This is a genomic window from Myxococcales bacterium, from assembly GCA_016703425.1.
Lineage (GTDB): Bacteria > Myxococcota_A > Polyangia > Polyangiales > Polyangiaceae > JADJCA01.
Genome location: JADJCA010000027.1, coordinates 1 through 56,269 on the forward strand (window position 1 = coordinate 1; position 56,269 = coordinate 56,269).

55 protein-coding genes (1 of these 55 cut by a window edge) are annotated in these 56,269 nt (G+C 68.9%); 25 read left to right on the forward strand and 30 right to left on the reverse strand.

The window, feature by feature from the left end; genetic code table 11:
- Window positions 1-47 precede the first annotated feature (47 nt).
- Window positions 48-197, forward strand: coding sequence for a hypothetical protein (locus IPG50_32635; GenBank protein ID MBK6696895.1), 150 nt, complete (start codon window positions 48-50; stop codon window positions 195-197).
- A gap of 58 nt (window positions 198-255) precedes the next feature.
- On the opposite strand, the gene IPG50_32640 is transcribed toward IPG50_32635, so the two are convergent.
- Complete coding sequence (locus IPG50_32640) at window positions 256-420, reverse strand: hypothetical protein (GenBank protein MBK6696896.1); 165 nt, start codon at window positions 418-420, stop codon at window positions 256-258.
- Window positions 421-455: 35 nt separating this feature from the next.
- A complete protein-coding gene (locus tag IPG50_32645; protein ID MBK6696897.1) occupies window positions 456-1,049 on the reverse strand; it encodes a hypothetical protein in 594 nt (197 codons plus the stop codon).
- Between the two features lie 166 nt (window positions 1,050-1,215).
- Between IPG50_32645 and IPG50_32650 the strand changes: the two genes are divergently transcribed.
- Entirely contained in the window at window positions 1,216-2,079 is an 864-nt protein-coding gene (locus IPG50_32650; GenBank protein MBK6696898.1) for a DUF1003 domain-containing protein, read from the forward strand.
- Between the two features lie 49 nt (window positions 2,080-2,128).
- Here the strand turns inward: IPG50_32650 and IPG50_32655 are convergent, their stop codons facing one another.
- The gene (locus IPG50_32655; protein MBK6696899.1) at window positions 2,129-2,656 is read right to left on the reverse strand and encodes a cupin domain-containing protein; all 528 of its coding nucleotides are present in this window, start codon (window positions 2,654-2,656) and stop codon (window positions 2,129-2,131) included.
- A gap of 126 nt (window positions 2,657-2,782) precedes the next feature.
- Complete coding sequence (locus IPG50_32660) at window positions 2,783-3,589, reverse strand: hypothetical protein (GenBank protein ID MBK6696900.1); 807 nt, start codon at window positions 3,587-3,589, stop codon at window positions 2,783-2,785.
- A 120-nt stretch (window positions 3,590-3,709) separates the two neighbouring features.
- On the opposite strand from IPG50_32660, the gene IPG50_32665 reads away from it, so the two are divergent.
- The gene (locus tag IPG50_32665; protein ID MBK6696901.1) at window positions 3,710-4,381 is read left to right on the forward strand and encodes a DUF4336 domain-containing protein; all 672 of its coding nucleotides are present in this window, start codon (window positions 3,710-3,712) and stop codon (window positions 4,379-4,381) included.
- Between the two features lie 37 nt (window positions 4,382-4,418).
- Here IPG50_32665 and IPG50_32670 read toward each other — a convergent pair whose 3' ends face one another.
- The 4 genes from IPG50_32670 to IPG50_32685 form a co-directional block, all read right to left on the reverse strand.
- On the reverse strand, window positions 4,419-5,312 hold the full coding sequence (locus IPG50_32670) for a magnesium transporter CorA family protein (protein ID MBK6696902.1): 894 nt from the start codon (window positions 5,310-5,312) through the stop codon (window positions 4,419-4,421).
- A gap of 475 nt (window positions 5,313-5,787) precedes the next feature.
- Window positions 5,788-5,982 carry a hypothetical protein gene (locus IPG50_32675; protein MBK6696903.1) on the reverse strand — a complete coding sequence of 65 codons (195 nt, stop codon included), beginning with the start codon at window positions 5,980-5,982 and terminating at the stop codon, window positions 5,788-5,790.
- A 48-nt stretch (window positions 5,983-6,030) separates the two neighbouring features.
- A complete protein-coding gene (locus IPG50_32680) occupies window positions 6,031-8,244 on the reverse strand; it encodes a LysM peptidoglycan-binding domain-containing protein (GenBank protein ID MBK6696904.1) in 2,214 nt (737 codons plus the stop codon).
- A gap of 29 nt (window positions 8,245-8,273) precedes the next feature.
- Entirely contained in the window at window positions 8,274-10,013 is a 1,740-nt protein-coding gene (locus IPG50_32685) for a VanW family protein (protein ID MBK6696905.1), read from the reverse strand.
- Between the two features lie 157 nt (window positions 10,014-10,170).
- Between IPG50_32685 and IPG50_32690 the strand changes: the two genes are divergently transcribed.
- The 11 genes from IPG50_32690 (at window position 10,171) to IPG50_32740 (ending at window position 20,438) form a co-directional block, all read left to right on the forward strand.
- The gene (locus tag IPG50_32690; GenBank protein ID MBK6696906.1) at window positions 10,171-10,605 is read left to right on the forward strand and encodes a protein kinase; all 435 of its coding nucleotides are present in this window, start codon (window positions 10,171-10,173) and stop codon (window positions 10,603-10,605) included.
- Window positions 10,602-11,888: a serine/threonine protein kinase gene (locus IPG50_32695; GenBank protein ID MBK6696907.1), complete on the forward strand. Its 1,287-nt coding sequence runs from the start codon at window positions 10,602-10,604 to the stop codon at window positions 11,886-11,888. The genes IPG50_32690 and IPG50_32695 overlap by 4 nt, the downstream gene beginning before the upstream one ends.
- Window positions 11,889-11,996: 108 nt before the next feature.
- A complete protein-coding gene (locus IPG50_32700; protein ID MBK6696908.1) occupies window positions 11,997-12,647 on the forward strand; it encodes an RNA polymerase sigma factor in 651 nt (216 codons plus the stop codon).
- Window positions 12,644-13,789 (forward strand): tetratricopeptide repeat protein, encoded by a 1,146-nt coding sequence (locus IPG50_32705; protein MBK6696909.1) that lies wholly within the window; start codon window positions 12,644-12,646, stop codon window positions 13,787-13,789. The genes IPG50_32700 and IPG50_32705 overlap by 4 nt, the downstream gene beginning before the upstream one ends.
- A 164-nt stretch (window positions 13,790-13,953) precedes the next feature.
- Window positions 13,954-14,970, forward strand: a complete 1,017-nt coding sequence (locus IPG50_32710) for a hypothetical protein (GenBank protein ID MBK6696910.1) — start codon at window positions 13,954-13,956, stop codon at window positions 14,968-14,970.
- Window positions 14,967-15,575, forward strand: coding sequence for a hypothetical protein (locus tag IPG50_32715; GenBank protein MBK6696911.1), 609 nt, complete (start codon window positions 14,967-14,969; stop codon window positions 15,573-15,575). The genes IPG50_32710 and IPG50_32715 overlap by 4 nt, the downstream gene beginning before the upstream one ends.
- 344 nt (window positions 15,576-15,919) lie before the next feature.
- Entirely contained in the window at window positions 15,920-16,732 is an 813-nt protein-coding gene (locus IPG50_32720; GenBank protein MBK6696912.1) for a hypothetical protein, read from the forward strand.
- A 99-nt stretch (window positions 16,733-16,831) separates the two neighbouring features.
- Window positions 16,832-18,187 (forward strand): allantoinase AllB, encoded by a 1,356-nt coding sequence (allB, locus tag IPG50_32725; GenBank protein MBK6696913.1) that lies wholly within the window; start codon window positions 16,832-16,834, stop codon window positions 18,185-18,187.
- Between the two features lie 31 nt (window positions 18,188-18,218).
- Entirely contained in the window at window positions 18,219-19,760 is a 1,542-nt protein-coding gene (gene alc / locus IPG50_32730; GenBank protein MBK6696914.1) for an allantoicase, read from the forward strand.
- 49 nt (window positions 19,761-19,809) lie between these two features.
- Window positions 19,810-20,145: a hydroxyisourate hydrolase gene (gene uraH, locus IPG50_32735; protein MBK6696915.1), complete on the forward strand. Its 336-nt coding sequence runs from the start codon at window positions 19,810-19,812 to the stop codon at window positions 20,143-20,145.
- Window positions 20,146-20,147: 2 nt separating this feature from the next.
- Complete coding sequence (locus tag IPG50_32740; GenBank protein ID MBK6696916.1) at window positions 20,148-20,438, forward strand: hypothetical protein; 291 nt, start codon at window positions 20,148-20,150, stop codon at window positions 20,436-20,438.
- A 46-nt stretch (window positions 20,439-20,484) separates the two neighbouring features.
- Here IPG50_32740 and IPG50_32745 read toward each other — a convergent pair whose 3' ends face one another.
- The 4 genes from IPG50_32745 to IPG50_32760 form a co-directional block, all read right to left on the reverse strand.
- Entirely contained in the window at window positions 20,485-20,973 is a 489-nt protein-coding gene (locus IPG50_32745) for a hypothetical protein (GenBank protein MBK6696917.1), read from the reverse strand.
- Window positions 20,974-21,102: 129 nt separating this feature from the next.
- Window positions 21,103-22,968, reverse strand: coding sequence for a DUF885 domain-containing protein (locus IPG50_32750; protein ID MBK6696918.1), 1,866 nt, complete (start codon window positions 22,966-22,968; stop codon window positions 21,103-21,105).
- A complete protein-coding gene (locus tag IPG50_32755) occupies window positions 22,937-23,416 on the reverse strand; it encodes a hypothetical protein (protein MBK6696919.1) in 480 nt (159 codons plus the stop codon). The genes IPG50_32750 and IPG50_32755 overlap by 32 nt, the downstream gene beginning before the upstream one ends.
- Window positions 23,413-24,075: a hypothetical protein gene (locus IPG50_32760; protein MBK6696920.1), complete on the reverse strand. Its 663-nt coding sequence runs from the start codon at window positions 24,073-24,075 to the stop codon at window positions 23,413-23,415. Before IPG50_32760 ends, IPG50_32755 begins: the two co-directional genes overlap by 4 nt.
- Window positions 24,076-24,239: 164 nt before the next feature.
- Here IPG50_32760 and IPG50_32765 point away from each other — a divergent pair, with 164 nt between their 5' ends.
- Window positions 24,240-25,646 carry a M20/M25/M40 family metallo-hydrolase gene (locus tag IPG50_32765; protein MBK6696921.1) on the forward strand — a complete coding sequence of 469 codons (1,407 nt, stop codon included), beginning with the start codon at window positions 24,240-24,242 and terminating at the stop codon, window positions 25,644-25,646.
- Here IPG50_32765 and IPG50_32770 read toward each other — a convergent pair.
- Window positions 25,633-26,343, reverse strand: a complete 711-nt coding sequence (locus IPG50_32770; protein ID MBK6696922.1) for a DNA mismatch repair protein MutH — start codon at window positions 26,341-26,343, stop codon at window positions 25,633-25,635. The genes IPG50_32765 and IPG50_32770 overlap by 14 nt on opposite strands.
- 92 nt (window positions 26,344-26,435) lie before the next feature.
- Between IPG50_32770 and IPG50_32775 the strand changes: the two genes are divergently transcribed.
- Window positions 26,436-27,761 (forward strand): TolC family protein, encoded by a 1,326-nt coding sequence (locus IPG50_32775; GenBank protein ID MBK6696923.1) that lies wholly within the window; start codon window positions 26,436-26,438, stop codon window positions 27,759-27,761.
- A 2-nt stretch (window positions 27,762-27,763) separates the two neighbouring features.
- Window positions 27,764-29,041: an efflux RND transporter periplasmic adaptor subunit gene (locus IPG50_32780; protein ID MBK6696924.1), complete on the forward strand. Its 1,278-nt coding sequence runs from the start codon at window positions 27,764-27,766 to the stop codon at window positions 29,039-29,041.
- 24 nt (window positions 29,042-29,065) lie between these two features.
- Here the strand turns inward: IPG50_32780 and IPG50_32785 are convergent, their stop codons facing one another.
- Together IPG50_32785 and IPG50_32790 are read right to left on the reverse strand one after the other, a co-directional pair.
- Complete coding sequence (locus tag IPG50_32785) at window positions 29,066-29,896, reverse strand: hypothetical protein (GenBank protein ID MBK6696925.1); 831 nt, start codon at window positions 29,894-29,896, stop codon at window positions 29,066-29,068.
- Window positions 29,893-30,456 carry an endonuclease/exonuclease/phosphatase family protein gene (locus IPG50_32790; GenBank protein MBK6696926.1) on the reverse strand — a complete coding sequence of 188 codons (564 nt, stop codon included), beginning with the start codon at window positions 30,454-30,456 and terminating at the stop codon, window positions 29,893-29,895. The genes IPG50_32785 and IPG50_32790 overlap by 4 nt, the downstream gene beginning before the upstream one ends.
- Window positions 30,457-30,828: 372 nt before the next feature.
- On the opposite strand from IPG50_32790, the gene IPG50_32795 reads away from it, so the two are divergent.
- The gene (locus IPG50_32795; GenBank protein MBK6696927.1) at window positions 30,829-30,978 is read left to right on the forward strand and encodes a hypothetical protein; all 150 of its coding nucleotides are present in this window, start codon (window positions 30,829-30,831) and stop codon (window positions 30,976-30,978) included.
- A 111-nt stretch (window positions 30,979-31,089) separates the two neighbouring features.
- Here the strand turns inward: IPG50_32795 and IPG50_32800 are convergent, their stop codons facing one another.
- From IPG50_32800 to bioA, 6 genes are all read right to left on the reverse strand, one after another.
- Window positions 31,090-31,281 carry a hypothetical protein gene (locus IPG50_32800; GenBank protein ID MBK6696928.1) on the reverse strand — a complete coding sequence of 64 codons (192 nt, stop codon included), beginning with the start codon at window positions 31,279-31,281 and terminating at the stop codon, window positions 31,090-31,092.
- 63 nt (window positions 31,282-31,344) lie between these two features.
- Window positions 31,345-32,070, reverse strand: coding sequence for an SDR family oxidoreductase (locus tag IPG50_32805; protein MBK6696929.1), 726 nt, complete (start codon window positions 32,068-32,070; stop codon window positions 31,345-31,347).
- A 123-nt stretch (window positions 32,071-32,193) separates the two neighbouring features.
- A complete protein-coding gene (locus IPG50_32810) occupies window positions 32,194-33,135 on the reverse strand; it encodes an ABC transporter permease (protein ID MBK6696930.1) in 942 nt (313 codons plus the stop codon).
- Window positions 33,132-34,532: a sugar ABC transporter ATP-binding protein gene (locus tag IPG50_32815; protein ID MBK6696931.1), complete on the reverse strand. Its 1,401-nt coding sequence runs from the start codon at window positions 34,530-34,532 to the stop codon at window positions 33,132-33,134. Before IPG50_32815 ends, IPG50_32810 begins: the two co-directional genes overlap by 4 nt.
- A gap of 7 nt (window positions 34,533-34,539) precedes the next feature.
- Window positions 34,540-35,544 (reverse strand): substrate-binding domain-containing protein, encoded by a 1,005-nt coding sequence (locus IPG50_32820; GenBank protein MBK6696932.1) that lies wholly within the window; start codon window positions 35,542-35,544, stop codon window positions 34,540-34,542.
- A gap of 133 nt (window positions 35,545-35,677) precedes the next feature.
- Window positions 35,678-37,045, reverse strand: a complete 1,368-nt coding sequence (gene bioA, locus IPG50_32825; GenBank protein MBK6696933.1) for an adenosylmethionine--8-amino-7-oxononanoate transaminase — start codon at window positions 37,043-37,045, stop codon at window positions 35,678-35,680.
- 177 nt (window positions 37,046-37,222) lie between these two features.
- Between bioA and IPG50_32830 the strand changes: the two genes are divergently transcribed.
- Window positions 37,223-37,891: a hypothetical protein gene (locus tag IPG50_32830; protein MBK6696934.1), complete on the forward strand. Its 669-nt coding sequence runs from the start codon at window positions 37,223-37,225 to the stop codon at window positions 37,889-37,891.
- Here the strand turns inward: IPG50_32830 and IPG50_32835 are convergent.
- Window positions 37,836-39,110, reverse strand: a complete 1,275-nt coding sequence (locus IPG50_32835; GenBank protein ID MBK6696935.1) for a hypothetical protein — start codon at window positions 39,108-39,110, stop codon at window positions 37,836-37,838. The genes IPG50_32830 and IPG50_32835 overlap by 56 nt on opposite strands.
- A 326-nt stretch (window positions 39,111-39,436) precedes the next feature.
- On the opposite strand from IPG50_32835, the gene IPG50_32840 reads away from it, so the two are divergent.
- Both IPG50_32840 and IPG50_32845 read left to right on the forward strand, forming a co-directional pair.
- Window positions 39,437-40,564, forward strand: coding sequence for a VWA domain-containing protein (locus tag IPG50_32840; protein ID MBK6696936.1), 1,128 nt, complete (start codon window positions 39,437-39,439; stop codon window positions 40,562-40,564).
- A gap of 135 nt (window positions 40,565-40,699) precedes the next feature.
- Entirely contained in the window at window positions 40,700-41,887 is a 1,188-nt protein-coding gene (locus IPG50_32845; protein MBK6696937.1) for a hypothetical protein, read from the forward strand.
- 45 nt (window positions 41,888-41,932) lie between these two features.
- Here the strand turns inward: IPG50_32845 and IPG50_32850 are convergent, their stop codons facing one another.
- Both IPG50_32850 and IPG50_32855 read right to left on the reverse strand, forming a co-directional pair.
- On the reverse strand, window positions 41,933-42,739 hold the full coding sequence (locus IPG50_32850) for a hypothetical protein (protein MBK6696938.1): 807 nt from the start codon (window positions 42,737-42,739) through the stop codon (window positions 41,933-41,935).
- Between the two features lie 10 nt (window positions 42,740-42,749).
- Window positions 42,750-44,732 carry a hypothetical protein gene (locus IPG50_32855; GenBank protein MBK6696939.1) on the reverse strand — a complete coding sequence of 661 codons (1,983 nt, stop codon included), beginning with the start codon at window positions 44,730-44,732 and terminating at the stop codon, window positions 42,750-42,752.
- Window positions 44,733-44,901: 169 nt separating this feature from the next.
- On the opposite strand from IPG50_32855, the gene IPG50_32860 reads away from it, so the two are divergent.
- Together IPG50_32860 and IPG50_32865 are read left to right on the forward strand one after the other, a co-directional pair.
- Entirely contained in the window at window positions 44,902-45,093 is a 192-nt protein-coding gene (locus tag IPG50_32860; GenBank protein ID MBK6696940.1) for a hypothetical protein, read from the forward strand.
- 68 nt (window positions 45,094-45,161) lie between these two features.
- On the forward strand, window positions 45,162-49,196 hold the full coding sequence (locus IPG50_32865) for a sigma 54-interacting transcriptional regulator (protein MBK6696941.1): 4,035 nt from the start codon (window positions 45,162-45,164) through the stop codon (window positions 49,194-49,196).
- 33 nt (window positions 49,197-49,229) lie between these two features.
- Here IPG50_32865 and IPG50_32870 read toward each other — a convergent pair whose 3' ends face one another.
- Both IPG50_32870 and IPG50_32875 read right to left on the reverse strand, forming a co-directional pair.
- Entirely contained in the window at window positions 49,230-50,042 is an 813-nt protein-coding gene (locus IPG50_32870; protein MBK6696942.1) for a hypothetical protein, read from the reverse strand.
- A gap of 156 nt (window positions 50,043-50,198) precedes the next feature.
- Window positions 50,199-51,491 (reverse strand): dicarboxylate/amino acid:cation symporter, encoded by a 1,293-nt coding sequence (locus IPG50_32875; GenBank protein ID MBK6696943.1) that lies wholly within the window; start codon window positions 51,489-51,491, stop codon window positions 50,199-50,201.
- 210 nt (window positions 51,492-51,701) lie between these two features.
- Between IPG50_32875 and IPG50_32880 the strand changes: the two genes are divergently transcribed.
- On the forward strand, window positions 51,702-53,636 hold the full coding sequence (locus IPG50_32880; protein ID MBK6696944.1) for an IgGFc-binding protein: 1,935 nt from the start codon (window positions 51,702-51,704) through the stop codon (window positions 53,634-53,636).
- A gap of 10 nt (window positions 53,637-53,646) precedes the next feature.
- Here the strand turns inward: IPG50_32880 and IPG50_32885 are convergent, their stop codons facing one another.
- From IPG50_32885 to IPG50_32900, 4 genes are all read right to left on the reverse strand, one after another.
- Window positions 53,647-54,027 (reverse strand): hypothetical protein, encoded by a 381-nt coding sequence (locus IPG50_32885; protein ID MBK6696945.1) that lies wholly within the window; start codon window positions 54,025-54,027, stop codon window positions 53,647-53,649.
- Between the two features lie 17 nt (window positions 54,028-54,044).
- Window positions 54,045-54,878 carry a hypothetical protein gene (locus IPG50_32890; protein ID MBK6696946.1) on the reverse strand — a complete coding sequence of 278 codons (834 nt, stop codon included), beginning with the start codon at window positions 54,876-54,878 and terminating at the stop codon, window positions 54,045-54,047.
- Window position 54,879: 1 nt separating this feature from the next.
- A complete protein-coding gene (locus IPG50_32895; protein MBK6696947.1) occupies window positions 54,880-55,164 on the reverse strand; it encodes a hypothetical protein in 285 nt (94 codons plus the stop codon).
- A 78-nt stretch (window positions 55,165-55,242) separates the two neighbouring features.
- Entirely contained in the window at window positions 55,243-55,701 is a 459-nt protein-coding gene (locus tag IPG50_32900) for a hypothetical protein (protein ID MBK6696948.1), read from the reverse strand.
- Between the two features lie 372 nt (window positions 55,702-56,073).
- Between IPG50_32900 and IPG50_32905 the strand changes: the two genes are divergently transcribed.
- Window positions 56,074-56,269, forward strand: the beginning of a protein-coding gene (locus tag IPG50_32905) for a thioesterase family protein (protein ID MBK6696949.1). 611 nt of this gene lie beyond the right edge of the window; 196 of the gene's 807 nt are visible here — the first part of the coding sequence; its start codon is at window positions 56,074-56,076; the stop codon falls past the right edge of the window.

Genomic DNA, 56,269 nt, shown 5'->3' on the forward strand with positions numbered 1-56,269 from the left:
CCTGACAGACCGACGCCTCGGGTCTGTGGGGCGGCGTATCCCTTGGCGTGGCCGGCTACGACCGCGTCGGCTCGAGCGCCGGCGCGTTCTTGGCGGCGACGGCGCTGACGCCACTTACGAAGCCGGAACGCAACACGGGAGACGTCGCGAGCCTCGTGGTGCCGCTCTTCTTGCGGGGAGGCGTGTCGATTCGGTGAGGGAACCACCACCTACGAGGCCTGCGTACGAACGAGGCCCGCTCGTACGGTCCGTCGATCAGGGGCGCGTCTTCGCGGCATCCAACCTGGCCTCCAACTCTTCCGTGAGGAAGTCGGCGAGCCAGAGGGTAAGGCCACCCTCATCGACACACTCGACCGTGAACGCGTTCTCGCCAAGCACGTTCACAATCGTGCCGAGGTCCCCCACACGCGGCTGCCGCACGACCGCCCCAGTACCGTCGACTGGCCGTGTGGAGGTCAGTAGCTGCGCAACGTAGACAACATCCAACTCACGGAACGACATGGTCCGCTCATGTCTCCGTCCGCGTCACCGTCGCCTGGAACGAGACCGCAAACACTCAGCGCCTCGGCGGTCACTCGCATCTGCCCCCAGGAGGCGCGTAGGTCCACCGCTTGAAGGAGTTCGAGCGACTTCGGGAGCTCGAAGACGTGGCTCAGCGTCTTCTTGAAGCTCCACGAAAGCTCGGTGCTCGCGAGGGCGTCGTTCACGCGCGCCGTGATCTCCCTGTCGACCACCGCCGGCAGGCCCGCTAGATCGGCGCTCTCTATCTTCACGTTGAAGGCGAGAATGTCTTCGCTGTCGCGCTTGGCGACGCTCGGCTCCAGCAAGACCGTGAGCGAGTGGAGCGCCACCGGCACCGAAATGCCCAGCACGGGCCAATGCAGCTTGGCTTTGCACGCCACGCGCAGCCCTCGCTCGGCCACGAGCGTCACGGAGCTTGCGTCAAAGAGGAGGAGATCCCCATCGTTGCCGAAGCGCAGCTTCACGGGCGTGAGCTGCGCCACGAGCGATACGAGATCTTCTTCCGAAAGAATGGCTTCGAGCCACATGGCGCCCTCCAGTCTGCGAGGCCGCACGTGTCGGCCGCGAGGCGCGAGCGTACTGGCAAGCCGGCTGTCTCTGCCAGGGCCGCGGCCGGTTGGCGTGACCTTGCTTCGATGTGCTGCCGTCAGTCGCGACCGACCTGCCCGGCGCGTCCCGTGTTACGCCCCGCAGATGGTTGCAACGGCGGACATGTTGGCGGAGGTGCCCATCTTTGCGTTGCTCGACGAGAGCGAGCGCGCGGCGCTCGCGGAGCGCGTCGAGGTCGAGCGTCACGCGGCCGGCGCCTTCGTCTTCCGCGCTGGAGATCCGGGCGATCGACTCTTCGTCGTTCGCTCCGGCAAGGTCGAACTCTTCTTTCAGAACGACACTGGTGATCGAATCGTCTTGGAGACGGCGGGCGTGGGCGACTTCTTCGGGGAGATGTCCTTGCTCGATGGCGGCCCGCGCATGGCCTCCGCGGAGGTGATCGAAGATCTGGATGCCGTGGTCGTCGATCGCGAAGACCTCGACGAGCTCTTCCGGATTCGCCCCGCCGCCGCCATGGACATGCTCACCGCGACGGGAAAGCGGCTCCGCGAAACGACCAAGCTTCTACGCCACACGGCCTCGCGAAACGTGAACCGCGAGGAGCACGACGCCCGAAGCTGGGTGATGATCGCGGCCGACGTCATCAGCGCCTTCACCGGCAGCCTGCCGTTCCTCTTCATCCACGTGGTGCTCTTCGCCCTCTGGATCGGGCTCAACGTGCGCCCGCTCTCGACGTCGCACATCGGCGGCTTTGATCCCTTCCCCTTCGGCTTGCTCACCATGGCCGTCTCGCTCGAGGCCATCATCCTGAGCGTCTTCGTCCTCCTCTCGCAGAATCGGCAGGCGGAGCGCGACCGCGTGCGCAACGACGTCGAGTACGAGGTGAATCTCAAGGCTGAGCTGGAGATCGCCCACCTTCACGTGACGGTCGATGACATGCACGGCGCCTTCGTCGCGCGCCTTGCGGCCATCGAGAAGCAGCTCGCGCGCAGCGCTGAGCGCCCTTGAGCGACAAGTTCGCGCTCCGCCTTGCCGCAACGGCGCGGGGCACCGTTCTCTACTTAAACGACGCCGCCCCGTCGCGAAGCGCATCCGGCTTGCCATCGTGCGGTCCCTGCGGTCGCGCGGGAGCGCCGTCCCACCAGTTGCTCCAGGGCATGTCGGCCTTCCGCTGCGGGTGCAGCGGATAGAAGATGCGGCTGTCGGGTTTTCGCGCCTCGCCGCCGACGAGCAGCGTCGCCTCGTGCGAGCCGTTGTTCAAGAACGTGTGGCAGATGCCGGTGCCAGCGGGAAACGCCGCGAGATCGCCCGCGCTCATTCGGTGGAGCTCGCCGTCGACCCAGGCGTCGATCTCGCCGTCGAGCACGTAGACGAACTCCTCCTCGTCCTCTTCGGCGTGCGGCCACGACACGCGCTGGCCGGGCGCTACGCGCTGAACATGAAGCCCAATGCGGAGGAGCCCGGCGGCGCGCCCAATCGCGCGAGCCGGAGCGAGCGGCTCGTCGCTGTTCGGGTACTTGCCGGATTTCTCGGGCACGTCGGCGCTGGAGAGGATGAACGGGGGGCGGTCCTTCGGGCTCGGCATGCCCTGCTCTCTACCGCATCTCGCGTCGCGCGTGGGGCTATCCGAGGGAGACAACGACGCGTGCGGTGGAGTAGGCCACACCGGGCGGTCCGTCGCATCGTGTCAACGCTCGCGGGCGTCGACGACTCACCTGCGTTGTCGGCGTGGCAATTTCAACAAGGCCTCGCCATCGCGAAGCAGACGCTCGCGCGTCTCGTTCGCGAGCTCTGGCTGAGTGGGGAACCTTCGCCGTACGACATCGAGCCAGAGCGGCAGGCCGCCTCGGGAGAACCAGTACTCCCGGAGATTCCCCACGACCGGACCCCAGACGAACTCGGGGCGAGGTGAGTAGAAGAGGTTCGGCTCGCCGCTTGGTGCGTACCACGCTTGCGAGGTGTCATGGAGCGCGCTGAGCTCGCGGCAAGTCGCCTCCGTCTCCGCCTCGGTCCGGAGAGCCGTGCATAGCTCGCCGACGAGCGCGAGCATCGCCTCCGACGGGGCCGATGCGCTCGTCTTCAACTCGCGGCACGCGAGCGGCATGAGATCGAGCGGAGCGCCCTCGGCCCTCGCGTCGTTTAGCGCGAACGTGTCGACGAGCAATCCGGCGAGCGACTGCGAGAACGGCGCGTAGGTGACGTCGGCCGCACCCAAGAGCTCGATGCACGCAGCCATCACCGAGAACCAGCGGTGGTGCACGGATTCGCCGGCGCACGAGTGCGCGAGCAGAAGGTTCTCGGTGATGTCGAACGAGTGGATGAGCGGCACGCCGTCACGTTGCTCTTCGAGGAGCGCTCCGACGCCACCGTCCAAGACGCGCCCGTAGGCCGCGACGTAGTCGCCGGTCCCCGGATCGCCCATGACGAGATTCCGGAGCTCGGCGCGCGGGATGCGCGATCGAGCGCGGTCGAGCACCGCGCTTACGGCTGGCAGTTTGGAGCCGGGGCGTAGCTTCACACGGAGACGCAGCATACTCGGGGCACCGCCGAGAGCGTGGTGACAAGACCCTCGGCCTCGAAGGCGCCCCCGCAAGGCACCCGTGGACGTGCTCCCCCTCACGCCCTAGAGAAGGTCCGCATGCTCGAACCGCTCACCGATGACGTTTGGACCGCCGCGAGTCCGCTTCGCTTCTTCGGACTCGAGGTCGGCACCCGCATGACCGTGGTGCGCCTCCCGAGCGGCGGCCTCTTCGTGCATTCGCCCATCGCGCTCGACGCCGACGTGCGCGAGGCCGTCGACGCGCTCGGGCCCGTGACCGCCATCGTCGCGCCCTGCCTGTTTCACCATCGGTTCGTAGGCGAGTGGGCGCAGGCTTACCCCGCCGCCTCCGTCTCGGCGTGTCCCGGTCTCGACGCGAAGCGCAAAGACGTCGCGTGGAGTCGTGTCCTTCGCGACGAGCCCGCGGACGAGTGGAAGGGCTCGCTCGAACAGACCTTCTTCGGCGGGCTCCCCGTGTCCAACGAGGTGGTCTTCTTTCACCGGAAGTCCAAGACGCTCATTTCGAGCGACCTCATCTTCAACCTCGCTTCGCACGGCTCCGGCGTCACGCGTGCGGTGGCGTTCATGCTCGGCCACAGAAAGCCAAGCCCCACCCTGATCGAGCGCATGCTGGTGAAAGATCGCGCCGCCGCCCGACAACAGATCGACCGCATGGTCGCGTGGGGCGCGGAGCGCCTCGTCTTCGCGCATGGAGAGCTCGTCCTGGAAGACGGAACGAGCGTGCTCCGAGAGGGCTACCTCTGGCTCTAGTGCACCGCCGTGCCTCGTCAACGTCTCGTGGTCGTCGTCAGAGCCACCGCCGTCGGCGGAAGAGCACCGCCACCAGGGCGCCGAGGCTGGCCGACACAAGAGACACGACGAGGAAGGCGTGTGGTGACCGAGCGAAAGGGAGCTCTACGTTCATTCCGTAGAGGCTCGCGATGGTCATGGGGATCGTGAGGATGACCGTGAACGCCGTGAGCGCCTTCATGACGACGTTGAGGTTGTTGGAGATAATCGAGGCGAAGGCATCCATCATTTCCGACAAGACGTTCCGGCCGATGTCGGCCGTGTCCCGCGCCTGGCGAAACTCGATGAGCGCGTCCTCAAGGAGAGCCTCGTCTTCGTGCACGGCGGGAACCTTGACGAGGCGCTCCAGCACGCCGCTCGAGGCTTCGAGCACGTCGGCGAAGTAGACATAGGACTTCTGATAGCGGAGCAACTGGGCCACCTCGCGGTTGCCGAGTGAACGCTCGAGGCGATCCTCGGTGGCGTCGACGAGCCGGTCGAGCTCCGCGAGGGCCTTTAGGAACGCCTCTGCGACGGCCTCGAGGCTCTCGAGGACGATCCGGTGCGGGTGTCCTGCAAGCGACTCCGCGGTGGCGATAGCCGCCAGTCGCTGGGCGAGGGGAGAGTCGTCGAGCAGGACGGTCAGGCCCCGTCGGGCCTCGAACAGAAACGAGATGGGGGTCGTGCTGAAGGGGATGTCTCCCGTTTGGGCGAGTGGCCCGCGGACGACGAGGAACGTGCGTTCGCCAGAGAGAATTCGAAGCCGGGGCCGCTCGGCTCGATCGAAGGCGTGCGCGAGCGAATCGGCGTCGTAGCCGAGATCGTCGCGGAGGCGTTGCGTTTCGGTGGCCGTCGGCGCAATTGCCGTCACCCAGAAAGGCGCATCGGCGGGCCCGTGAAGCACGATCGTCACGCACGACCTTTAGCGCACTTCTGCTCCGACCGGCTTCCGGAAGGCGTCGATGCACGCCCGCGAGGCCGCCGATATCACCAGGCCTCAATAGCAAGCGCCGCACAAAGGAGAGCGAAGAGGGCGACGGAGACCCAAGCGAAGGCGCGTGTTCGAAGGCGGCGGCGCTCTAGCTGTCGGACGGCCTCGTTGACGTCGGCTACCGAGAAGCTCATGCCACGCGTCGTTGACGCCTCCGCGAGTGGCTCTCGCCTAGCAGGGAGCCGACGCTCGAAGGGGCGCCGCTCGGTGATCCGGACGGGGCGGTAGCGGAAGACAGCGCCCTCGACCTCACGGGTCCAAGCGCCGCGACGAGAGAGGAGGGCCGAACCCGCGGGGGGCCTGGTCATCAACGGAAGGACGGCTGCCTTCTTGTCCACGCCCAATTCGAAGCAGGCATCATGCCGAGGGCCTCGATGGGGAAATCCAGAGGTTCGAGCTAGCGCGTGGGGCGTCTTCTGGAGCCAGCGAGGCCCACGCTCCACACGTTTGCGGCCCATCGTCCGCACCGTCGCGCGGCGGGCCCCGACAAGTCCCTCGCGAAGTCGCGGAGATCGTCAGCGTTCTCCTCGGGAACGGCGACGGGCGACTCGACGTCGTCGAGCGGCTCAGCGCCGGTCGCGAGCGTCAACACAGGCAGCTTGCTCTGACGCGAAGTCCCCAGCCGAAGCTGCGCTCTTCCTCACTTCCCCTTAGGCAAGCGCTCCGGCATCGGCGCGGGCGGAAGCGCTCCTAGCGGCTCGGGCCCACTCACGCCCGAGAGCGCTGGGCCCTCGTGGGCGGCCGCGCTTCCCATCGCGCTCGCGCCGCCAGCGGCGCTCGTCTTCGCTTGCGCGTTGCTCGGCGTCGCCACCGTCTCGGAGGCATACACGACGACCTTGTCGCCCTCTTTGAGCGTCTCTCCGCGGCCGCGTCGGTTGATCCGCTCCATCGACGCCACCGAGAGGCCGTACTTCTTGCCCATCGACTCGAGCGTGTCGCCCGCACGCGCGAGGAGCACGAGCCGCTTTCGCCCCTTCAGGCTCTCGAAGTGAGCGAAGAACTCGTCCGACCCCACGACCAGCGGTCTCACGTCGCCTTCAGCCAGCGAGACCACCTTGGAGAGGTCGGCCCCTTCTGGCACGAACACCTGGAGCGTCATGCCTTCGTGCAGGCGCCCCTGCGGATCGAGCGTGTTCCACCGCCGGATGTCATCGACCGAGACGCTGAACGCTGCCGCCACGTCGCGAAGGCTGTCGCCGGGCGTCACGCGGTAGAACACGCGCTTGCGATCGGGGTACACAAACACGTCCGCCGGCACGACCACCGGCGGCTTGTTCGAGTCTTCTCCGCTCGAGGTCGTCGCGCTCGCCGTCGCCTTCTCGGCGCGCGGCACCAAAAGGACGGTCCCGCCGCGAAGGACCTCACCGGGCGCGATAGCGTTCAGCTCGCTGAGCCGCGCCGTCGTGGTTCCGCGCGCCGTCGCGATGGCGTCCAGCGCCTCGCCGAAGCGCACCACGTACCGCTCGAGCGGCGTCTCCTCGCGCTTCTGCTTCTGCAGGTTCGCGAGCACGTTCTGCGCCTTGCCCGCCGGCACCTTCACCGGGAAGGTCGTGGTCTTCGCGTCGTCTTCGCCTAACGGCGGCGCGCGGCCCGCGCGAAGCTCCGGATTCAGGACCTCCAGATCTTTCACCGTCACGTTCGCGGCCTTCGCGATGGCGGTGAGCGGCGTGCCCGGCGCCACGAACACGTCCTCCACGTCAGGCGCTGACTCCATCGTGAGATCGCCGTAGCCAAAACGCTGGGGATTGCGCGCCACGATGGCGGCGGCGAGGATCTTTGGGACGTAGAGCGTCGTCTCCCAGGGGAGCGCGCCCTCAAGCTGCGACAGGTTCCAATAGTCGTTGCTGTTGTACTTGCGCACGACCACCAGGAGACCGCCGTAGCCCATGTTGTAGGCCGCCATCGCGAGCTCCCAGCTACCGAAGCGCTTATGCAAGTCCGCGAGGAACTCGGCGGCCGCTTCTGTTGCAGACTGCACGCTCATGCGCCGATCGAGCCAGCGATCGCTCGAGAGCCCGTATTGCCTCCCGGTGTCCGCCATGAACTGCCACAGCCCAACGGCCCCCGCCGGCGAGCGGATCGTCGGATCGAAGCCGCTCTCGATCATCGAGAGCCACATCAAGTCCTCCGGAACGCCCTTCTTTCGCAGCGTCTTGCGCAACGTCTCGGCGTAGCGTCCCGAGCGACGCAGCCACAGCGACATGGTCGCGCGACCGCGCGGATCGTCCCGAAAGAACTCGAGGTAGCGCACGAGGCGCGGCTCCCACCGTATGGGCAGCTCCGGCAAGACGAGCCCCGTCAGGAACGACAGATCCTTCGTTCCCTCGGCCGCTGCCGGTGCGAGGCGCGATGACGTAGCGGGCAACCCCGTCGCAAAGACACGCGGCCCGGCCTCTTCCGTGCGGCCTGCGGAGGAGGGAAGCGCCGCGAACACGTCCGTCGTCGGTTGCGCCGAGGGGAACAGCTCGCGCTCCACCTCGCGCAGCGTCGCGAGCTCGGGGCTCTCGGCGCCGGAGACGGCGTCTTCCGCCGTTGCGCCGCCCGCCACTTGGCGCCTCGCGGCGGCGTCGGGCACCCGCGTTCCGCGCGCGACGCGCGCCGGGGCCTTCGAAGACGCTGCCTTCTTGGTCACGCCCTTCGCCGGCGCGGCCGGCTTCGGCGCGGGCTTCTGCGCGACCTTCGCCTCTGCCGGCTTGGCGGGCGCCGGTGGCGTCACGGCCTTCTCCGCTTTCGCGTCGGGCTTCGCCTCGTTCTTCGCTTCAGGCGTCTTGGCGTCGTCTCCCTTGGGCTCCTTCGCCGGGTCGCTCTTCGGTGCTGCCGACGCTTGCGCCTTCGGCGGCGTCGCAACAGGCAACGCGCGCGTCGCCGCAGGAGCCGGACTGGCTACTGCACCCGCGCCGGCGTCAGCCGCCGTTGCGGAGAGCGGCGCGAAGAGAAGCGCAATCGTGAGAAGCGACGTCCTTCCACGGCCCATCGGACGTTTTTTGCATTGCGGCCCATGCGCGTCAAAATTTCCGCGCGGCGGCTGTTATCGACGAATCCGGAGCGTCGTTTCCGGCTCTGCCTGCCGCTTCGAAGGCGCGTGCGCCCCTGGAGCGTCCACCATCTTGAACTCCGGCGCCGCCGCGGGCTCGGCTCGTGGTCCGAGGTCGAGGTCGAGGTCGAGGTCGAGGTCGAGGTCGCGACGGCCGCCGCCGCCCCCGCAGTCGGCTCCCCCGTCTCCGGATCAAAAGCCGGCGGAGGCAGCTTGGCCAGATCGAAGCCTGGCGCGACCTTGAAGATCTCAAACGTCGGCGGATAAAAGTCCTTTGACATCTCGACACGCCGCTCGCCGTTGGCGAACACGATCTCACGCGTGCGCTTGACGCGGAAGCCGCGGATGCCGTGTTGCTTCACAACGATGCGATCGCGCGGCACGGCCGGATCTTCTTCGACCTTCCGCGCGTACGGGAGCGTCTCGGTGATCTCGCGCCCGAAGACCACGTGCCCCGGCTTCTTCGGCCCGAGCACCTCGAAGCGGACCTTGTTTCCCTCTACGGCCGTGTGGATCGCCACGGGGAACGCGTGCGGGTTTCGCATCTTCATGTCGACGACGGGGTAGACCACCGTCGCGTCGAGCCCTAGCGGGATGTACGCGCTCGGCCTCGAGTGCGGCAGCCGCTCCAGGATCTCGATGCCGGCGAAGACCGCGGCGGCGTGGAAGGTGGAGGCCACCTGGCACGTGCCGCCGCCGACGCCTTCTTTCATCTCGCCCTTGAAGATCTCCCAAGCCTTCTCGAAGCCGTTCTCCTCGGAGCGATCGCCGACGACTTGGTTGAAGCTCACGAGCTCGCCGGGCGCGAGGATGAGCCCGTCGAGCTTGGCGGCCGCCACCTCGATGTTCTTCGCGCGGCGCGCTTGGTCGCCTCTCCGCGAGAAATACGTCTCAAACTGCCCGAGCGTCTGGGACACGTCGAGCGCCTTCACGAAGGCCGTCGACATGCGCGGCGGAAAGGCTTGGCTCGCGAGCACGAGGCGCGGGTCAGGCGACTCGCCTCGGCTCAGCGCGCCGGCGAAGCGGGCGACCTCATCGGCGGCGCGGTGAGCGTCGAGGTAGCGCCCCATGCGCTCGGGCACGACCGTGCGCTTCGCCAGATCGAGGCGCGCAGAGACCGGGTCGGCGTCTTCCGCTTCCTTGAGCTCGGCCAAGAGCGACGTGGTCTTCTCGCGATCGAAGCTGAGCGCCAGGGGAACGTCGATGGCGCCTTGCCGTGCGGCGCGCGCGGTCTCGAGGCGCTCGGCCACGTCGCCGGTGGTGGCGCTCTCGACCCACCGCTTGGTGCGCTCGCGATCGACGCCCACGCCGAGGCTCTCGAGCGTCGCCGTCGCGAGGACGCGCGGCTCGCCTCCCTCTTTCGGCAAGGCGAGCGTCACCTGGCGCGAGAGCAGCTCCGTCGCGCGTCTGGCGATGACGGCGTCGACGTTGCCGGCGCCGGCGATGACTTCGCCGGCGACCTTCAGGCCCTCGGGGAGGGTCCCCTCCTTGGGCCACGCCTTGGGCCACGGGCTGGTCCACGCCAGGGCCGCGGCGGCCACGAAGAGCCCCGCGACGACCACTCCCGATGCAGCGAGCTTCTTCCGCACCGAACCTCCAGCCAAGAAACGCGGATCGCAGTATCTCCCATTCCCGGTCGGCTTTGGAGATTCGTGACAATCGGAGGCCCGCCGCCCGGCGCCGATGTGTGCCGCCCGAAAACACCGTTCGCAAGGCCTTCAGCTTTGATACGACGGTGGTGCGCCGATGAAGACGTGCCCCGAATGCAAGCTCGCGTTCCCGCGAGGACGCAGCACCTGCGCCCGGTGCGGAGCGTCGCTCGAGGAGGCGAAGGACCCGCGCATCGGCACCACGCTCGCCGGCCGCTACATCCTCGAAGAGGTCATCGGGCAGGGCGGCATGGCGACCGTCTATCGGGCTCGGCACGCCCTTGTGGACCGAACGTCGGCCATCAAGGTCGTCAGTCCCTTGCTCGCGCGTGACGTGACGGTGCGCGAGCGCTTTCGTCGTGAAGCGAAGAGCGTTCAGAAGATCGCGCACCCGAACGTCGTCGACGTGCAAGACCAAGGCGTCACGGAAGACGGCACCTCGTACATCGTCATGGAGTTCCTCGACGGGAGCGCCCTGGCGAGCATCATTGGGACCGAACCCCTCCGCTGCCGCGCGCCGTGGGCCTCATGATTCAGCTGGCCTGCGGCATCGCGCGCGCTCACGACCTCGACGTCGTGCACCGCGACTTGAAGCCCGAGAACGTCGTCATCACGCAGCGTGAGGACGGCACCGATCTCTTGAAGGTCCTCGACTTCGGCATCGCCCGCTCGCTCCACGATCCGCGCCTGACGGAGCAGGGCGAGCTCTTCGGGACGCCGCAATACATGGCGCCCGAGCGCATCGCCAACGCGGACTCGGGCCCTTCGACCGACCTCTACGCGCTCGGCGTCATGTTCTACGAGATGGTCACCGGCCAGCTCCCCTTTGATGCGTCGGACATCACGACCTTCTTCGTGAAGCACCTGAAGGATCCGCCGCCGGACCCGCGCAAGAAGAACGACAAGGTCCCCGCAAAGCTCGCCGAGCTGATCCTCACGCTCTTGGCGAAAGATCCCAAGGCGCGGCCCGTCGACGCGCATCGCGTGCACAACGATCTCATCGCCATCGCGAAGGACGCGGGCTTTCCCATCCCGCCGGACCCGACCGCCGATCCGGCGAGCTCGCGGCGCGTCGTCACGTCGCGGATGCCTGAAGCCGCGCGCCGCTGGCGTCGTCGCCTCCGCACCATCGAGCAGATCGTCGACCAATACCCCGACGGCCTCGAGGGTGGGTACGAACGCCTCGGCATCCTGCGCGGCAAGATCGCGCGGCTCGCCGAGTTCGATGATTTGCGCGTCGAGATTCAAGGTCGCGTCGAGGCCATCGCGGCCATGGGACACGAATCACGGCAGCGTTACGGTCACGCCGTCGACGCGCTCGGTCTCGACGTCTCCCGCGCGCGCGACGACGAGCGCGCTGCCAAAGATGCGCTCGAGTCACTCAAGGCTGCGACGTCGGGCGTTCGCGCCGCGTACCTCGTGGCTCACAAGGAGGTCTCCTTCTGGGAAGGGCGCTCCGGCTTCACCGAGCCCTACACGGATCTCGTCTTGGCCTACCGTGCGGCGGCCTCGGCGATGGAGGCGTGGGTCACGTCCCGCGAGAGCGAAAAGAAGCTGCAACGCGAAGCGGAGATGAAGTCGCGGGCCGTGACCGATCTCGAGTTTCAGGTGCAGGAGCTGAGGACGGCGTTCGCGTCTCACGAGCGGGCCCACGAAGCGCAGGAAGACATCTTGGCTCGGGAGCTTGAGAAGGCCGGCAAGGACTCGGAGGCCATCGAGCGCGAGTTGGGCGATCTCGCCGAGGCCCTCACAGCCCCTATGCGGGGTCGCGCCGACGTGGCGCCGATGTTTCGCGAGCTCGATATGTCGTTGTAAACGCGAGGATTTGCTGGCGTTGGGCGCGCCATGTAGGTGATCGTGCGGCCCATTTTTCCAATTGTTTGATCGGTTTTCGTCACCTGGGCCCACGATAGGTAGGCCCCGATGCGCGAGTCGCCCGCCAACCCGTTCCGCGTCGTGCCCCACCCGGCCCGTGAACACGGCGACCCGCCCATCGAGAGCGCCGACAAGGTCCTCGCTCGAGCCGCCGCCGGCGGCGACGTCGTGGCGACGCGGCGCCTCCTCGAGCGCGTCGCGCCGCGCATGCTTCGTGCCGTTCGCGCCGTGCTCGGGCCCGCGCACGCCGACGTCGACGACGTCTTGCAACAAGCCCTCATCGGTCTCGTGCAAGCTCTCCCGAGCTACCGCGGCGAGTGCGAGCCTGTTCACTTCGGAGCGCGCATCGCGGTTCGTGCCGCCATGGCCGCGCGCAAGCGTGCACGCGCCGCTTGGGCTCGCCACGACGACGGCGCTGACGCCGAAGCGGTCGTCGATCTCGCGCCCCGTCCCGACGACGACGCCCGCGAGGCGCGCCGTCGCGCCGTTGTTCGTGGTCTCCTCGAACAGATCTCCGAAGAGCAAGCCGAGACGATGGCGCTTCGGTTCATGCTCGGTTGGTCCCTCGAAGACGTCGCGCAAGCGACGGGCGCCCCGCTCAACACGGTTCGCAGTCGCCTGCGGCTGGCGAAGGAAGCCCTGAAGAAGCGCATCGACGCCGATGCCGCGCTCCGCGAAGAGCTGGAGGTGGACCCGTGAGCGTCGCCGACCTCCACCCGGAAGATCTCCTCGATCGCGAGGTGCTCGGCGTCCTCACGGCGTCGGAGCGCGCGCTCCTCGACGCGCACCTCGTGCAGTGCTCCGCGTGCCGCTTTGAGCGGCGCGTGCGCGTCGACTTCAACGCCGAGCTCGGCGCCGATCCGAGCCACGACGGCTCGCTCGTGCGCCTCGCCATCGAGCGGGCCGCGCAAGTGCCGATGGTGGCGGCTCCGCTGCCGGAGCCGACGGCTGAAGCGTCCGCCGAAGCGGCGCGCCTGCCCGCGGCCGCGCCCGCGCGTCGCACCGGGCGAACGCCGCGTCGCGCCGCGTCCCTCGTCCTTGTCGCCGCGACATTCCTGCTCGCGACCGCGTCGTTCGCCGCGGCGGGAGGCTCGTTCACGTCGATCCTAAGGCAGGCGGGGCTCCTCTCTCAGCCTGAGGTCGAGGCGCCGCCTCCCGCGAAGACGGCGGCCTCGCCGAGCCCCGTGGCCCGTAAGGTGCCGGTCGTTCGCGAGCGATCGGCGCAGGGCGACGAGGTCGTGACCGAGAACGAGCCGCCGCGCGAGTCGGTCCCCGAGCCGGTCCTTCCGCCCGTCGCCGAGAGCCCCGTCGCGACCGCCGTGGCGCTCGTGTCGAGCGCGGCCCCGCGCGTGGTTGCGGCTCCCAGCGCGAATGGCCCCCGCCGAGCGCCCTCAAACGAAACGCACGCCGCTCTGAGCGAACCGGTGAAGGTTACCTCGTCCGTTGCGACGCCCGCGCCCGCGGTCGATGCGGCGGCGATGTTTCAGGAGGCGTCGGTCGCCCGTCGACGCGGCGAGCACGCGAGGGCGGCGACGCTCTACCGCGAGCTCGGCGAGCGATTCCCGTCGGCGCCGGAGGCGGCGACAGCGCAAGTGACGTTCGCGCGCATGTTGCTCGACGATGGTGACCCCGCCGCGGCCGTGCCGCTCTTCGATCGATACCTCGCGCGCGGCAAGACGACGCTGCGCGAAGAGGCGCTTGTCGGCCGGGCGCGCGCGCTTTCGCAGCTCGGACGGACCGACGGCGAACGGGCCGCCTGGGAGCTACTCAAGGCCGAGTTTCCCGGCTCGCTCCACGTGCATCGGGCCGATGCGCGCCTCCTTGAGCTGGGCTCGCGTTGAAGCCGTCGGCGTTCGCGAACGTCGTCACCGAAGGGCGATGGCCGCGTCGTCTCGGGGGAGTCCTTCTGGCAACAGGCTTGGCGACGACCGCGCTACTTTGCGCGCCTCGGGCTGGAGCCGCCGGCGCTGCGGAAGCCGGGCAACCCGCTCCGCGCTCGCGTGTCGTGTTACGAATCGCAGGCGACGACGGAGAGAGCCTCTCGTTCGAAGCGTCCTTGCGTGAGCTGTGCCAACGCTTGTCGCTGTCGCTCGAGACGACCCACGTCGTGCCGGCAGATCTGGACCGCGAGCCGCCCGCCTTTGGGTCCGATGTGCTCGCCATCGCGCGCGTCGATTTGTCGGGCGCGACCATGACGCTCGCCGATCCAAAACGAAAGGGGCTCCTCACGCGCCGCGAGGTGGCGCGGAGCAAGCCTCCCGCCGTCGTCCTCGAAGAGCTCGCGCTCGTCGTTCACGCGGGCCTCGAAGAGCTGGCGCAAGCGGAGCGGGAGAGGCCGCCGGCAGCGCCACCACCAGCACCGCCGCCCGCACCGCCATCGCCTGCACCAAAGGAGAGTGCGCCACCGTTCGCGGCGGACGCCCCGCGCGAGGGCGCTGGCATCGGCGTCGACATCGGGCCGTTCGTGCTCGGCCGCTCTCTCGGCGGCGGCTCTGGCGTGGCCGTCGGCGGAGGCGCCATGTTCGGCGTCGCGCCTTCTCGCTCCCGCCGCGCGTGGCCTGAGCTTTGGCTCATCGGCGCGTATCACGCGCCCGTCGACGTATCCGGCGAGTTCGTCGCGACCGAGCTCCGCGCGGCGACGGGGCGCGTGGCGGCGACCTGGACCATCGCAGCCAGCAAGGGCTTTCGCTTCGACCTTGGCCCTACGGGCGGCGTGGAAGTCGATTTCGTCGAGACCCGGTCGACGTCGCTCCCGTCGTCGCGCCTTCGCGAACCCGCGGGGGAGGCCTCTGGAACCGTTGGCGCACTAGCCCTGCTGCGCTTCGCTATCGCGCGCGGTGCCGACATGTTCGTGGCGGCCGGCGCCGACGTGGATCTCGCGCCGCGGCGGTACGTCGTGCGGCGCGGTCCCTCAAGCGAGACGGCCTTCGACCCGTGGCCCGTTCGTCCGTCGCTCACGTTCGGGTTCACGCTCGCGCTCGCCGGGGCCCCGCCCTTCGAAGCCCCGCAGGGAGCGCCATGAGCGCGACCTTTGGAGCGCGCGGCGCCTGGGGCCTGTTTGGCGGAGTTGTCCTCGCGGCCTGCGCTCCCCAAGACATTGTCGTGGCCGAGCTGCCGGCCACCGACGCCGGCGGGGCGGACCCCTGCGCCACGAATGACGATTGCCCCACCGGCGCCTTCTGCGCCAAAGCCGGTTGCGGCGCTGCCGCCGGGCGCTGCGAGCGCGCGCCGCTCTTCTGCGATGAGGTCTTTGTTCCTTCGTGCGGCTGCGACGGCGTGACGTATTGGAACGATTGCCTGCGGCTCCAAGCGAGCGTCGATCGACGCGGTGTCGGCGAGTGCATCGAGCAGGCCGCGTCCTGCGGCGGCCGCGAGCAGCGCTCCTGCCCAACGGCGGGGGCGTCGTGCGCGCGTGTGGTCCAAGAGCCAGCGCCCTGCCGGCCCATCGAAGCGCCGGGGACGTGCTGGAAGCTTCCTGTGACGTGTCCCACGCAAGCGCCGGCGATGCCGCCGATCTTTGAGGCGTGCGCTCTCCCCGGTGTGCCCGCGCCCGAGCCTTGCGCCGATGCGTGCAACGCGATCCGCAGCGAGCGGCCCTTCCGGGCGTCTCGCGCCTGCCGTCGCTGAACGAACGCCGCCGATCGCGCGTGAGGCCCGCCGTTGCCCGCGGCGTGGCCCCTTTTTGTCGGGAATCCGAGGCGGGAGGCCTGCGAGAAAAAAAAGATCGCGACGGAGTGATCGGTTGCCAGCTCGTCGCGACACCTAGGCTCCAGAACGTTGCGTCGCCCATCGCGGCGTCGCCGTTGCCTTGCCCCTCGCCCACGCCCCACGCCCCACGCTTCCAGCCAGACACGCGTGAGGGCTCCGAGTCGATGCCAACGCCGCGCGGACGTCCGCCGGGCGGCGCATCGAACAGTCTCGCGTTGCCCGGCGCTTCATCCACCACTCACACACGCTTCTTGGAGGAACTCATGCATCGAATCTCGTTCGCCACCTTGTTCGCCTCGTCGGTTGCCATCGTTTCTCTTGGATGCGCCGGTGCCACCGATGGCGCGACCGCCTCGGCGAGCGACGTCGCCACGCAGGCGGCGGAGCTCGAATCGGCTCAGTGTTCGCTTCAGCAAGTGGCCGCAGCCGCGGACGGATGCCGCACCACGTTTGAGAGCTGCATCGCGGCGGACGGTGCCGACCCCCAAGCGTGTCGCGCCCAGTTGGAGTCGTGTCTGCCGGTGCCACCGCCCGGCGTGGGCGCTGGCCCTCGCGGCCCCCATGGCGGTGGGCCTGACGGTGACGGTCCTCGTGGTCCGCGCGGTCCGAGGCCGGAGGGTCCGCCCCCGGGCACACCGCCTTCACTCGACGGTGGCGCGCCGCCACCCCCGCCGCCAGGCGCAGGTGAAGGCCCCGGCGGCGGGCACGGTCCACGTCCGCCGCTCGACAGCGACGGCGGCCGTCCCGAAGGGCCCGAGGGGCGGGGACGAGGTGGTCCCGGTGGGCCCGGCCCGCACCCCGAGCCCGCGGCCGTGAGGGCGTGTCACGACACGCTGCGCACCTGCATCGAAGGCGGCGGCGACAAGGTGACGTGTTTCGAAGAAGCGCATCGGTGCGTGCGCCAGGCCTTCGAGGCAGCCTTCGTTGCTGCGTGCACCGACGTGAAAGCCAAGTGTGACGCTGGCGACGTCCCCGCGGAGGTGTGTGCGAAGGCGACGGCTCGTTGCGACGGCGGGATCGCGCCGCCCGAGGGCGCGCCGACGGCGCCGCAGTGCGCGGTCCCCGCAGCGAACTGAGTTGCTCCAAAGCGCGCGCCGCGATCCGTCTTGCGACGGCGTCGCGGCCGCGCGATTTTGTGGGACGTGGTTCGGCTCCAGCCCGCTAGGCTCTGGAGCATGTTCTTTCGCTCCACGCGTGTGCTCTTGCCCGAAGGCGAAAGGGCCTCTGCCGTTGAAGTCATGGGCCGCCGCGTCGTGCGCGTCGTGGCCTACGACGCGGTGCCGCCGGGTGCGCCGCTCACGGACTGTGGGTCCCACGTGCTGATGCCCGGCGTGGTCGACACGCACGTGCACGTGAACGAGCCCGGGCGCACGGAATGGGAGGGATTTCAGACGGCAACGCGCGCCGCCGCCGCCGGTGGGGTGACGACGCTCGTCGACATGCCGCTCAACAGCATCCCCGCGACGACGAGCCTCCGCGCCCTCGACGAGAAGCGAGCCGCCGCTGAAGGGAAGTGTGTCGTCGACGTGGGCTTCTCTGGTGGCGTCGTGCCGGGCAATGTCGCGGAGCTCGGCCCGATGATCGACGCGGGCGTCGTGGCCTTCAAGTGTTTCCTCTGCGAGTCCGGCGTCGATGAGTTTGCCAACGTCAGCGAAGGCGATCTGCGCCGCGCGATGCCCGCCCTCGCCGAGCGAGGCGTGACGCTCCTCGCGCACGCCGAGCTTCCTCTTGTGCTCGACGAAGCGGCGAAGGCGGCGAAGGGCCTATCGCCGGAGGCCGCCCGTCGCTACGCGAGCTACCTCGCGAGCCGCCCCAAGACGGCCGAGGATCGCGCCGTCGAGCTACTCCTTCGGCTCGCCCGTGAGACCAAGGCGAAGACGCACGTCGTTCACCTCTCTTCGGCCGACGCCCTCGCGTCGCTGCGTCAGGCCAAGGACGAGGGTGTGCCGCTTCACGCGGAGACTTGCCCCCACTACCTCACGCTCTCCGCCGAGGAGATCCCCGACGGCGCGACCGAATACAAATGCGCGCCCCCAATCCGCGAAGCGCAAAACCGCGAACGCCTGTGGGCCGCCCTCCGCGAAGGCCTCATCGATCAGGTCGTCACCGACCATTCGCCGTCGACGCCCGCGCTCAAGTGCGCCGACACGGGCGACTTCCTGGCGGCTTGGGGAGGCATCTCGTCGCTCGAGTTGGGACTCTCGCTCGTCTGGACCGAGGCCACGAAGCGAGGTCTCTCGCTCGCCGACGTCTCGCGTCTCCTCTCCGGCGCACCGGCCGCGCTCGTGGGCCTCAGCGATCGCAAGGGCCGCATCGCCCCGGGCTTCGACGCCGACTTCGTCGTGTTCGATCCCGACCGCGAGCGCTTCGTCGAGCCGACCGCGCTGCAGCACCGGCACAAGCTGACACCCTACGCCAAGCGCACCTTGCGGGGGTGCGTCGTCGCCACGTTCGTCGGCGGCGAAAAGGTTTACGACGGAGCGTCGGTCGTCCTCTCTACGGCGGGTCGCCTCGTTCGCCGCGTGTCCTAGACGGAACCGAAAGGGCGGCGTAAGAAGGCCCATGGCCGACGCAGCCCCCACTCTCTTGCCCTTCATGGAGCTTCCGGACCTCGCCGCCGAACGGACCGGCGGCGCCGTCTTGTGGGCCAACGACGACTTCTTCGCCGAGAAGGAGAACCTCCTCAAGGCGGCCGCCGCCGTCTTTGTCGAGGGAAAGTACACCGATCGTGGCAAGTGGATGGACGGCTGGGAGTCGCGGCGTCGCCGCGTGCCTGGTCACGATCGCTGCATCGTGCGCTTGGGCCTCCCTGGCGTCATCCGCGGCGTCGTCGTCGACACGGCGTTCTTTCGCGGCAACTTCCCCCAAGCGTGCTCCATCGAGGGGGCCTCGTTCACGGGTCAGCCGACGGAGGCGCAGCTCTTGGCGGATGACGTCGAGTGGTCGGAGCTTCTCCCGAAGGTCGAGCTGCGCGGCGACACGAAGAACGTCTTTCCAATCGCAGGCGCCACCGAGGCGCGCATCACGCACCTCCGCTTCAACATCTTCCCTGACGGCGGCGTGGCGCGCCTTCGGGTTCACGGCGAGCCTATTCCCGAGCCCCGCTTCATGGGCAAAGTCGGTGCGACCGTCGACCTGGCGGCCCTCGAGCACGGCGCGCAGGTCGTCTTGTGCAACGACATGTTCTTCGGCTCGCGCCACAACCTCATCTTGCCGGGCCCCTCGACGCACATGGGCGATGGCTGGGAGACGCGTCGCAGTCGGAAGGACGCGCCCGACTGGGCCCTCCTCAAGCTCGCAGGCGAAGGAGAGCTTGAGCACCTCGAGGTCGACACGAGCCACTTCAAGGGGAACTTCCCCGAGAGCTGCGCGCTCTACGGCGCCGCGTTCCCCGAGGGCGCGACCCCTTCTGTCGATGACAAGGCATGGCAGCCGGTCCTAGGCAGGACGAAGCTCATGGCGCACACGCGCCATCGCTACGACGAACTCCTCTCGCGCGGGCCCTACACGCACCTCCGACTCGACATCTTCCCCGACGGTGGCATCGCGCGCCTGCGCGTCTTTGGCTCGCTCACGAGCGGGGGGCGCGAGTTCGTGGCACTGCGTCACCTGCGGCTGCTGTCGCGCAGCGGGCGCGCCTCATTGCTCTTGGCCATGTGCGGCTCCAAGCGCTGGGTCGACGGCCTGGTCGATGCCAACGTGAGCGACAAGGCCGCGCTCTTCGGCGCCGCCGAGGCGTCCTTCGCCAAGCTCGACCGGGACGACTGGCTCGAGGCCTTCCGCGCCCATCCCAAGATTGGCCAAAAGAAGGCGCACGTCGACACCGGCGCCCAAGCGGCGGCCTTCGCCAGCGGCGAGCAGGCCCGCGTCGCCGACGCCAAAGGCGACGTCTTGAGCAAACTCTCCGCCGTCAACGAGGCCTACGAGACGCGCTTTGGCTTCATCTACATCGTCTGCGCGACCGGTAAGTCGGCCGACGAGATGCTCGCCATCGCCGAAGAGCGCATGACCCACGAGCCGGCCCGCGAGATCACCGTCGCAGCCGACGAGCAGAAGAAGATCACGCGGCTAAGGCTCGAGAAGTTCCTCGCGGGACGCGCCTGAGCTATCCCGCCGACCATCCCGCTGACCGATCGGCTAAGAAGGACGCACCATGGGCATCACGACACACGTTCTCGACACGGCGCGCGGCAAACCTGCGGCGGGCGTTCCCGTCGCTCTCGAGGTTCGCGTCCAGGATGGCTGGCAAAACGTGGGGCGTGGCATGACCGACGCCGACGGACGCCTTCGCACGCTCACCGACGGCCACGAGGTGCGAAACGCCACGTACGCCATCACCTTCGAGACCGACGCCTATTTCACAGCGCAGGCCCAGTCGGGCTTCTACCCGGTCGTTCGCATCGAGTTTCGCGTGACGGAGGCGGGCGCGCACCACCACGTGCCGCTGCTCCTCTCGCCGTTCGGATTTTCCACCTACCGAGGGAGCTGAGCATGTCGAGTCGACACACGGTGGTCTTCGTTCTGTTCGCGGCCGTGGTCGTTGCCGGCGCAGCGGTCGGCTGCAGGGCAACGGAAGAGTCCTTCTGCGCTTCTTACAAGCTTAGCTACGTGAAGCGGTGCACCGAGTCATGCATGCAGGTGCAAGTCAGCAAGTCGGCGCCGCAGGCTTGCGAGGCGCAGTGCACACAATCGCTCCCGCTCGACACCACTTGGGCCGCGAGCTGCGGCTCGGCGCGCGCCTTGCCGGGCGCGGCACCGCCGCCAAGCGCCTCAACCAAGTAGGCGACTCTGCCCTCCGCGAGGCACGGCCGCAGCAGGATGCTTCGCGTTACCGAAGCTCTTCAGCGGGGACGCGGAACGTTTGACTGATCGTGGCCTTGAGCGGCAACGTGAACCAGAAGCGACTTCCGCGCGACGGCTCGCTCGATACGCGGAGCTTTCCGCCGAGGATCTTGATGAGGTTCGCAGCGATGACGTGCGGCTCGGCCGCGAGGCCGTCGCGCGGAACCAAAGACCAGATGGCCGCAACAACGGCCGGTTGCGTTCCCGGGCCCGTGTCCGCGACCTCGAAGCGTACGAGCGGATGCTCGTCGGTCCCGTCGGCGCACACCACGAGGACCACCGAGCCGCACGTCGTCGTGCGGAGCGCGTGACTCGCCAACATCGTCAGCACGTGGCGTAAGCATTCGGGGTGACCCGCGAGACGCTCCGGCAACTCGGCGTCGATGGCTGTCTCGATGCCGACGCTTCGATGGTTCGCGAACTCTCGCAGCGGCGCAACGACCTCGCGTACAAGGTCCGCGAGGGAGAACGTCACGGCGGCCGGATCTGCTGGGGCACCGATCATGCTTGGCATTGGGGGCGAGCGACGAGCGTCTCTCTTCCGAAAGAACGGCACCGGCGGCCCAAGCTGAAGGCCCGCCGTCGCGGCGCGAGTTCTGCGCGTTCAGAGCTTGAGGAGCGTTCGCAGGTGGCGCATCGGTGGCGAGCCGTGGGCGAGTACGCCATCGTTGAAGGCTCGCTCCGCGAAGGTCGGTCGCTTCTCCGCGGCGAGGCGCAACCGCATCATCTCCCGAAAGCCATAGTAGTAGGTCGAGAGTTGCGTGCTCGTGAGCCGCGCCCGCTTCCACTTGCCGACGGCCTCGCCTTCCTCTTGAAAGGCCTCCTCGGTCATCAGCGCGAGCGCCTGCTTCTCATCCATGGCGCCGGCGTGAATGCCGAAGTCCAAGACGGCGTTCGCGGCCATGCGCAGGGCCATCTTCTGCCGCATGAGCCGCGTCTTCGGGCCTCCAAAGCCGTGTTTCGCCATGAGCCATTCGGTGTAAACGGCCCAGCCCTCGACGAACGGTCCGCTGCTGTAGATGGCGCGCACGCCGGACTTGAAGCGGTTCGCGTGCATCGCCTGGAGGAAGTGCCCCGGCATCGCCTCGTGCACCGTGAGGTTCCGCAACATGTTGCGGTTGTACTCGCGGTAGAAGGACGTCACGCGGTCCTTGCTCCAGTCTTTGGGCGTCGGCGCGATGGCGTAGAACGACTCCTGCCGCGTCTCGAGAGGGCCCGTCGAATCGCAATAGGCGATGGAGACACCGCGACGGTATTCGGGCATCTCGATGACGCGGCACGCCTCCTCCGGGATGCGCACGAGGTCTTTGCTCTGTACGAAGGTCGTCGCGGCGCTGAGCATCTCCGTGGCTTCCGTCACGATGCTCGTGTTGGTGGGGCGGTCTTCCGCCAGCTTCGCGAGCACGCTGCGCACGAGACCGCGCTTCTCCGCGGCCGTCGCGCTCTTGGGCGGCGGACCTTTCATGAGCTCGGGCCACGCCGCCAGGGCCGTCTCAACCATCGCGTCGCGCGTCTCCGTGAGGAGCGCGCGGGCGCTGTCGGCGAGCTCACGCGGCGAAACCTCCGGGTCGTCGAGGACGAAGCGGAGCTTCTTCTCGAAGCGCTCGGGCCCGAGGCGGAAGTCGGCGGTGCTGCGCGGGAGGAGCGTGCCCTCGAGGAACTGCTGAAAGTCTCGGAGCGCAGTCTCGGCGCGCTTGGCCGCCGGGGCGACGGCGCCGCGCGCCGCCGGCGAGCGATTCAGGTGCTCCTCGAGCCCCGTCGCCACGAGGGCGATGAGGCCACGGTTTTGCTCGATGGCCGTCTCCGTGTGCACGCGCGACGGCGTGCCGAGGCGCGCCTTCGCCTGTTCGACGACGGTGGGCAGGCCATTGAGGCGAGAGGCGAGGCTCTGAAGGCGCGTGGCGAGCGGCGCGAAGTCACGGCTCACGAAGGGGTCGAGGCCGTCGCCCATGAGCGCCGTCCACTCGAGCGGGTTGTCGCGCAGCGGCCGGAGCTCCGCTTGACTGAAGCGCGCGAACGCGACTTGCGTTCGTAAGATGCTGAAGTCGACGCGCGCCTCCTCGGAGAGTCTCGTCTCGTCGATGCCGTCGAGCTCGGAAGAGACCGTGTCGTAGAGGGCGCGCTCCTTCGCGTCGCCTTGCTCCGAGAGGTCGGGCCAGTGGCCGTCGCGACGGTGGTCGCCAAGGCTTGTCGCGACGTCGGGGCGCAGCTCGAGCGTTTGCTCGAGGAAGCGGGCCGAGATGGCGCCGAAGAGCTCGTCCTCGTCGCGGCGCGGCGTCCGCGACGTCGTCGTCACCAGCACCCGCGACGACGCGGACGGCGAAGGCCGCGGCGCTGTCGAGGTCGGCAGCGGGTCGGCGCCGCAAGAGATGGCAAGGCCAAAGACCACGAAGGGAGCCCATCGCATGCGCGCACGGTACTCGCCGTTGGCGCGCTCGTCACCCGCGCACGTGGTTTCGCGAGCGCCCATCGGGCTCTTCGCGGATTCGGGCTTCGTAGTCGGCGGGCGTCTCGCTGACGCTGGTCGCGAAGAAGCCCGAATCTTCGCGTCGGTAGACCGCGGCTCGGTAGGGGTAGAGCTCTGCGATCTTCGCGATCTCCCCCTGAAGCGCGTCTTCGGAGAACCACACGGACTGACAGCGCGCGCAGCGATGGTGCGCGCTCTCGAGCCCGCGCTTCTCCACGAACGCGAGAAAGCCGGCGCAGCCGGCGACGGGGCACCGGAACGAGAGGCCCGGCGCGCGCGATGGCCGCGCGTCTTCGGTCTCCCGTTCGACGCGATGCAAGGTGAAGCGACGACACTCGGGGCACCCAACGGGCAGCTCAAGCATGGCCGTCGCCAGCGACGCGCGCGCTGCGTCGGCCTGGTCAGGCGTTGGACGAATGGTGCGACCGCAGCTCGTGCAGGCGAGCTTCATGGCGTCTTCTTTCCTCGCGGGGGAGTGCTTGGCGGCTTGCCGTTCGGCAAGGTGGGCTTCTTGGTCGCCGTGTCCTTCGGCAGGGGCGGCGGCCCTGGAATGCGCGGCGACTTGCGGGCCACGCGCGTCGGGACGTCGTCGTCGTCGCTGGGCTTAGGCTTCATGACTTTCGTCGGCGCCTCGTCGGCGTCCGATTCGAGCCAGTCCGACTCGACCGGAATCGTAGGCGTTGACGGCGGCTCGAGCCAATCGACCTGCACCTCGACCGTGAGTCGACGTTGGTGGAGGCTCGCCGCTGCGCGTTCGGCGCCGGGGCCCGGCGGCGTGCCCGTCGACGAGGGCGTGCTGGAGGGCTTGGCGTTAGCTTTGGAGCTGGCCGCGGCCGGTGCCCTGGAGGGCGGCTTTGATGGCGGCTTTGTAGCGACCGGCTTCGGCGCGGCGCTAGCGCCTGTTGGCCGGGGCGGGACCTTTGGCAACGCCTGCTTGCTCGTGATGCCCGTTGCCTTCAGCGGAGGCGTCGATTTCGCTTTCGTCGGGGCCCGCGGCGGCACGAGCGTTGTGGGCGGTTCGTCTTCGTCGAACCAGCCGGCATCGACCTCCTCCGTTTGGGGCGGCTTCGAGGGGCGAGCGCTGTCGCCTTTGTCTTTGCGGGCCGCCATGAGGAGAGGTGCAGCGAGCTGCGAAGGGGAGAGCTTACGCTGGATGTGGGCGCCAAAAAAGCATCAGCGTAGGTGCGAGGGGGCGGGCTGGCTGAGATACGTCCGCCTGCGGGCGCGCGCCGCGGCGACTACCTCTCGCGCAGCATCGGAGGTATGACGCACCGATGAGCACCGACCGCGCGCTTTCGCATTTCGAGGCCCACAAGGCCGCCTACCTGAACGATCTCGAAACGCTCGTGCGCATCCCGAGCGTCTCTTTTCCCGGTTTCGATCCCGCCCACGTGCGCAAGAGCGCGGAGGCCGTCGCGTCGCTGCTCAAGGAGCGCGGCTTCGAGCACGTGCAATTGTTGGAAATCGAGGGCGCGCACCCGTACGTCTACGGCGATCTCTTGAAGGCGCCGGGCAAGCCCACGCTCCTGCTCTACGCGCACCACGACGTGCAGCCGCCCGGCGACGAGGCGGCGTGGGCCAGTCCGCCCTTCGAGCCGACGCTGCGCGATGGACGCCTCTTTGCGCGCGGAGCCGCCGACGACAAAGCCGGCGTCGTCGCACACCTCGGCCGTCGACGCGTTCCTCAAGGCCGTGGCGCGCTGCCGCTCAACGTAAAGATCCTCGTCGAGGGCGAAGAGGAGATCGGCTCCACGCACCTGGGGACGTTTCTTCGCAGTCATGTGAAGCTGCTCGCCGCCGACGCCATTGTGCTGACGGACACGAGCAATTTCGACACGGGCCTGCCGTCCATCACCACGTCGTTGCGCGGCCTCGTCACCGTCGACGTCGAGGTGCGCGCGCTCAAGCAGTCGGTGCATTCGGGCATGTGGGGCGGGGCGGTGCCCGATCCGACGATGGCGCTGTGCCGCATGCTAGCGACGTTGACGAACGCCGACGGTTCCATCGCGATCCCGGGTGTCCTCGAGAACGTTCGCCCGCTCACCGATGCGGAGCGCCGATCCATCGAGTCGTTGCCCTGCACCGCCCTCGACTTCCGCAGGCAAGCGGGGCTCGTGCCGTCGGCCGAGCTGCTCGGCGGCGGGCGTCACCCGTGGGAGAGCTGCTGGCGTCAGCCGTCGCTCTCCGTCAACGCCTTCCAGGCGAGCTCACGCAAGGACGCCCGCAACATCCTGTGCGAGTCGGCCTGGGCGCGCGTCGGCATCCGCCTCGTGCCCGACCTCGACGCAAAGGCGGTGCAAAGAGCCCTCGTCGACGCGCTCAAGCGCGCCGTGCCCTGGGGCCTTGAGTGCATCATCCACGAGGAAGAGGGCGCCGGCCCCTGGTACACCGAGTCCACGGGCCCGGCCTTCACGGCGGCCAAGAAGGCGCTCGAGAAGGGCTTCGGCACGGCGCCGGTCACGATGGGGTGTGGCGGCTCCATTCCCTTCGTGGAGCCTTTCGCCCGTGAGCTCGGCGGTGTGCCGGCGCTCCTCATCGGCGTCGAGGATCCGTATACCAACGCGCACTCGGAGAACGAGAGCTTGCACATCCTCGACTGGGAAAAGTCGGTCAAGAGCGCCATCCACCTCTACGAAGAGCTGGCGTGCGTCCTGCCGGCGAGAGCGGTCAGCGGGTCGTAAGGAGGCTCGCTGTGAAGCTGGGGCGCAGGTAGAAGCCGCGCGGCACCGTCCTTATGGCTTCGCCGTCGGGCCCCACGAGGCGCATGCGCGCCGAGCCGTCGGCGGCTTTCGGTCGCGCCTGAAGGATTCGCCCCACGTGCGCCGTCAACGTCTCCGCGCCGCCGAGCGCAATGGCGCCCATGATGTCGTCAAAGTCGGCGTGCAAGAGCGCGTCTTGCTCTTCCGAGGGCGACCACAAGAAGGCCGAACCGACGATCCGCTCGGCGAAAGGCGTTCGGCGCTCGCGGGCGCGAATGGGAACGAACAAGACGAGGCTAAGCTTCTGCTTCGCCCATGACGTCGTCCATTCGGCGCGATCAGCGTCGGCGGCGGGGACGCGGCAGACGTACGTCGACTCCAGCGGCGCACCCTTGCCGTCCAAGGGAATCGTCTTCAGCTCCACGCGAAGGTCCGGGAAGTCGTGCCGCGCGAGCGAGCCTCCCGTCGCGCCGAGAAGCACCTCCAAGAGGGCGCCCGGCTTGCCTTTCGCGTGCACACCGTGGCCGAGCGCGAGGCCGGCGCGTTCCGAGAGGCTCCCAAGCGACAGGCCCGCGAGCGCCCGGGCTCGGGCCATGAGCTCGTCGATGGACTGGGGCGCCGTCACGGCTGCGAGTATGGGCCGACTCCCGCTGCCGCGAAAGGTGCGAGCGCGGTGCATAGGAGGCCAGTGGGGCGTCGCGTCGGAGGCCTCGACGACCATGACGTTGCCGTCGCAGGCGACTTCGGCGAAGCTCATCCGTTATGAGGGTCTTGACGCGTCTCACGCCCGCCGCGGCGCTCCTTCTCGTCGCGTCTTGGGGACGCGCGGAAGAGCCAAACGCCGCAGGGGCAGCGCGCCGTTCCGCGCGCACCTTCATTCCGACAGCGCGCCTCGACGTGAACACGTTGTCGAAGCTCCTGCTCGAGCGCTCGCCCGGCCTTCAAGACGAACGCCTTCGCCTCGACCTCGCCGGGACCGACACGCGCCAGAGTCGGCTCTACGACAACCCGCAGCTCGATGGGAGCTGGGCGACGATACCCATCGGCGAGACGAACCCCGCGGGGTTGCAGAAGCCGCTGGCGAACGTGCCCAACTACTCCGTGGGAGTCAGCTATCGGTTCCTTCTCGGCAAGCGCGGGCCGCGCATCGAGCGCGCGCCAGCGCTGGAGCGAAGCGCCCGCCAGAACCTCGCCGCGGCGACGCGTCGCGAGGCGTTTCAACTGGCCGGGGTCATCGGCGCGGTCGCCGCCGCCTCGCTCCGCATCGAGAGGCTCCGAACGTTGCTCGACGAAGGGAAGGGCTCGCTCGACGTCGCTCGCGCCCGCATGAGCGCCGGCTCCGGCACGCCGCTCGAGGTAGACCGGCTCGAGATTGAGCTGAGTCGCGTGGCCCAGCAGGTGCTCGCGTCCGAGGGCGATCTCGCGGCGGCGCTCTCGCTCTGCAGCGGGTTCGTCGGCATGCCTTGCGTGGCCTTCCCCTCGACGGCGGAAGGAAAGACGTTTCTCTTGGGTTTCGCCGACGGCGTGCGCGACGCCAACGTCGATGTCGAGAGGCGCCCCGACGTGCAGGCGCTCGAGGCGGACCGCGCCGCGGCAGCGTCGGAGCGTGAGTTGGCGCGGGCGCAAGCGCTGCCCGACCCCACGGTGCGCCTCGGCTACACCAACGACCGCTTCGTCGCCGCCGGCAACCAAGAGAACTCCCTGAACGTCTCGGTCGCCCTGCCGCTGCCGCTCCTCGATCGAGGCCAAGCGCAGGTCGCCGCGGCGGAGGCCAAGGAGGATCGCGCGCGCCTCCAGCGTGAGCTCCTGACGGATGCAGCGCGTGCACGCATCGACGCGTTGCGGCTCGTCCTCCAAGCCATCGCTCGAAGGCAACGCGTCCTCGAAACCGAGATGCTCCCGCGCGCGCGGGCCGTCGTGAACGATCTCGAGCGCGCCGTCGGTAGCCGCCTCATTCCGGTGACCGACTTGATTCAGGCCCGGCGCACGCTCGCGGAGCTCCTTCTCGAGGAAATCGACGCCTTTGGCGACGCATTTCGCGCTTCCGTCGAACTCATGGGAGAATTGGGCCTCACGGAACTCGGAGGAGGCAGGTGAGCGTGCATCAGCCCAAGCCCCACGGCGCCGCGGGAGAGGAGGCTCCCGTCTTGGAGTCGAACCCGTTCCCAAGCATCGCGCCGGTGCGCGTGCCGAGCAGCGTGCCGCGCGTGCGGCGCCTCATCACCGACGGCACGGCGCGGACGTACCTCTTGATCGGCGCCCTCTTCGGCGCCGTCACGGCGACGGCGGTGACCATCGCCGTCATGCGTTCCAGTCACCGCGTCGGTGTCGCGCCCCGTCCCCCCGCGCCGTTCGTCGTCGAGCCGGGCGTCGGCGTGAAGCTCACGAGCGGCGGCTACCAGCCGATGCGTTTCGACGCGAAGCCCGCGGAGCTGAGCGCGCCGCTCGCCCGGCCGCCGGTCACGGCGCGCGTGGCGACGCTCGAGAGCTACACCTCGCCGAGCTTCGCGCCGCTCGAAGGTCGAGTCGTCGAATCGGCGGTGCGCATCGGTTCGCACGTGAAGGCCGGCGACAGGCTCGTGCTCGTTCGTACCGGAGATCTCGCCGAGCTCAAGCGCTCCAAGCAAGCCGCGGAGCTGTCCATCTCCACGAAGCAGGCTCTCCTCACCCGCGTCGAGAAGCTTATCGAGTCGCGCGCCGCGTCGCAGAACGACCTCCTACTCGCACAGAGCGAGCTCAACGAGTCAAAGCTCGCGGCGCGCGCCGCTGGTGCGAAGATCAACGCGCTCGGCATCCGCGAAGAAGGCGAGACGGGTTACTGGGTTTTGGCCAATCGACCGGGCACCGTGGTGCAGCTCGACGCCGCGCCGGGCAAAGAGGTCGGACCCGACAAGGACAAGCCCGTCGCCACGGTAGCCGACCTCGCCGAGGTCTTGGTCATGGCCGACCTTCCGCAGCGCGACATGGGCGGGCTTGTTGTCGGAATGCCCGTGGCCATTCGCATGACCGGCGGCCAGCTCGATGCCATCACAGGAACGCTCGAGACCATCTCGGCCGTCCTCGACCCGGAGCGGCAAACGGTGCCGGTGCGCATCCTCGCCAAGAACGACGATGGCAAGCTCCGGCCTCATACCTTCGTCGAAGCGACGTTTCTGCCAAAGGAAGGCACCAAGCTCGTGACGGTTCCCACGGAGGCCGTGATCAGCGACGGCTCAATCTCCGTCGTGTTCGTCGAAGAGGAGCCGGGGGCGTTCCGTCGCCGCGTCGTTCAGGTCGGTCGCCAGACCAAGGAGCGGACCGAGCTGCTCTCCGGCGTGAAAGACGGCGAAAAGGTCGTCGTTCGCGGCGCCCTCTTGCTCTTGAACGCTGTTCGCTAACGGGCTTGGCCCTGGCGGGCCACCCTACGGTCCGCGCACGATGACGTCGAGCGACGGAAAGACGTCGACGGAGCGGACGCGCTCTCGCCTTACGGTGCCATCACCCGCGTCTACGAGCTGGGTGCGGTGCTGGTCGGACTCGTAGACGTGCCCCGACAGTTCAACGGCGATGCGGCGACCGATAGCGAACTCCAGCGCGAGGGCGCCGTGGAAGACGAGCGGTGAGCGAGCGACGTCGGTTCGGCGACCCATCGTGAGGGCTTCGGCGAGGACGCGTGCGCGGACAACGGTGCCGAGCGCGTGGCTGCCATTCGCGCCTGCGCGCGTGCGCAGGCCGGTGAGCGCGGGCGCGAACAGGAGCTCGACGGGCGCGTAGGTCTCGAGCGGCGTCGCCACGCGGTCGTTCAGCGGCACACCGAGCGCTGTTTCGAAGTGGAACGTGAGGAGCGTGGCGGCGTCGCGAGGCCCCGAGCTCGCCAAGACGCCGAGGCTCGGAACGAGCACCCAGCCGGGGCGCTGTCTCGACGTCTCCCACGTCGGAAAGAGAACGCCTTGCGTGAGTCGCATGGCACCCGTCGGGAGCGACAGACCGTAGGTGGACGCGAAGAGCCAGGAGCCCGCTCCGCCAAGCTTGAGGCGAACCTCGGCGTTCGGGGACAAGAGCAGCCACGAGAGCGCCTGTGTATCGAGCTCGAGGGCTTCGGAGAGCCCGAGACGCGCCGGCGACAAGAGGCCAATCGACCACGCACCGGGTGGCATGAGCGACGCCCCTTCGCGAGCCACGGGCGGCTCTGCCGCTGCGGGGCGGGGCGCGAAGACGAGCGCGGCGACGCTGAGAATGACCGCGCGCCTCATGGCGGCAAGATCCAATCGCCAACAACCGGCGCGTGATCGCTGAGCCGGTTCGGATCGGCGGTGATGCCGAGGCGCCCCGGCGCCTGCAAGACGTCGCTCCGACCAGGCGTCCAAGCGCTCCCCGGTGACGCAAAGAGGTAGTCGAGCGTGCGGTTCCAGAAGCCCCGCTCGCCACGAAAGTTCGCGCGCTCTGGCCCGAGGATCGAGTGCGAGTAGTAACGCGCCTGCGAAGCCTCCGTCGCGCCGAAGTCGGCCAGCGAAATGGCTGGCACGAAGCGGTCGAAGAAGGGCCGCATGGCCTCTGGCGTGTAGGGCGGCTGCTCGAACTCCGTGCCGAGTGACTTGGGGTGTTCGTCGGGAAAGTGGGCGAGTCGAACGGCGCCGGGAGGGAGCTCGTTGAAGTCGCCGCCCAGCACAAAGGGGCGAGGCTCGCGCCGCACCGCCTCCTCCACTTGCAAGAGCTGGCGCGTCTTGGTCCCATCCCGGTCGTACGCCTCGGTGTGCACCACAAAGGCGGCAACCTCGCGGCCGCCGAGGTCGAGCACCGCACGACCGAGCATGCGCTGGCCGTAGAAGTCGCGCGTGGCCCGCTTAGTTCGGTCCGCTGCGAGAGCCTCGTCTGATCGGCCGAGACGACCCGGTAGCGCGAGAAGACGGCGTTGCCCATGTCAACGCGGCCGAGGCCCTCGGACGGAACGTAGCGGCTGGCCCAGGTCTGAAAGTAGGCCGCGTAGTTCAGGTGCTCGGTCCCATCGAGGATTGCCTGGACCATGTCGACGTAAGCGCTGCGGCGCGAATTGACGTCGATCTCGTTGGTGAAGAGCACGTCGGGTTTTACCTCGCGGACGAGGGCGACGATGCTGCCGACGTTGGCGCTCACCTCGACTTGCGACATCTGAACGCGGTCGCCCCAGTAGTCGAACCAGAAGTCGATGCGTGCCGCACCGAACTTCACGTTCCAGGTCATGACGCGCAGCGACGATGGCTTGCTTGGCGTCGCAGCGAGAGAACCGCTACGGCGGAAGATCGGCGACGCCGCGTGCTCAAAGTCGAACGACTCGACGGGCCCCTCGCAGCCGTGAACGAAGGCCAACGCCGCGAGCAGCGCGAGACGCACGAACGAGCGCACGTGGCGACGCTACCATCGCTCCGCGGCGCGAGGCCCAACGATTGACGGGCGCCGCGCCGCTTCGTCAGGGCGACGGAGGACCGTTACCGCCGCTGCCGGAAGACGCGGCCTTCGCCGCCGCCTCCGCTTCGGCGAGCGTCGCCTCGATCTCGCCGACGTGCGCTCGGCCGAGGGACACAGCCATCTCCCCAAGCGCGCGGCGCGCCTCACGAGTCGTCAGCCGGCCCTTCTGAAAGTCGACGCAGATGAGGCACATCGCTTCGTTTTACGCGCCCGTCGCCCGTTTGTCGAAGAAGCAGGCCCGAATGTCCCGCCCGTGTCAGGTCATCTCGCCCATGGGGCGCAAGATGACGTTCACGACCCGCGTGCGTTCACGCGGCACAACCGCCAAGAGCACCGCCTCGGCGACGTCTTCCGCCGTCGAGAAGCCCTCCATCGCGGGCGAGCCGTGGCTCCGGCCGTCGCCGATGGCGAAGTGCGTCTCGACGCCGCCGGGACACACCAGCGAGACCTTGATGTTCTTTTGATAGAACTCTCGATCGAGCGACTGCGAGAGGGCCACCTGGGCGAACTTGGACATGCAATAGATGCCCTCGGACGGGTAACCGGCCAGGCCGGCGACGCTCGACACGTTGACGATGTTCCCGCCGCCCTTCGCGAGCATGTGCGGCACGACGGCCTTGCAGAAGAGCCACGTCGACTTGGCGTTGGTCGCCATGATTCGGTCGTAGTCGTCTTCCGTCCAATCAAGGAACGGGCGATAGCCGCCGATGCCCGCGTTGTTCACGAGGATGTCGATGCCGCCGAAGGCCTCGACGGCGCGCGCGACGCACGCGTTGACGTCCGCGGACTTGGTCACGTCGCCGGCTATGGCCAGGGCCTTGGTGCCCGACTTCTTGAGCGTGTCGGCGAGCGCGTCGAGGTCCTTTTGTGTGCGCGCGGTGGCGACGATGGTGGCGCCCTCCTTCGCGAGCGCGAGACAAGTCGCATGACCGATGCCGCGGCTGGCGCCCGTGACGAGCGCGACCTTGTTCGATAGGCGCATGGGGATCCTCTATTTCTCTCAGGCCCTGGCGGGCTCGCAATCGACTCTGGCCAAACGTCGCGGCGATGGTACCCGGTTTTTCAGCCGCCGCGCGCCAGCTCGGCGCTCGCACCAAAGTCAGCCTCAGGCGGCGCGTTGGGCGCGCGCGCGATCGAGGGCCACCGCGAGGACGATGATCGCGCCGGCGACGATCTCTTGCACCCAGCCCGGCATGCCGAGGTGGACCCCGCCGGTTTCGATCACGGTCATGAGCAGCGCGCCCAAGAGAGCGCCCACGACGCTCCCTTCGCCGCCGCTCAGCGAGCCACCACCGATGACCACCGCAGCGATGACCTTTAGCTCAAGGCCGATGGCGTCGGTCGGATCGCCAACGGTCAAGGTCGCAAACTCGAAGATCCCAGCCACGCCGGCCAGCAGACTCGACGCTGCGTACACGAGCACCTTCACGCGCGCCGTGTTTATCCCGACGAGGCGCGCCGTCGCCTCGTTGCTGCCGACGGCGAAGACGTGGCGGCCGAACCGAGTGCCCGTGAGCACGACGCCGACCACGATGGCGAGCGCGAGTGACGCCCAGAGGCTCGGCGAGACGACGTGCGTAGCTGCAACGAGGCGGTCGATGCCGCGCGGATCGCAGTCGATCTTCTGCTCGCTGGCGATGCCCTTGGCGAGGCCTCGCAGCATCGACATCGAGCCGAGCGTGACGACGAAGGGCAACATCTTGAAGCGGCCGATGACGAGCCCGACGAAGGCGCCGAGCGTCGTCGCCGCGCCCACGGCGAGGAGGCACGCGACGGCGGGGGAGACGCCCTTGGTGAGGAGCTTCGCCACGAGCACCGTCGTGAGTGCCACGAGCGAGCCGGTCGCCAAGTCGATGCCGCCGGTGGCGATGACCATGGTCATACCGAGGGAGCAGACCGCGACGACGACGGTGCGTTGCGCCATTGATGCCGTGTTGGCGCCGCGCAGGAAGGTGTCCGGCGCGAGCACGGCGAAGAGCGCGTAGACGACCAGCAGCGCCACGAGGGGGCCGATCCACGATGGCAGCTTGCGGGCTGCGCTTCTCATGACGCGGCCTCCAGCAGCAGCGCCTCTTCGTTCCAGTCTTCGGCAGAGCGAAACTCGCCGAGGACGCCTCGGCGGAGGACGGCGATGCGATGGCACACGGCGAGGAGTTCGTCGAACTGGCTCGACACGAGGACGATGGCCTTGCCACGCGATGCGAGTTCGCCGAAGAGCGCGAGCACCTGCCGCTTGCTGCTGAGGTCGATGCCGCGCGTCGGTTCGTCAACGAGCAGAAGATCAAAGTCCTCCCGCAGCAGGCGCGCCAGTTGGACCTTCTGCTGGTTGCCGCCGGAGAGGTCGCGCACGCGCTGGTCGGGCCCCTTGGCACGAATGGCCAGCTCGTCGAGCCAGCGCGCCGCCGCCGCGTTGGCCTTGCCCGGGGGCAGCCATCGCGCACCGCGCGGCGAGAGCACGATGTTGTCGGCGATGGACCGGTCGAGCATGAGCCCCTCGCCGCCGCGATCTTCGCTCAAGAGTCCGATGCGTGGCGCGCCCTGAGCCGTGAGAAGCTCGCGTAGCAAGCGGGATCGACCCGAGCCGACAAGGCCGGCGATGCCGACGATCTCGCCGCCGCGAACGGCGAAGCCGCCGTGCGCGAGGAGCGTCTTGCCGGCCGTCGCATTGGATACCGCGCGTTCTGTGGCGCCGGCCGACTCGCCAAGGAGGGCCTTGACCAGCGCGTCCGGCGTGACCGCCCGCGCATCGCCGCGCGCGACCACGGCGCCGTCTCTAAGCACCGTGTAGCGGTCGGCGTGCCTTGGGACGTCATTCAAGAAGTGCGTCACGAGGATCACGCTGAGGCCGCCGCTGGCCATCTTGCGCACATTCGCGAAGAGTCGGTGCGCGTCGTCTTTCGCGAGGCTCGACGTCGGCTCGTCGAGGACGAGCAGGCGTGCCCTGGTGACGCCGTCATGGTCGATGCCTGCCTGCGCGAGCGCTCGCGCGATCTCGACCAGCTGAACCTCGGCAACACTCAGGTCACGCACGCGTGCACCAAGCGCGATGCGATGCGCGTCACCGGCGGCGAAGGCGAGGGCACGGCTCGCGCGCGCGTCTCGCTCGCGTGGCGAGATGACGCCGAAGCGCGTGGGCTCGTGGCCGAGCAGGATATTTTCGGCGACCGTGAGGTGTCCGCAGGCGGTGCGCTCTTGCGGCACCATGACGACGCCCAGGGCCCGCGCCGCTCGGGCGCTGCTCGGCGCATAGGGGGCATCGTCAAGCGTCATGCGGCCCGCGGTGGCCGTCTCGAGGCCAAGCACGATCCGCATGAGCGTGCTCTTGCCCGCGCCGTTGTGGCCGAGGAGCGCGTGGACTTCGCCAGAGCCGAGCGAGAGTGAGACGTCGCTCAGCACGGCTGTCTCGCCGAACCTCTTGCCGATGCCTTCGAGGCGAAGTCGCATGCGCGCTCTAGTCGTTCAGCCACTTCTTGAGGTCTGGCTGCACGAGCTCCTTGATCTCGGGGTCGTCGAGGTTGGCCTTGGTGACAAGCCGCGCGCCGGTGTCGATGCGGCGCTCCACGGCCTTTCCGCGGAGGTGATCGACCATGGCCTTGGTCGCGAGGTAGCCCATGCGGAAGGGGTTCTGCACGACCAGGCCGTCGATGTCGCCGTCGCGCAAGGCTCCGACCAGCTTCTCCGAAGCGTCGAAGCCGACGAGCTTCACCTTTTTGGCCGAGCCGGTCTTTCGGAGCGCGAGGAGCATCCCGAAGGTGGTGGACTCGTTGGGCGTAAACACGCCGGCGAGGGGAGCCTTCTGCGCCACGAGCAGACTCTCGGATTTCTGGAACGCGCTCTCCGTCGTGGCGCCTCCGTATTGGTTGTCGCTCACGACCGTGAAGGCGCTCATGGTGCGGAGTGCGTCGAGGGCACCCTTCTCGCGGTTCTGCGTGCTCGCCGAGCCCTCTTGGTAGCGAAGCACGACGACGTTGCCCTTGCCCACCGACTTGGAGAGCGCGTCGGCCGCTATCTTGCCGGCGGCGACGTTGTCGGTGGCGACAAAGCTCACGTGCTCGTCGCCTTGAAGGTCTGAGTCGAAGATCACGACCGGAATCTTGGCGTCTTTGGCGGCGCGCACCGGCGCCTTGAGCGCGCTGTCGTTGAGCGGCGCGAGCACGATGCCGCTGACGCCTTGCGCCACGAAGGTCTGTACCACGTCGATTTGCGCGCGCAGGTCGTCCTCCTTGAGCGGGCCCTTCCAGACCACGTCGACGTCGAGTTCGCGCGAAGCCTTGACGACGCCGGCGTGGACGCTCTTCCAGAACTCGTGCGTGGTTCCCTTGGGGACGACCGCGATCTTCAGGCGTGCGGGCTTTGCGGCGGTCGCGCCGCCGTCGGCGGACGTCGTCGCGTCACGGGAGCAGGCCGTGAGCGCCAGCGCGAGCGTGGCGAGGGCGAGGGAAGGGGAACGAAACATGGCGCCATGCTACGACCCTCAAAGGCCCGCGCGATAGCGCGGCGAACGCCGAGGCCCTTGGGCTCGAGGCGCTCAGGGCCCACGCCTCTCGGGCCCACGCCTCTCGGGCCCACGGCTCTCAGGCCCACGGCTCTCAGGACGGGAGCGCGCGCCCGAGCGCCGCGACCGCGGCATCAACGCGATCGAGCGGCGCCGTCAGCGGCGGAACGAGGTAGACGCAGTCGCCGATGGGGCGCACGAGGAGCCCCTCGTCGAGAGCGCGTAAGTGGAGCGCGAGCCCCTCGCGTTGCGAAGCTGAATACGGATGCCCCGTTCTTGGATCGACGAGGCGTGCGGCCGCGATGGCGCCCAGGGTCCGAGCGTCTCTGAGCGCCGGATGCGCGGCGAGCGTTCGCCACGCAGCGCGCAGCGTCGTCGCCAGCGCCGCCGCGTGCTCCAAGACTCGCGTCTCTTCAAAGAGCGCGAGGCTCTCGGCGGCCACGGCGCAGGCGATGGGGTTGGCCGTGTAGCTGTGGCCGTGGAGGAACGCACGGCCGTCGCCCGGCTCTCCCCAAAAGTCGTCGAAGAGTGCGTCGGTCGCGCACGTGACGGCGAGCGGCAAGAGGCCGCCGGTCAACATCTTCGACAGGCAGAGCACGTCGGGGACGACACCCGCTTGTTCCGAGGCGAGGAACGTTCCCGTGCGACCGAAGCCCGTCATCACCTCGTCGAAGATCAGCGAGACGCCGTGCGCGGTGCATTGCGCGCGTAGCGTGCGCAAGAGCTCCGGCGGCCACATGAACATCCCGCCGGCGCCTTGAACCAAGGGCTCGCACACGAACGCCGCGAGCTGGGCACCGCAGGTGTCGAAGTAGAGCTCGAGGGCGCGCGCCGCCGACTCGATGCGCGCGTGCGCTTCGGCGTCGTGCCCATCGCGGTCGCCAGTGACGAGGCGACGCGGGTCGCTCGGGACCTCCGCGCGCTCGCAGCGCAAAAGGAGCGGCGCGAAGACCGACGTCATGAAGTTCTCGAGCTCGCCGACGCCGACGGCGCCCAGCGTGTCGCCGTGGTAGGCGCCGCGAAGGGCGCCGATCTTCGTGCGCTGCCGCTCGCCGCGCTGGAAGGCCGCCTGAAACGTCATTTTGAGGGCGACTTCGACCGACGTCGAGCCGTTGTCGGAGAAGAAGAGCCGGGAGAGCGCCTTTGGCAATCGCTCGGTCAAGCGCGCCGTGAGGTCGATGGCTGGCGCGTGGGTGAAGCCCGCGAACATGGCGTGGTCAAGCGCGGCGGCTTGTCGCGCGAGTGCGGCAACCAGGCGCGGCGGGCAATGACCGTGGAGCGAAGTCCACCAGCTCGCGGTGCCGTCGAAGATGGTTCGGCCGTCGGCTAGCACGAGATCCACGCCGCTGCCGCCCACCACGGCGAGCGGTGGCGCCGTCTCGTGCTCCTTCATCTGAGTGAACGGGTGCCAGATGTGGCGTCGATCAAAGTCGATGCGTTCGGGCCAAGAGCGGTTGTCCACGGCGCGGTTATACGTCGGAAGGAGGCGCCGTTTTCCGCAAAGCACCGTGGGGGAAAGGCGATCCGGCTGTTACCCGCGCGAGTGTGGCGAACGCGTGACGCGCCACAAATCCGCGCGCCAATTGCCGCGTGTGGGACTGGCACGCACCTCGCTTGGGCGGGGGGTGGAGGTCACGCGATGAATCGTTTTGCGGTGTTGGTGGTCGGGGCTTTGGCGTGTTTGCAAGGCTGCGCCGGGGCCGACGCGACGGAGGACGGTCCGGCGTCGGAGACGGCCGCGCTTACGGCGCACACGCAAGCGAGCGACGCGGACATCAAGGCGAAGCTCACGTCGATCCTTCGCGACGTCACGTTCATGAGTGAGAGCGACTACCCATACCTCGTGCTTGAGGCCGAGGGCGGCGGGGCCAAGAAGCTCACGAGCAAGACGGTTCGGACGAAGCTCGCTGCCATGGTGAAAGAGAACGCTTCGTCGCAGCGCGACATCACGAAGCGCACGTGTCGCGCCGAGAAGCTCACGCTCGCCGACGTCCTTGCGGACGCGAACCTCACGGATCCGGAAGAGAGAGACGCGCGCCAAGCAGGCCTCGCGGTCAAGTACATGACCGAGCAACTGCGCGGCGTCGTCGGGTACACCTTCGGCACCAACGCGTCGGGCGATCAGGATGAAGAAGGCCCCGTCGTCTACGTGTACGTCGGCATCTCGCGCACCACGGGCAAGCTCATCGCGATCATGAGCCGTCTACACCTGAACCGTCTACACCTGAAACAGGGCGTCGCCGCGCGCTTCGCTAAGGCTGAACGCCCACGGACCCAACGCTCGCTTCGAGCCCGCCCTGCAGCGTGAAGACCCCGAGGTCCGTCACGCCGCCGTTGGGTTCGAAGCGCAGCCGCCTCACGCCTTCGACTTCTGCGACGAGGATCAGGCCCTTCAAGGTGCCGTCGCCCACGACGACGGGGCTCGTCGGGAGCTGTGGCTTGGCGCCCATGAGGCTCGCGAACTTGCCGCCGCTCGTGGCCATGCCGCTTGGGGCGAGCGACAGGACGTAGAAGGCATCGATGGAGCCGCCGCCAGCGGCGGTAACAAGGGCCGTGTTGCCATAGGGCGAGACGACGACCCCCGAAGGGCCCTCGATGTCGAGCACCGCGACCTTCGTCAGGCCCGTCGCGAGGGACACGACACCGACGCGATTCGTGCCGAGGAATTCGTTGGCGTCGCTGACGAGTCCGACCTTCCCATCGGGCGTCACGTCGAGTCCCTTGGCGATGGCGTTGCCATCGCCGAAGAGCGCCGTCGAGCTCTCGAGCTTGACGGGCCGTGATGCCACGTCGAGAAGGAAGATGTCGTGGTCTGCTGCGGCTCCCGGCGCGGACGCCGCGCTCACGAGCAGCTTGCTCGACGTCGGCAAGAGCCGAAGGGCCGTCGAGCCCGGCGACTCGAAGATTCGTCCCCGGTACGTGGGCGTGCCGTCGCAGGCGATCTCGACCTCGTGAATCCCGCCCGTGGTCTTGCGGTTCGAGTCGGCGATGAAGAGTCGTGAGCCATCGGCGGAAAAGACAGCGGCGTCGGCGTAGAAGCTCTCCTTGCCGAACTTCGCGGCGACCACGTCCGCGGTACCCGAAGGCGTCATCCGGAAGATGCCCAGCGAGCCGTCGTCATCTTGGACCGCGATCCCGATCTCGCCGTCGGGGCTGAAGAAGATGGGAGCGTTGAAGTTGCGGCCCATGGTGAAGTGCGCGCCGTCGCGCGCCAGCTTGCCGTCGAGGCCGAGGTGAATGATTTCGTAGTCCGTCGCCTTTTCGCCGTTTTGATCCGACGGGTGCGAGACGATGACGGCGCGAACGCGGTCGCCCGTCACGGCCTTGCGCACGCACGCGGTGACACCGGGCGCCGACGCGTCCGTGGCGCCGCTCGCTCCGTCGGGCGTGGCTGCGGCGCCGGCATCGGAGGCCGCAGGGCCGCTTGGCGTGGCTGACTCGGACGACGAGCAAGCGAAGGCGGTGAGGAGTGCACCCAACAGGGCAGTGCGCGTCGGCAGGACCGCGGCAAACGAGAGCCGATTCATAAGAACTCCAAGCGAGAGAACAGCGAGCCAAGCAAGGCCCAAGCAAGACCGGAAGAGGGTACAGCGACTCGTGGCGGTGTCGAGCCGGGACGCAGTCTTACCGCAATATTCCTGCGCATTTTGCGGGGCGCGGTAGGCCTAAAGTCCTCCCGTGGGGATCGTGCGATCCAGGGCACGACGAGCGACCGGTCACCCCGCCGCTCGCGCTGTGGGCCGATCCTGCCGCCTGCGTTGCACGTCGGTGTTGGCCGCTGGAATATCCTACTCCCACCGCCCACCATGTCGCATCGCGCCCGGCGCGGCGCTGCCATTGCATGGTGGGCGACATGCCCCGCCCCGCCCTCGCCGCCTCTGCCATCTCTGCCCTCGTGGTCGCCGCCGTTGCCTGCGGCGGGACGAACAGCTCCGAGTTCGGAGGGCCGCCGGGCTCCGCGCCATCGGGCCCTGCAGCCGACTTCACCACCGAATCGGCGGGGCCGAAGAGCACCCTCGATCCGTGCGTCACCGACGCGAAGTCAGCGAACCTCGAGAAGGTGAACCTCGTCTTCATGTACGACCGGTCCGGCAGCATGGGCGACACGGCGAACACGCCGCCCTTTGACCCCAAGCAGAAGTGGATCCCTGTTGGCGCGGGCATGAAGGCCTTCTTCGCCGACCCCGTCTCGAAGACGATGAGCGCGTCGCTCGCGTTCTTTCCCCAAGGCGGGGACGTCGCCTCGAACTGCGCCGCGCCGTACTCCGCGCCGACGGTGCCGCTCGGCTCCCTGAACGACGCCGCAAAGTTTGTTTCCGCCATCGACGCGACGCAGCCGAAAGGCGGCACGCCGACCTTGCCTGCGCTCCAAGGCGCCATCCAATACGCGAAGACCGTGGCGGCGCAGAAGCCCGACGAGAAGACCGTCATCGTGCTTGTCACCGACGGCGAGCCGGGCTTCATGATCAACGGCGCCTTCGAGACGGGGTGCCCCAACAACGACGTGGCCCACGTCGCCGCGGCCGCCGAAGCGGCGTTCAAGGCCACCCCGTCGATCCCGACCTACGTCATCGGCGTCGGGCCAGCGCTCACGAACCTCAACCGGATTGCGGCGGCTGGCGGTACGGGCACCGCGTCGATGGTGTCGGTCTCGGACCCGACAAAGACCGCCGCGACGTTCCAAGCGGTGCTCGACAAGATTCGTGGCCAGATCCTCTCGTGCGACTTCGCGCTTCCGCCCCCGCCAGCGGGAAAGCTGCTCGACGTCGACGCCGTCAACGTGGCGTATTCGTCGGGCGCAGGTGAGTCGATCCTGACCTACAGCGCCGACTGCGCCGGCGGCAGCGGCTGGCGCTACGACAACCTGGCAGGTCCGAGCCGCGTTCAGCTTTGCCCCGCGACCTGCGACGCCGCGCGAGCGGCCGGTGATGGAAAGCTCACCGTCGCCTTCGGGTGCAAGACCAAGGGCGACGTGCGCTGAGGGGCGCGCGGCCCGACGCCGCACCGGCGCGGATCCGTGTTCGGGCGCGGGGGACGGTCGCGTCGCGCTATAGTGGGACGCTGAGGCCACACCCTGAAGTCCATCGCAGTACCGGTCCTTCTCTTCCTCTCGACGTTGCTCAGCCCGCTCGTGTCCTGCAACGGGCAGGCGGACTCCAGCGAGCCGCCGCTCAAAGCGCAAGCGATGGCCATCCGCGTCACCGTCCCCGGCGGCGGCGAAATCCACAAGTGTCGCTTCGTCAAGGTTGAGCCAGGGCTCGGGACGCACGTGGTCCGCATGGAGCACTCGTACACGCCCGGGAGTCACCACCTCCTGCTCTTCCGAACGGATCTCAACGAGGTTCCCGCAGCGGACGGCACCGAAGCGGTGGATTGCTACGCCGATGGGCGCGACATCATGTCGCACGTGCGCGGCGTCGTGTACGCGTCGCAAAACGACAAGGCCGACATGCACCTTCCGGCAGGTGTCGGCCTTCCCCTCGCACCCGGCGAGGTGCTGCTCTTGCAGGCTCACTACCTCAACGCAGGAGCGGCGCCGCTCGATGCGCGCGTCGACGTGAAGCTGTCGTTTGGCGCGCAAGGCTCGGTGACGGAGGACGCGGGGGTTCTCTTTTTCTATCAACCGTTCATCTTCGTGCCGGCTCGGGGCTCGTCGAGCACGCTCATGCGGTGCAACGTGCCGCGCAACGTCAAGCTCCTTTCGGGCCTCTCACACATGCACAAGCGAGGCGTCGGCTTTGAGGCGTTCCTCGACGCGCCCGGCGGCGAGCTGGCGCCCACGTCGTTTTACTCGGCGACGGACTGGCAACATCCACCATCCATCGCGACGCCTCTCGACGTTCCCGCCGGTTCGCGCTTGCGCTTCCGATGCGACTACCAGAACGGCAGTGAGAACGAGGCTCTCCAGGGGCAGAGCGCAGACCGCGACGAGATGTGCATCTTCACGGGGCTCTATCACCCGGCGATGCCCGACGCGGATAGCCTGTGCCTTGGGGCCGCCGACATGCTCGGTGGCGGCGACAAGTCTTGCCTCGACACGCTCACTTGCTTGCGCGCGTGCCCTCCCGGGACGGCGCCAAAGATTGGCCTCGCAAACGGGGCCGAGGTGCACCCCTGCTGGCAGAAGTGTTTTGCGGCCGCTTGTCCGACGGCGGGCGTTCCGGCGCTTCGTCAGCTCTCCTGCCTTGGCAAGAACTGCGCGGACGACTGCGCCGACACGAACTCCGCGACGTGCATCGGTTGTGTCACCAGATCGTGCGCGACCGAGTTCTCGACATGCAGCGCCGCGACCTGCACCAAGTAGCGCGCCCGCTTAGACCCACTCAAGTACGGCGATGGGGCGCGCTCGCTAGCGCTCGAGGCGCCGCTGCTTCGCGCTCGGGGCGGGAATCTCCGGGCCCGTCTTCGGCGGCAGACCGAAGCGCCGGTTGCGCTTGACCCAGTCGGCGACGAAGGGAAGGCGGGCCGGCGCGCGCGTCGCAAACGAGAGCGCGAGCGACCGAAGCGAGGCGCCGTTGCCCGCGACGGGGAGCGCGACGACGTCGTCGACGACGATGGACTTGGCCTTCGCGTTGCCAGCGACCTCGAGCCACACGGCGGGCGAACCACCGGGGAGGCTCGCGGCGCTTCCTTCGAAGAAGCACTCCCCGCGCTCGTCCTCCGCGGGCGCCGGGAAGCCGACGGCGGTGTTCGAATCCTTGTCCATGTCCACGATGCGCACGATGAGATCTTTGCAAGATCCGCCCACGGGGCGCGCCCACAAGGCGATGGTGATTTTGCCGGCGGCCGGCGTGGCCATCCAACCGAGCACCGCTTCATCGGGGCCGAGCACGAGGCAGCGAACACCCGAGCGGCAGCGTCCGCCGGTCTCGAAGTTCAAGACGCTTTGACCGCCTTGCCCGAAGGCGAGCCACGGCTGCTGATCGTAGCGGCCGGTCAGCTCGAAATCACCGTCGGCCATGAGGTTGTCGGCCACGGCCGTGTTGCCGAACGGGTTCCGCACCTCGACGGTACGCCGAGCGGCGACGGTCTCCGTGGGCGCGGCGGGAGCCTCGGCCGGCGCGGCGCTCGGCGCCGCTGGCGTCCCGTCGGTGCAAGCCGCCAGTAGAAAGAGCGCCGATGAGGCGGCGAGCAGAAGCGAAAATCGAGCGCGCATCGTGGCCTCCTCAGTTTCCCGTCCGGACCCAAGCGAGGGCGCGTTCGTAGACAGTGTCGCGGCCTACAAGCAGATCCGACTGGCGCGGGAGGAGGTCCTCATCGGGCCTCACGCCGTGCCCCAGCTGCGTGCTGCCGTCGGGCTCGATGAAGTCGCCGGACGCGAGCCGGAAATTCATCATGCCGTAGTAGTCGAAGGAGATGTAGGAGGAGAACGCGCCGGCGGTGCGGCGCCCGAAGAGGCGCACGTTGGGAGCGCCGCGCATGCCGAGCGGAAACCAGTCGCTGGCGCTGCCGTCGCGCGCGAGAAGAAGCGCCGTTCGGAGGTTTTGGCGAGCCGTGTCGCTGCCAACGACGAAGGCGTCCTCGGTGCCCTTGCGAGCCGTGAAGATCGCGAGCGCGTCTTTGACCGTGGTCGACGGGCCTATGAGGCCGATGGTGAAGTTGAACCCCGTGCTCGCCCCGAGCGTCGCGGGGCTGCGGAAGAGCTCCGTCAGGTATTCGGCCGCCGGCTCGGTGCCGCCGTTGCCGGTGCGGTGATCGAGGATGACGCCGCTCGCCTTCGCTCGAAACGTCGACATCGCCGCCTCGTAGGGGTTCGCCGACGTGCCGTCGAGCATGACGTCGTCCCAGATCATGCCGTAGAGGCCCTCGGCCTCGGTCGTGTTGGCGAGGGGACCGTAGTGAACGCCCTGGACGTAGTGTTCGACCGCGTCGGGGTTGCCGTTGGCGAGGTGGTATTGCGGCCGATGATCGCAGTTCGGGTACACCGTCGGCTCGGTGTCTGAGAGGGCGGTCACGGGGAAGGTCTCGGGCGCACTGCACGAGGTCTTGGCGGCGTCGCAGCGAATGACGGTGAGGTCCTTGCCCCAGCGGCGAATCGCCTTCCGGATGTTCTCGAGCTTCTCCGCGTGAACCTGCGGGTCGTTGGCCCGCCAGGTGTCCCAGTTCACCGTCTCCAGCGACTCCATGAACGCGATGGGGTGCATGCCGTTGACGGCGACCAAACGATCGCCAGCCTTGAGGCCGAAATTCTGCTCCGGGCCGACGTGCGAGACGAGGACGTCAGGCAAGCTCGACGCGGCCGGCGCGAGGTGGTGCGAGAGGTCCGCGTTGCCTTCGACGAAACACACGGGCAACGCGCCGCGACCGCTGACGGTGACGGCCCCTTCCATCTTGGTGTGCCAGTCACGGAGTTGCCTCACGGCCGTCGCGAAACCGTTCCAGAACTCCCAAGCGCTCGTCGCGGCCTTCATGCGGTCCATCGTCACGAGGGCGCCGGGCAGCGAGAGGTTGCGCGTGTAACGGCCGCCGAAGAAGAGCTCGAGGCGACGCTTCAAGTAGTCGACGACGGAGTCGCGATGCTCAGCCTTCGGGAGGGGCGGCAAGCCGAGCGCACCGTCGTGGCAGGCGCGGGCGGCGCAAAATTCGTGGGCGCCGCAGACGCCGTCGCCGTGCGTCGCGCAGGCGCGCAGCTCGCGGGCCTCGCCGGTCATCGACACCTCGAAGCCATCAACCTCAGCGCCGCTGGCGAAGATGCTGAGCGTCGCCTTGGCGCCCTTGGTGGCTTGCACCGTGAAGGGAGCCGTCTCGACCTCGTACCAGCCGTCGCTGGTGACACGGCCCGTGGGGTAGAAGCGCGCGCTCACCTCGGACAAGCTGCCGCCCTCCACGTCAACGTCGGCGAGGACGCGGTTCTTCCGGACGAACATGCGCGCCTGGTACGCCGCGTCGCGGTTGGGGAGGTTCAGCGGAAGTTTGACGAGCTGCTCGAAGGAGTCGGCGCGCACGAGGGCGTACCGGGTTCCCTCAAGGGCCTCGGGGCCCTCTCGCAAGCTGAGGCCGCCTTGAGGGGTGAAGGACTCGAAGCCCTCGGTGACGACGGCCTCGCGGTGAAAGACGAGGGTCCCGTCGGGGGCGAACTCGAGGGCGCGGGCCCCGGTTTGGAGGAAGAGGCCCGCTGCGATCGTGCCGAGGACGGGGGAGAGGCGCATCGGCCGGAGGTTTTGCGCAGGTTGTCGTCGAAGGCAACCCCCTAAGGAAGCAAGGCGGCGTTGCCAAATCGTCGACGGGGCCTGCGTCGCCTCCGAAATCGCCGAAGGAGCGCGGCCCCAGGCGCCGCCGGGGCTTCCCAAGGCCCGACCGCCGATGCACCCTCTCGGGATGGACAAGACGCGCAGTCAGGTACTCGCCGAATCAGCTCGCAAAGGGGTGGCGGCTGGGGTGGCGACGGCGGCGACGGTGACCGCTGGCGTCATCATCGGCTGGCCCGCCGCCGTGGTGGCCGCGGTTCCCACGGCGCTCATCGGCTGGCGGTGGTGGAAACATCGCGCCGAAAACGGGATCAAGTTCTGACGGATTGAGTCGGCCGGCGCCATCTAGATTGGCGGACTCCAAAAAGTCCGCGATACTAGAATTTCTAGATGGCCAATCAGCAACTACCAACTTGGTTGGCAGAGAAGCCGGTGGCCGTCGGGGCCGCCGGCGAGGTCTCACGCGCGCGACTCGCCGATGGTCGCGACGTGGCCCTCAAGCGCTACCAGGATCGCGCCGTGGGTCGTCGAGAGGCGGCGCTGCTTCGGCGCCTTGCGCTGCGTTTCGGTCCGAGGCTCGTTGCTGTTGTCGACGAGCCGACCTCGCCGCTCACGGTCGTCCTCGAGTGGGTCGATGGTGCAGCCCTCGGGGCGCACCCGCCACCGCTCCCGGTGAGCGATCGTGAGCGGCTCGCCGCGATCGTGGCCCACGGCGTCGGACGCGCGCTCGCCGAGCTGCACGAGCTAGGCATCCGTCACGGTGACGTGAAGCCCGCGAACATCGTGCTGCACGGCGACCATGTCCCCACGCGCGACGCCGCCGACGATCGCGGCGCGACGCTCATCGACCTGAGCCTAGCCACCGGCACGAGCGACGCCCTCGTCGGCGCCACGCCGGCGTACCTCGCACCCGAGGTCCTCCTCGACGCGCGCTGGGTGGGACCCGAGACGGATCTCTTCGCCTTCGGCGTCGTCTTGCGCGACCTCAGCGGCGGCGTCGGCGAGGCGAGCCTCTGGGCTGCGGCGCTCATGGCGCGCGAACCCGGCGCGCGGCCGCGCGCCGCGTTCGTCGCAGACCGCGCCGCCGCGTGGCTAGGCCTCCGCGATGACGCGGAGGACCGCCGCGCGGCGCGCGTCACCGCCGTGCGCCGCGCCTACCTCCGCGTCCGCGAGCGCGACCTCTCCCGCGCCGCAAGTCTCAGCGCCGACGTGCGCGGCTTGCCGCGCACGTGGCTTGAAGAGGCGTGCGGCTTCGCGTCGCCGCCGGCCGGCGGCGACGCGAAGGCCGCGCCGCTCGGTCCCCTCGACGCCGTCGCGCGCGCCCGCTGGCTCACGGCGCTCGTGGGCACGCCGCCCGATGGCGGCGCCCTCGAAGGTCTCGACGAGGCTACGCTCGCGGAACGCCTTGTCGGTCTCGCGCAAGACGACGTGCCCTTCGCGCTCGCCAACCTCCGCCGCGACGCGACGCGCGCGACGGCGGACACGCCAGTCGGCACGCCAGTCGTCGCGCCCGCGCCCGACGACGCCGTCGCGCTCGCGGTCCTGCTCACGCAGGCGCGCCCTTCGCGCGAGCTCTTGGCTCGCGCCGAAGGGCTCGCGCCTCGCGTCGCACCGAGCTTTCGCTCGGTGCTCGTCGAGGCGCTCTTGCGGTGCTCCGAGGTGGGGCGCGCCTTCATCGCGGTCGGCGACGACGACGCCCCCGAGGCGTCGGCGCTCCGCGCGGAAATCGCGCGCCGCATGGGCGACGCTGCTGCCGCCGAGCGATTCGCCGCCCTCGCGGCGGGCGACTCACGGGCGCGCGCCGTCAGGGCGCGCCTCGCCTGGGACCGTGGCGCGTACGACGAAGCCGAGCGCCTCGCCCAGGATCTCGGCGGCGTCGCCGCCGCCGAGATCCGTGGCCTCGTCGCCTACGCCCGCGGCGAGTTCGCCGCGGGCATCGCGCGGGTCAACGACGCGCTGTCGCTCGGCGCGCCGCGCGAGGCGCGGGCGCGCCTCTTCGGCGTCCGGGGAATGTTGCATCATGCATCCGGCAACGCGGCGGCGGCTCTCGAGTCGTTCCGTGTAGCCGCAGAGGACGCGCAAGCTGGCGGCGTCGTCGAAGAGGCGACCTACTTGACCGGACTCGCCGCGGCGGCCTCCGACGCCGGCCAGTTCGCGGTGGCGCTCGCCGCCGCCACGCGCTCCGCGTTGCTCTTCGAAGAGCTGCGTCGTCCGTCGCACGCAGCGCGCGCGTGGCTCGCGCGCGCAAGCGTCCTTGGGCTCGTTGGCGCGGCGCACGAGGCGTGCGCCGCCGCCGACGAGGTGATCGAGCGCGCGGATGCCCGCGGCGACTCGGAAGCGCTCGCGTACGCCAGGCTCGTCCACGCCGAGGCGCGGCCCGCCGGCGACGCGGCGGGCCGTGCCGCCGCGCTGGGCGCATGGCGAGCGGTCGCCGGCGACGGTGAGGTGCGTCTTCGCGTCGCCGCGCGGGTGGTGGCGTACGCGCCCGAGGAGCTGTCTTCGGAGGAGCGCGCCGCCCTCGACGAGGCGAGCTCCGATGCATCGCTTGCGGCGCGGTGGGAGTGGTGGGGCGGGCGCGCCTCGGGGACGCTGGCGTCGACCGACGGCGACGACCAGCGTCGCGTTGCCACGGCGCTCTTGGCGCTGCTGGGCACGCCGGCGCCGTTGCCGTCGCGCGCGTTCGCCCTCTCGTTCGCGCCTTCGCTGGCGGCGCAGCTCGGGGACGGCGACGCGGCGCGCCGCTTCGAAGCGGCGCGGCGCGCCGCCGTGGCTGAAGCGCGGCCGAACGTGCCGGCCGACTACGCGGCGCGCTTCGAGCAAGCCGCGTGGGTGCGCGGTGTCGCCGGCTCGAACGCGGCCGCCTCGGCGGCCGCCGAGTTCGAGCCGGCGCAGATCATGTTGCTCGATGGCCTCGTGCGCTCGCTCAGCGGGCGGGAGCGCCTTCGGCCGCTCTTCGATCAGGTGCTCGACGCGCTCTTGTCGTGGACCGGCGTAGAGCGTGGCGTGCTCATGGCGCTCGCGCCCGACGGCTCGCTGGTCCCGCGCGCCGCGCGAAACCTCGCGCGGCGCGACCTCGTCGGAGATCAGCGCGCGCTGTCGCTCGGGTTGGCTCGACGGGCCCTCGACCAGGGCGACGTGGTCATCGCCACCGACGCCTTCGCGTCGCTTGGCGACCTGCACGCATCGGTCCACGCGCTGCGGCTGCGTAGCGTCTTGGCCATTCCGCTCTTGGCGCGCGGCGAGGCGCTCGGCGTGGTCTACCTCGACGACCGGAATCGACGGGGGGCGTTCGGTCCGCGCGAGGTCGCGTGGGTGCGACTCGTGGCGGCGCACGCTGCGCTGGCCATCGCCGACGCGCGCGACGCGGTGCGGCTGCGCCGCGCCGTGCGGCACGCGGAGCGGGCCAAGGCGCGGCTCGAGCGCGAGCTCGAGGCGCGCGGCCTCGAGCTCGACCGCGCAAAGGCGGCGCTCGGCGACGAGGGGCCGGCCATCGAGTACGAAGGGATGGCGGGCCGCAGCGACGCGATGCAGCGAACGCTGCATCTCGTCGCACGCGTCAGCGGTAGCGACGTGCCGGTGCTCATCGTCGGCGAGTCGGGGACGGGGAAGGAGCTGCTCGCGCGGGCCATTCACGCGAGCGGACCGCGGCGCGCGAAGGCCTTCGTGACGGAGAACTGCGGGGCGTTGCCGGAGGCGCTGCTCGAGTCGACGTTGTTCGGGCACAAGCGCGGCGCATTCACGGGGGCCACGGCGAACCGACCGGGCCTCTTCGAGGTGGCCGACGGCGGAACGCTCTTCTTGGACGAGGTCGGCGAGATGAGCCCCGGGCTTCAGGCGAAGCTCCTGCGGGTCCTTCAGAACGGCGAGATTCGCGCCGTCGGCGACGAGCGCTCGCGGCGCGTCAACGTACGCGTGCTGGCGGCTACGCACCGCGACCTCGAGGGCATGGTGAAGAGCGGGGCCTTCCGCGAAGACCTCTATTACCGACTCAACGTCGTTTCGATCCCCGTGCCGCCGCTCCGCGAACGACCGGAGGACATTCCTTCTCTCGTGACTCACCTCGTCCTTAAGCACGGCGGCGGTCGGCCCATTCGCCTTACGCGCGCGGCGCTCGAACGGCTCGTCGCCGACCCGTGGCCGGGCAACGTTCGTCAGCTCGAGAACGAAGTGCGTCGCGCGTTGGTTCTGGCCGGGGATCGGATCGACGCTTCGGAGCTCTCGCCGGAGCTGATGCGAGCGACGCAGGCTCGCCGGAGCGGCGGGACGGACCTGCGCTCGCGCCTCGATTCACTGGAAACCGAGCTTGTGCAAGAGGCGCTCGACAAGACGCGCGGCAATCAGACGAAGGCCGCCGAGATGCTCGGTGTCTCTCGCTTCGGCCTGCAGAAGATGATTAAGAGGCTCGGCCTCCGGCTCCCCGCGTGAGAGCGCGGCGCGCAGGAGGCGGAGGCGAGGCGTCTACTTGACGAAGAGCTGCGCCGCCGCGACGCCGGCGCCACGCGTGGCCTTGAGCACCAACTTCGCTTGCACCGCGACGGGGATGAACGCGAGCTTGATGCAATTGCCGCCGCCGCCGAGGACCGTCTTTTGCCCGCCGCCCTTGGCGGCGCCCATGTTGCCGAAGGACGGCATGTTGGGGATCGGCGTCACAGCCACCATCGAGAGCTCAAGCTCCTGCGGACCGACGCCGGCGGCGACCGCCGTGTAGCACTTGCCCGGCTGCATGTTGAAGCCCTGCTCGAGCACTTGCCCCTCTTGGAAGTTGCCCGCGATGGGCGCGCCCTCTTTCGCCATGCCGCCCGTTTCGCTGGCGGCGACGAGGTTCAGCGCGGCGGTGGCGCCGACGGCGAAGTTGGGATCGAGCGGCTGGGCGCTCGGACCCGACGGAGAGCCGCCGCCAGCGGCCGGCGGCGCGCCCGTCGGCGGGAGCCCAAAGCCTGTCGGGATTGGGAAGGGGAGACCAAATGGCGGCGGTGCACCGGTGGGCGCGCCGGTGTTGGGCCCGGGGCCAGGCGCAGGGCCTGGACCAGGGGCGGGGCCGGGGCCTGGCCCGGGCATCGGACCGTTCGGCGGCGGCGCGTTGGGGTTGCCCGCGTAGGGCGGCGGCGCGTTGCCGTAGGGAGGGGCGCCATAAGGAGGAGCGCCATAGGGCGCGCCGTTGTAGGCCGGCGGTGGCGGGTTCTGCGGGGGCGGCTCACTTTTCGGACAGCCCAAGAGGCAAAGGCTCGCGAGGGACGACATCACCGTCAGACCAACCTGCATACGAAACATCGAGTGTCTCCTTTGGCGCTAAGCCGAACGCACCGCGCAAGCCGAACACGCTTTCCGTCAAACGATTCTCGTCAGACGAGCGGGCAGGGTGCCCCCTTCAAAGGGCACCTGTAAAGGACGATCGGCCCTTGCCCGCGAGCGAGACGCGTGCTCGCGTCACGGACTCGCGACTCCGCCGGCCTCCTCGAAGCGCAGCTCCCCTTCGGCCTTCGCGACGTAGGTCGCGCACACGAGATCGCCCACGACGTTCAAGACGGTGCGGCACATGTCGAGGAACCGATCGACGCCCAAAATGATGCCGATGCCTTCCGCGGGAACGCCGACGCTCTGGAGCACGATGACGATGAGCGGGATCGAACCGCCGGGGACTCCTGCCGTGCCGACTCCCGCGAGGATCGACATGAGCACGACCGTGATCTGCTGGCCCAGGCCGAGCTTGATGCCGAAGACCTGGGCGAGAAAGAGGACCGTCACACCTTCGAAGAGCGCCGTGCCGTTTTGATTTCCCGTTGCGCCAACGGTCAGGACGAAGCTGCCGATGCGCGCCGGCACACCGAGCTTCTGCTCTGAGGTGCGGAGCGTCGTGGGCAACGTCGCGTTCGACGACGCCGTCGAGAACGCCGTGACGATCACCTCGCGGCATCGCTTGAACCATTCAATGGGCGAAACGCCGCTTCCCTTGAGGATCGCGCCGTAAACAACGAAGAGCTGAATGGCGAGCCCGAGCACCACGACGCCGACGTATTTGCCGAGCCGCGGGATCAGATCGAGGCCTGACTTCGCGGTCATCGCAAACATGAGGCCGAAGACCCCATACGGCGCCAAGACCATGGCCCAGTCGACGATGCGCAGCGACGCTCGCTGCAGTGCCGTGAGGACTCCCACGAGCGGCTCGGTGGACTCGTCGCGCACCATCGACAGGGCCACGCCAAGCATCAGCGCAAAGACCATGAGCGCGATCATCTCGCCGGAGAGCGCCTCAGCGGCGGCGGCCACGGGATTCTTTGGAATGAGCGAGAGCACCGTCTCGGTCCAGTGTTGCGCTTTCGCGGCGTTCTCGATGGCCTTCTTGGACCCCGACGCGAACGTTGAGGCGAGCTCCGTTCGGACGCCCGGATCGACGCCCGCTCCCGGCTGCACGACGCTCACGAGTCCGACGCCGATGACCACCGAGAGGCCGCTCGCCACGATGGTGTAGCCGAGCGTCCGGAGCCCTACGCGCCCAATGCGGCGCACGTCGCCGAGCTCAAGCACGCCGAGCACGAGCGACGAGAACACGAGAGGAACGACCACCATGAAAATGATGCGGAGGAAGAGCTGGCCGATGGGGTTGGCCACGTTCTTCACGACCACGTCGATCCAAGGCGCGTCCTTCCCCGACAGGTGCGCCACGAGCCCCGCGGCCATGCCCGAGCCGAGGCCGAGAAGGATCTTGGTGTGCCGTTGCATGAGCGGCGCAGTGTGCCAAAGGCGGGCGCCGAGCGCGCGACGTTTTTGTCCCCTCAGCGCGGCGGCGCGATCAAGGCGCCTATAGGCACCGATTTCCGTCGGATCGTGGCTCCGGCGCTCGGCCCCGCAGGGGTGATCGAAACAGGCACTCCCCGTTCGGACTGAAACGACTCTTGCGCCGCCGTCTTCTTTCGTCACGATGCGGCCCGCATGTCGCGCTTTTCGATGCTCAAGCCCCTCGGGTTCATGACGTTGCTCGGTCTCGCGACGGTCCCGGCGTGCGGGTCGGAAGGCCGAAACGTCGCGGCCGCCGGACCCGGTGCGAGCGACGCTGGCCACGACCCCTTCGGTTGCGGAAGCTGCGAAGGCACGAAGTACAAAGAGTGCGACGCCAAGGGCACCTTCGTCGCGCACCGCGAGTGTTTCCCCAAGGAGTGCGTCGCCGGTCGTGGTTGCTTGACCTGCGTCCCTGGCGCCGACACCTGCGTCGGAAACGCGATTCACAAATGCGGCGACAACGGCGAACCGGGCGCGCTCGTCCAGGCCTGTGACGCGGCGGCGGGGCTCGTTTGCTCCGGTGGAAAGTGCAAGACCCCGTGCGAAGCCGTCGCCGACAAGCCGTCGTACCTCGGCTGTGAATTCTGGGCCGTCGATCTCGACAACGAATACGCGAAGACGCAGCTCGGCTTCGTGAACGACGCGGCGGGCGCCCCCTGGGGTGTTGCCCTCTCCAACGTAAGCGACACCATCGCCATCGTGAACATCGAGAAGAACGACGCGCCGCTCGGCTCCCCGCCCGACGTCAAGTCGGTCATGAGCCTCAAGATCGCGCCGAACAGCCTGGAAGAGGTGGCGCTCCCCACGCGCGAGGTCGACGGCACGACGAACGGCGAGAACAACGGACCCGGCACATGGGTCTCATCCAACGCCTATCGCATCACGGCCACGGTGCCGATCATCGTCTACCAGTTCAACACGCTGCGGCACACGTTCTCCAACGACGCCTCGTTGCTGTTGCCGAAGAGCGCGCTCGGCAAAGAGCATCGCGTCGTCGGTTGGCCCGCGGCAAACCCGCTCGAGGTCGAGATGCCCGAGCAGCCCGAGGGCCTGCCGCCACAAGAGGCACCGATTCGCGACCACTCCTACGTGACCATCGTCGGCACCGAGCCCGGCACGAAGGTGAGCGTCATTCTGGGGGGCGACATCGAAGGTGGCGGCGCCATTGCGCAGACGAACAAGGGTGGCCTCGTGGAGGTCACGCTCGGGCCTTTCGATGTTCTCAACCTCGAGTCGCGGGCGAAGAAGGTGAAGGCGGAAGACGTCTTCGCCAATCCCGCGGGCACCTTCACCAAGGGCATCGGCGAGCTCACGGGCACCGTCGTCAACGCGACAGCTCCGGTGGTGGTCTTCACGGGAAATGAGCGCGCCATCGCCCCCGGCGGCGAGACCAAGTTCGCGCCGCCCGGCTGGGACGCGAGCGGCAGCAACGGATGCACCACCGATCACCTTGAAGAGCAGATCGTGCCGGCGACGGCGGCGGGGCGAACGTACCTCGCCACGCGAAGCCCGATCCGCTCGACGGGCAGCTACGCCGAGCCCGACATCGTACGCTTCATGGGCCTCGCGGCGCCGGCGACCATCAAGACGAACCTCCCGCCACCGGACGCGTCGTTTACGCTGCAGCCAGGCGAGGTTCGCGACGTGGCGACCATCACCGACTTCACCGTCGAGTCGACAGAGCCGGTCGTCGTGGCACAGATGCTCGTGGCTCAGTGCTACTCCACGGCGTCGGTGGGCGACTCCTCTCTGTCGCTCTTCCCGCCCGTCGATCAGCTCCGCGGTGAATACGTGTTTCTTACACCCAAATCGTGGCAGACCAACTGGGTCGTCGTCGGCATGCCCGAGGGGACCAACGTGAAGCTCGATGGCAGCGACCTGCCGGTCACGTGCATTCCCGCCACCGTGGGGCCGCTGCTCGGGCAGAACTATGTCGTGCGTCGCTGTCCGTTGCCCGAAGGTGTGCACCGCTTGAGCGCCGACAAGCCTGTGAGCCTCATGGCCTACGGATTCGCCGGGCACGGCTCCTACGCGTACGTCGGCGGCGCCGACGTGAAGCCCATCTACGTTCCGCCGCCGCTCAAGTAGGTTCGCGTTCTCAGCAACCGACGGGCTTCACCACGTACGTGATGGGCGCGGGCGACGCGCCTTCGACGACGACGGTGTAGGTCTCGCCGGCCGCCGGGCTCCAACCCTGCGCCCGGAACGCCGCCGTGCCGTAGACGCCGAAGCCCTGGTTGAGGGGAAGCATCGTCATAGGGAGCGTTGCGTTGTCGGAGGCCCGCGTCACGGTCATCTTCGACGCGACGCCGCCCTTGTGGTGGAAGGTCCACGTCCAGCCGGCCGCCTGGAGCGGCACGAAGCCCGCGGGCGGAAACGATAGCCACTCGGGCGACGGTCCCGTGCCGGAGCCGTCGAAGACGCCGAGGCATTGCGAGCTGCCGTAGGGGCCGCCGCCGCCGTAGTAGCCGATGCCCACGGCGCCGAGGGGCGGGTTTAGGACCCAGCGGCGGTGGCCGAAGGTTGTGTCGTTGCCGGATCCTCCACGAACTGATCGATGGCGTCCGCCGGCACGCGCTGTCCCCAGCCGATGTTCGCGGAGCCCGCGCCGGCGGCGCCCGCCGACGAGTAGCACTTCGCCGTCGGTTCGGGCGCGTGGGGGTTCGCCGCGGTGCCCGGCGGGTTCCACGCGGTGACGGCGCCGCAGGCCATGTACGTCGCGCGCGCCCCGGCGGCCTCGACGACGGGCGCGAGGCCGACGAGGTATCGGAACATCGCGAGGCGCGTCAGCGTATCGTCGATGCCCTTCTGCGAGAGCGTGCCCGGATCGCACTCCGTTGCGCCCGGCGTCCAGGGCGATGGGTCCGTGAGGGCGTGGCCCTGATTCCACGACGCGCAGACCTGCGCCTCGGTGTGGCTCGCGGGATCGCCGGGCGGCGCTGACTGGCACGTTCCGCTGCCGCTCGACACGAAGCCGGGGCTGCAGACGCATTGCCCCGTGGCTGCTTCGCAGCGCGCGCCGGCTCCGCACGTGACGCCGTTGCAGCGATCAAGGGCACCCGACTCGGAGCCGCCGTCATTCGGTGGCAGCTCACGTGGCAATGCGCCGCCGTCGCCGATGGCCGGCAGCGGCGGCACACCGAGCGCTCCGCCGTCGGAGCCGCCCGTCGTGGTGACGCTTGTGGCGGGCGTCGGGTACGACGTTCCGAGGTTCTCGCTCTGTCCTTCGCCGAAGCGAACGTCGTCGTAGCCGAGCATCTGCCCGCAGCCCACGGCGCACACCGAGAGCAGGGCCGTGGCGCTCGCGAGCCATCGCGCGTGGGTCTTCATCTTAGAAGCGCCCCGCGGCGAGGATCTGTTGGCTCGTGGCGCGAATCTCGACGCCGCGCTCTTGCGAGGGCTTGCCGAAGACGAGAAGCGCGACGGACGCTGTGGCGAGGATCGCGCCGGCAGCGAAGGCGATGGTCGCGGCCTCGGCTTGCCCGCGACCGCGATCGAAGGCCGCGCGATCGGCCTCCGAGCACCTGTCGTTGGGACAGCGCTCTTGCAAGCTCGAGCGTTCGCTCGCCGAGAGGCCGAGGAAGACCGCGCCGGCGCTGGCTGAGAGCGCCGCCACGCCGAGGCCGACGAACGCAATGTTCCGCGTGACCGGCGCGCTCGCCGGCGGTGGCTCCTTCGCGGGAGCCTCGCGCTTCTAAGGAACCGGCGGCGCCTCGAGCACGATGACGTGACGCTCTCGCTCAGCGAGCGTGACGACCTGTTTCGTGGCGATCTTTCCGTCGGCGCCTCGGACGACGATCTCGTGCGTGCCCGGATCGAGTTCGAGGTCCGCGTTGAGCTCACCCTTCGCGAGGGCCCGAGCGTCCACGATGACGTCGCCGACGAACCCTGCTGCAGGCTTGAGTGAGAGCTTGGGGATGCGCCGCGTCAACGCCTCAATCTCGCGCGCCTTGGTGCGCGCGCCGTCGCGCTTGCTGGCGAGGTTCTCGCGCGCCTCGAGCAAGCGGCCCTGCGCCGCGAGGCGCGCCGCCGAGGTCGTTGTCGTCCCGGTACGCACCGGCTCCGAACGCTGGCGGGCGCCTGCTTCGCTCACGGCCAGGGTGGCGACGAGGACCCAAGGGGCCATGAGGAGGGGGGCGGCGATGCGGGGCACGTTGACGACAATCCAAGGCGCGTGCCGCGCCGCCGACGCTCGAAGGACCGGAGTTTTACGCCGTTTCGTCGTGAGTCCTTGGATCCACCCGGCGGCGGCGCGGAGGCCGTTGCATGCCGCGTACAAGGTCGTTGCACACCGTGTGCAAGGGGGGCCTTCTAGCAGTACCTCGACCCATCGATTTTGATGGGTCGAGTACGGCAAGCGAGACCGAAACGCCGGGACACAAACCTTTGGACACGAGGGGTTCGAGTTTGCCCCTCCCTCGTCGCGGGGCGAACTCGAACCTATCGACTTCAGAGTGTTAGGGTACTGGGCCGTGGGGCCCTACGGAGCGGGGAGCACCGTGGACGGCGCGACGTGGGAGGTTCGATGGGATTGCTCGAACGGCTGGAGGTCACGCCCGGACAATCGGGTGCCCTGCGCCTCGTCGTCGTTGACGGCTGGCAACAGGGCCGCGGCGCCTACGGCGGCATCGCCTGCGGGGCCATGGTCGAGGCCATGGCGACACGATTGCCCGGCGCTGGCAGCGGCCCCCGCCGCGCCCTTCGATCGCTCATGACGACGC

Coding starts and splice junctions, on each gene's coding strand:
- IPG50_32645 (MBK6696897.1), bottom strand. CDS start 1,049: ATGTGGCTCGAAGCCATTCTTTCGGAAGAAGATCTCGTATCGCTCGTG.
- IPG50_32650 (MBK6696898.1), top strand. CDS start 1,216: ATGGTTGCAACGGCGGACATGTTGGCGGAGGTGCCCATCTTTGCGTTG.
- IPG50_32655 (MBK6696899.1), bottom strand. CDS start 2,656: ATGCCGAGCCCGAAGGACCGCCCCCCGTTCATCCTCTCCAGCGCCGAC.
- IPG50_32665 (MBK6696901.1), top strand. CDS start 3,710: ATGCTCGAACCGCTCACCGATGACGTTTGGACCGCCGCGAGTCCGCTT.
- IPG50_32690 (MBK6696906.1), top strand. CDS start 10,171: ATGAAGACGTGCCCCGAATGCAAGCTCGCGTTCCCGCGAGGACGCAGC.
- IPG50_32695 (MBK6696907.1), top strand. CDS start 10,602: ATGATTCAGCTGGCCTGCGGCATCGCGCGCGCTCACGACCTCGACGTC.
- IPG50_32700 (MBK6696908.1), top strand. CDS start 11,997: ATGCGCGAGTCGCCCGCCAACCCGTTCCGCGTCGTGCCCCACCCGGCC.
- IPG50_32715 (MBK6696911.1), top strand. CDS start 14,967: ATGAGCGCGACCTTTGGAGCGCGCGGCGCCTGGGGCCTGTTTGGCGGA.
- IPG50_32720 (MBK6696912.1), top strand. CDS start 15,920: ATGCATCGAATCTCGTTCGCCACCTTGTTCGCCTCGTCGGTTGCCATC.
- allB (MBK6696913.1), top strand. CDS start 16,832: ATGTTCTTTCGCTCCACGCGTGTGCTCTTGCCCGAAGGCGAAAGGGCC.
- alc (MBK6696914.1), top strand. CDS start 18,219: ATGGCCGACGCAGCCCCCACTCTCTTGCCCTTCATGGAGCTTCCGGAC.
- uraH (MBK6696915.1), top strand. CDS start 19,810: ATGGGCATCACGACACACGTTCTCGACACGGCGCGCGGCAAACCTGCG.
- IPG50_32740 (MBK6696916.1), top strand. CDS start 20,148: ATGTCGAGTCGACACACGGTGGTCTTCGTTCTGTTCGCGGCCGTGGTC.
- IPG50_32750 (MBK6696918.1), bottom strand. CDS start 22,968: ATGGGCGCTCGCGAAACCACGTGCGCGGGTGACGAGCGCGCCAACGGC.
- IPG50_32755 (MBK6696919.1), bottom strand. CDS start 23,416: ATGAAGCTCGCCTGCACGAGCTGCGGTCGCACCATTCGTCCAACGCCT.
- IPG50_32760 (MBK6696920.1), bottom strand. CDS start 24,075: ATGGCGGCCCGCAAAGACAAAGGCGACAGCGCTCGCCCCTCGAAGCCG.
- IPG50_32765 (MBK6696921.1), top strand. CDS start 24,240: ATGAGCACCGACCGCGCGCTTTCGCATTTCGAGGCCCACAAGGCCGCC.
- IPG50_32770 (MBK6696922.1), bottom strand. CDS start 26,343: ATGCACCGCGCTCGCACCTTTCGCGGCAGCGGGAGTCGGCCCATACTC.
- IPG50_32785 (MBK6696925.1), bottom strand. CDS start 29,896: ATGAGGCGCGCGGTCATTCTCAGCGTCGCCGCGCTCGTCTTCGCGCCC.
- IPG50_32790 (MBK6696926.1), bottom strand. CDS start 30,456: ATGCTCGGTCGTGCGGTGCTCGACCTCGGCGGCCGCGAGGTTGCCGCC.
- IPG50_32795 (MBK6696927.1), top strand. CDS start 30,829: ATGCGTGCCGCACCGAACTTCACGTTCCAGGTCATGACGCGCAGCGAC.
- IPG50_32800 (MBK6696928.1), bottom strand. CDS start 31,281: ATGTGCCTCATCTGCGTCGACTTTCAGAAGGGCCGGCTGACGACTCGT.
- IPG50_32805 (MBK6696929.1), bottom strand. CDS start 32,070: ATGCGCCTATCGAACAAGGTCGCGCTCGTCACGGGCGCCAGCCGCGGC.
- IPG50_32810 (MBK6696930.1), bottom strand. CDS start 33,135: ATGAGAAGCGCAGCCCGCAAGCTGCCATCGTGGATCGGCCCCCTCGTG.
- IPG50_32815 (MBK6696931.1), bottom strand. CDS start 34,532: ATGCGACTTCGCCTCGAAGGCATCGGCAAGAGGTTCGGCGAGACAGCC.
- IPG50_32820 (MBK6696932.1), bottom strand. CDS start 35,544: ATGTTTCGTTCCCCTTCCCTCGCCCTCGCCACGCTCGCGCTGGCGCTC.
- IPG50_32830 (MBK6696934.1), top strand. CDS start 37,223: ATGAATCGTTTTGCGGTGTTGGTGGTCGGGGCTTTGGCGTGTTTGCAA.
- IPG50_32835 (MBK6696935.1), bottom strand. CDS start 39,110: ATGAATCGGCTCTCGTTTGCCGCGGTCCTGCCGACGCGCACTGCCCTG.
- IPG50_32840 (MBK6696936.1), top strand. CDS start 39,437: ATGCCCCGCCCCGCCCTCGCCGCCTCTGCCATCTCTGCCCTCGTGGTC.
- IPG50_32850 (MBK6696938.1), bottom strand. CDS start 42,739: ATGCGCGCTCGATTTTCGCTTCTGCTCGCCGCCTCATCGGCGCTCTTT.
- IPG50_32855 (MBK6696939.1), bottom strand. CDS start 44,732: ATGCGCCTCTCCCCCGTCCTCGGCACGATCGCAGCGGGCCTCTTCCTC.
- IPG50_32860 (MBK6696940.1), top strand. CDS start 44,902: ATGGACAAGACGCGCAGTCAGGTACTCGCCGAATCAGCTCGCAAAGGG.
- IPG50_32865 (MBK6696941.1), top strand. CDS start 45,162: ATGGCCAATCAGCAACTACCAACTTGGTTGGCAGAGAAGCCGGTGGCC.
- IPG50_32870 (MBK6696942.1), bottom strand. CDS start 50,042: ATGTTTCGTATGCAGGTTGGTCTGACGGTGATGTCGTCCCTCGCGAGC.
- IPG50_32875 (MBK6696943.1), bottom strand. CDS start 51,491: ATGCAACGGCACACCAAGATCCTTCTCGGCCTCGGCTCGGGCATGGCC.
- IPG50_32880 (MBK6696944.1), top strand. CDS start 51,702: ATGTCGCGCTTTTCGATGCTCAAGCCCCTCGGGTTCATGACGTTGCTC.
- IPG50_32890 (MBK6696946.1), bottom strand. CDS start 54,878: ATGAAGACCCACGCGCGATGGCTCGCGAGCGCCACGGCCCTGCTCTCG.